Annotated in this window: 50 protein-coding genes (2 of these 50 running past the window's edge); 27 read left to right on the forward strand and 23 right to left on the reverse strand. The window is 59.5% G+C overall.

Features of this window, described 5'->3' with window-relative positions:
- The 5 genes from OHL14_RS10745 to OHL14_RS10765 all read right to left on the reverse strand — a co-directional run.
- A protein-coding gene (locus OHL14_RS10745) for an enoyl-ACP reductase FabI (protein WP_263379344.1) crosses the window boundary here: on the reverse strand, nucleotides 1-306 show its 5' end (the start). Its footprint begins 465 nt before the window's first position; only the first 306 of its 771 coding nucleotides appear in the window; it begins with the start codon at nucleotides 304-306; its stop codon lies beyond the left edge, outside the window.
- A 151-nt stretch (nucleotides 307-457) separates the two neighbouring features.
- Entirely contained in the window at nucleotides 458-856 is a 399-nt protein-coding gene (locus tag OHL14_RS10750) for an EVE domain-containing protein (RefSeq protein WP_263379345.1), read from the reverse strand.
- A 176-nt stretch (nucleotides 857-1,032) separates the two neighbouring features.
- Nucleotides 1,033-1,860: a glutamate racemase gene (gene murI / locus OHL14_RS10755; RefSeq protein WP_263379346.1), complete on the reverse strand. Its 828-nt coding sequence runs from the start codon at nucleotides 1,858-1,860 to the stop codon at nucleotides 1,033-1,035.
- Between the two features lie 3 nt (nucleotides 1,861-1,863).
- On the reverse strand, nucleotides 1,864-2,580 hold the full coding sequence (locus OHL14_RS10760) for a GerMN domain-containing protein (protein ID WP_263379347.1): 717 nt from the start codon (nucleotides 2,578-2,580) through the stop codon (nucleotides 1,864-1,866).
- A complete protein-coding gene (locus OHL14_RS10765; RefSeq protein WP_263379348.1) occupies nucleotides 2,577-3,443 on the reverse strand; it encodes an N-acetylmuramoyl-L-alanine amidase family protein in 867 nt (288 codons plus the stop codon). Before OHL14_RS10765 ends, OHL14_RS10760 begins: the two co-directional genes overlap by 4 nt.
- Before the next feature lie 152 nt (nucleotides 3,444-3,595).
- Between OHL14_RS10765 and ruvC the strand changes: the two genes are divergently transcribed.
- On the forward strand, nucleotides 3,596-4,099 hold the full coding sequence (gene ruvC, locus OHL14_RS10770; RefSeq protein WP_263379349.1) for a crossover junction endodeoxyribonuclease RuvC: 504 nt from the start codon (nucleotides 3,596-3,598) through the stop codon (nucleotides 4,097-4,099).
- A 183-nt stretch (nucleotides 4,100-4,282) separates the two neighbouring features.
- Here the strand turns inward: ruvC and rsmA are convergent, their stop codons facing one another.
- The 3 genes from rsmA to OHL14_RS10785 form a co-directional block, all read right to left on the reverse strand.
- On the reverse strand, nucleotides 4,283-5,095 hold the full coding sequence (gene rsmA, locus OHL14_RS10775; RefSeq protein ID WP_263379350.1) for a 16S rRNA (adenine(1518)-N(6)/adenine(1519)-N(6))-dimethyltransferase RsmA: 813 nt from the start codon (nucleotides 5,093-5,095) through the stop codon (nucleotides 4,283-4,285).
- A gap of 5 nt (nucleotides 5,096-5,100) precedes the next feature.
- Nucleotides 5,101-6,477, reverse strand: a complete 1,377-nt coding sequence (locus OHL14_RS10780; protein ID WP_263379351.1) for an APC family permease — start codon at nucleotides 6,475-6,477, stop codon at nucleotides 5,101-5,103.
- 125 nt (nucleotides 6,478-6,602) lie between these two features.
- Nucleotides 6,603-8,213, reverse strand: coding sequence for an ArnT family glycosyltransferase (locus tag OHL14_RS10785; RefSeq protein WP_263379352.1), 1,611 nt, complete (start codon nucleotides 8,211-8,213; stop codon nucleotides 6,603-6,605).
- A gap of 152 nt (nucleotides 8,214-8,365) precedes the next feature.
- On the opposite strand from OHL14_RS10785, the gene ypfJ reads away from it, so the two are divergent.
- Nucleotides 8,366-9,286, forward strand: a complete 921-nt coding sequence (ypfJ, locus tag OHL14_RS10790; protein ID WP_263379353.1) for a KPN_02809 family neutral zinc metallopeptidase — start codon at nucleotides 8,366-8,368, stop codon at nucleotides 9,284-9,286.
- Here ypfJ and uvrC read toward each other — a convergent pair.
- Complete coding sequence (gene uvrC / locus OHL14_RS10795; protein ID WP_263379354.1) at nucleotides 9,283-11,289, reverse strand: excinuclease ABC subunit UvrC; 2,007 nt, start codon at nucleotides 11,287-11,289, stop codon at nucleotides 9,283-9,285. The two genes, ypfJ and uvrC, sit on opposite strands and share 4 nt — an antisense overlap.
- A 51-nt stretch (nucleotides 11,290-11,340) precedes the next feature.
- A complete protein-coding gene (locus OHL14_RS10800; protein ID WP_263379355.1) occupies nucleotides 11,341-11,574 on the reverse strand; it encodes a DUF3311 domain-containing protein in 234 nt (77 codons plus the stop codon).
- Nucleotides 11,575-11,640: 66 nt separating this feature from the next.
- On the opposite strand from OHL14_RS10800, the gene mazG reads away from it, so the two are divergent.
- From mazG to menC, 3 genes are read left to right on the forward strand one after another with little or no spacing between them, the layout of a single operon-like run.
- Nucleotides 11,641-12,483 carry a nucleoside triphosphate pyrophosphohydrolase gene (gene mazG, locus OHL14_RS10805; RefSeq protein WP_263379356.1) on the forward strand — a complete coding sequence of 281 codons (843 nt, stop codon included), beginning with the start codon at nucleotides 11,641-11,643 and terminating at the stop codon, nucleotides 12,481-12,483.
- On the forward strand, nucleotides 12,480-13,253 hold the full coding sequence (locus OHL14_RS10810; RefSeq protein ID WP_263379357.1) for a GNAT family N-acetyltransferase: 774 nt from the start codon (nucleotides 12,480-12,482) through the stop codon (nucleotides 13,251-13,253). Before mazG ends, OHL14_RS10810 begins: the two co-directional genes overlap by 4 nt.
- A 20-nt stretch (nucleotides 13,254-13,273) precedes the next feature.
- The gene (gene menC / locus OHL14_RS10815; RefSeq protein ID WP_263379358.1) at nucleotides 13,274-14,392 is read left to right on the forward strand and encodes an o-succinylbenzoate synthase; all 1,119 of its coding nucleotides are present in this window, start codon (nucleotides 13,274-13,276) and stop codon (nucleotides 14,390-14,392) included.
- On the opposite strand, the gene OHL14_RS10820 is transcribed toward menC, so the two are convergent.
- Nucleotides 14,389-15,144, reverse strand: a complete 756-nt coding sequence (locus tag OHL14_RS10820) for a hypothetical protein (RefSeq protein ID WP_263379359.1) — start codon at nucleotides 15,142-15,144, stop codon at nucleotides 14,389-14,391. The two genes, menC and OHL14_RS10820, sit on opposite strands and share 4 nt — an antisense overlap.
- 325 nt (nucleotides 15,145-15,469) lie before the next feature.
- Here OHL14_RS10820 and OHL14_RS10825 point away from each other — a divergent pair, with 325 nt between their 5' ends.
- On the forward strand, nucleotides 15,470-15,862 hold the full coding sequence (locus tag OHL14_RS10825; RefSeq protein ID WP_263379360.1) for a bactofilin family protein: 393 nt from the start codon (nucleotides 15,470-15,472) through the stop codon (nucleotides 15,860-15,862).
- Between the two features lie 119 nt (nucleotides 15,863-15,981).
- A complete protein-coding gene (locus OHL14_RS10830; protein WP_263379361.1) occupies nucleotides 15,982-16,548 on the forward strand; it encodes a class I SAM-dependent methyltransferase in 567 nt (188 codons plus the stop codon).
- A 73-nt stretch (nucleotides 16,549-16,621) separates the two neighbouring features.
- On the opposite strand, the gene OHL14_RS10835 is transcribed toward OHL14_RS10830, so the two are convergent.
- Nucleotides 16,622-16,954, reverse strand: coding sequence for a hypothetical protein (locus tag OHL14_RS10835; RefSeq protein WP_263379362.1), 333 nt, complete (start codon nucleotides 16,952-16,954; stop codon nucleotides 16,622-16,624).
- A 162-nt stretch (nucleotides 16,955-17,116) separates the two neighbouring features.
- Here OHL14_RS10835 and lnt point away from each other — a divergent pair, with 162 nt between their 5' ends.
- The gene (gene lnt, locus OHL14_RS10840; RefSeq protein ID WP_263379363.1) at nucleotides 17,117-18,724 is read left to right on the forward strand and encodes an apolipoprotein N-acyltransferase; all 1,608 of its coding nucleotides are present in this window, start codon (nucleotides 17,117-17,119) and stop codon (nucleotides 18,722-18,724) included.
- A 36-nt stretch (nucleotides 18,725-18,760) separates the two neighbouring features.
- A protein-coding gene (gene prfB / locus OHL14_RS10845; RefSeq protein ID WP_263379364.1) for a peptide chain release factor 2 occupies nucleotides 18,761-19,889 on the forward strand; the annotation gives its coding sequence in 2 pieces (ribosomal slippage) (nucleotides 18,761-18,829 and nucleotides 18,831-19,889; 1,128 coding nt in all).
- A 32-nt stretch (nucleotides 19,890-19,921) separates the two neighbouring features.
- Here prfB and OHL14_RS10850 read toward each other — a convergent pair.
- Together OHL14_RS10850 and OHL14_RS10855 are read right to left on the reverse strand one after the other, a co-directional pair.
- Nucleotides 19,922-20,602 (reverse strand): YdcF family protein, encoded by a 681-nt coding sequence (locus OHL14_RS10850; protein ID WP_263379365.1) that lies wholly within the window; start codon nucleotides 20,600-20,602, stop codon nucleotides 19,922-19,924.
- Between the two features lie 74 nt (nucleotides 20,603-20,676).
- Nucleotides 20,677-21,306 (reverse strand): L-threonylcarbamoyladenylate synthase, encoded by a 630-nt coding sequence (locus OHL14_RS10855; protein ID WP_396271307.1) that lies wholly within the window; start codon nucleotides 21,304-21,306, stop codon nucleotides 20,677-20,679.
- Nucleotides 21,307-21,396: 90 nt separating this feature from the next.
- Here OHL14_RS10855 and OHL14_RS10860 point away from each other — a divergent pair, with 90 nt between their 5' ends.
- The 4 genes from OHL14_RS10860 to OHL14_RS10870 are packed head-to-tail and all read left to right on the forward strand — an operon-like array spanning nucleotide 21,397 to nucleotide 24,252.
- On the forward strand, nucleotides 21,397-22,209 hold the full coding sequence (locus OHL14_RS10860; protein WP_263379367.1) for a TrmH family RNA methyltransferase: 813 nt from the start codon (nucleotides 21,397-21,399) through the stop codon (nucleotides 22,207-22,209).
- Nucleotides 22,206-23,558 carry a replication-associated recombination protein A gene (locus OHL14_RS10865; RefSeq protein WP_263379368.1) on the forward strand — a complete coding sequence of 451 codons (1,353 nt, stop codon included), beginning with the start codon at nucleotides 22,206-22,208 and terminating at the stop codon, nucleotides 23,556-23,558. Before OHL14_RS10860 ends, OHL14_RS10865 begins: the two co-directional genes overlap by 4 nt.
- 44 nt (nucleotides 23,559-23,602) lie before the next feature.
- Nucleotides 23,603-23,833, forward strand: coding sequence for an AbrB/MazE/SpoVT family DNA-binding domain-containing protein (locus tag OHL14_RS20225; RefSeq protein ID WP_396271309.1), 231 nt, complete (start codon nucleotides 23,603-23,605; stop codon nucleotides 23,831-23,833).
- A gap of 20 nt (nucleotides 23,834-23,853) precedes the next feature.
- Entirely contained in the window at nucleotides 23,854-24,252 is a 399-nt protein-coding gene (locus OHL14_RS10870; protein ID WP_263379369.1) for a PIN domain-containing protein, read from the forward strand.
- A 146-nt stretch (nucleotides 24,253-24,398) separates the two neighbouring features.
- On the opposite strand, the gene OHL14_RS10875 is transcribed toward OHL14_RS10870, so the two are convergent.
- Nucleotides 24,399-26,561, reverse strand: coding sequence for a protein-disulfide reductase DsbD family protein (locus tag OHL14_RS10875; protein WP_263379370.1), 2,163 nt, complete (start codon nucleotides 26,559-26,561; stop codon nucleotides 24,399-24,401).
- Nucleotides 26,562-26,764: 203 nt separating this feature from the next.
- Between OHL14_RS10875 and OHL14_RS10880 the strand changes: the two genes are divergently transcribed.
- Nucleotides 26,765-28,300 carry a YncE family protein gene (locus tag OHL14_RS10880; RefSeq protein ID WP_263379371.1) on the forward strand — a complete coding sequence of 512 codons (1,536 nt, stop codon included), beginning with the start codon at nucleotides 26,765-26,767 and terminating at the stop codon, nucleotides 28,298-28,300.
- A gap of 251 nt (nucleotides 28,301-28,551) precedes the next feature.
- Here OHL14_RS10880 and OHL14_RS10885 read toward each other — a convergent pair whose 3' ends face one another.
- Nucleotides 28,552-29,478 (reverse strand): anti-sigma factor, encoded by a 927-nt coding sequence (locus OHL14_RS10885; protein ID WP_263379372.1) that lies wholly within the window; start codon nucleotides 29,476-29,478, stop codon nucleotides 28,552-28,554.
- Nucleotides 29,475-29,993: a sigma-70 family RNA polymerase sigma factor gene (locus tag OHL14_RS10890; RefSeq protein ID WP_263379373.1), complete on the reverse strand. Its 519-nt coding sequence runs from the start codon at nucleotides 29,991-29,993 to the stop codon at nucleotides 29,475-29,477. Before OHL14_RS10890 ends, OHL14_RS10885 begins: the two co-directional genes overlap by 4 nt.
- Before the next feature lie 380 nt (nucleotides 29,994-30,373).
- Here OHL14_RS10890 and OHL14_RS10895 point away from each other — a divergent pair, with 380 nt between their 5' ends.
- The 4 genes from OHL14_RS10895 to OHL14_RS10910 are packed head-to-tail and all read left to right on the forward strand — an operon-like array spanning nucleotide 30,374 to nucleotide 34,765.
- On the forward strand, nucleotides 30,374-31,138 hold the full coding sequence (locus tag OHL14_RS10895) for a TlyA family RNA methyltransferase (protein ID WP_263379374.1): 765 nt from the start codon (nucleotides 30,374-30,376) through the stop codon (nucleotides 31,136-31,138).
- Nucleotides 31,139-31,184: 46 nt separating this feature from the next.
- The gene (locus OHL14_RS10900; protein ID WP_263379375.1) at nucleotides 31,185-32,045 is read left to right on the forward strand and encodes an NAD(+)/NADH kinase; all 861 of its coding nucleotides are present in this window, start codon (nucleotides 31,185-31,187) and stop codon (nucleotides 32,043-32,045) included.
- 51 nt (nucleotides 32,046-32,096) lie between these two features.
- Nucleotides 32,097-32,747 (forward strand): DUF305 domain-containing protein, encoded by a 651-nt coding sequence (locus OHL14_RS10905; protein WP_263379376.1) that lies wholly within the window; start codon nucleotides 32,097-32,099, stop codon nucleotides 32,745-32,747.
- 11 nt (nucleotides 32,748-32,758) lie between these two features.
- Nucleotides 32,759-34,765 carry an LVIVD repeat-containing protein gene (locus tag OHL14_RS10910; RefSeq protein WP_263379377.1) on the forward strand — a complete coding sequence of 669 codons (2,007 nt, stop codon included), beginning with the start codon at nucleotides 32,759-32,761 and terminating at the stop codon, nucleotides 34,763-34,765.
- A gap of 223 nt (nucleotides 34,766-34,988) precedes the next feature.
- Here OHL14_RS10910 and OHL14_RS10915 read toward each other — a convergent pair whose 3' ends face one another.
- The 5 genes from OHL14_RS10915 to OHL14_RS10935 all read right to left on the reverse strand — a co-directional run bounded on the left by OHL14_RS10915 (nucleotide 34,989) and on the right by OHL14_RS10935 (nucleotide 40,243).
- Nucleotides 34,989-36,011: an LLM class flavin-dependent oxidoreductase gene (locus tag OHL14_RS10915; RefSeq protein WP_263379378.1), complete on the reverse strand. Its 1,023-nt coding sequence runs from the start codon at nucleotides 36,009-36,011 to the stop codon at nucleotides 34,989-34,991.
- Nucleotides 36,012-36,524: 513 nt separating this feature from the next.
- Nucleotides 36,525-38,435 carry a ferrous iron transport protein B gene (feoB, locus tag OHL14_RS10920; protein WP_263379379.1) on the reverse strand — a complete coding sequence of 637 codons (1,911 nt, stop codon included), beginning with the start codon at nucleotides 38,433-38,435 and terminating at the stop codon, nucleotides 36,525-36,527.
- Complete coding sequence (locus tag OHL14_RS10925; RefSeq protein WP_263379380.1) at nucleotides 38,432-38,683, reverse strand: FeoA family protein; 252 nt, start codon at nucleotides 38,681-38,683, stop codon at nucleotides 38,432-38,434. The genes feoB and OHL14_RS10925 overlap by 4 nt, the downstream gene beginning before the upstream one ends.
- A gap of 454 nt (nucleotides 38,684-39,137) precedes the next feature.
- Nucleotides 39,138-39,947, reverse strand: coding sequence for a hypothetical protein (locus OHL14_RS10930; protein ID WP_263379381.1), 810 nt, complete (start codon nucleotides 39,945-39,947; stop codon nucleotides 39,138-39,140).
- Nucleotides 39,944-40,243 (reverse strand): PadR family transcriptional regulator, encoded by a 300-nt coding sequence (locus tag OHL14_RS10935; RefSeq protein WP_263379382.1) that lies wholly within the window; start codon nucleotides 40,241-40,243, stop codon nucleotides 39,944-39,946. The genes OHL14_RS10930 and OHL14_RS10935 overlap by 4 nt, the downstream gene beginning before the upstream one ends.
- A 52-nt stretch (nucleotides 40,244-40,295) precedes the next feature.
- Between OHL14_RS10935 and OHL14_RS10940 the strand changes: the two genes are divergently transcribed.
- The 9 genes from OHL14_RS10940 (at nucleotide 40,296) to OHL14_RS10980 (ending at nucleotide 56,613) form a co-directional block, all read left to right on the forward strand.
- Entirely contained in the window at nucleotides 40,296-41,069 is a 774-nt protein-coding gene (locus OHL14_RS10940) for an ABC transporter ATP-binding protein (protein ID WP_263379383.1), read from the forward strand.
- On the forward strand, nucleotides 41,062-42,717 hold the full coding sequence (locus OHL14_RS10945; protein WP_263379384.1) for a hypothetical protein: 1,656 nt from the start codon (nucleotides 41,062-41,064) through the stop codon (nucleotides 42,715-42,717). Before OHL14_RS10940 ends, OHL14_RS10945 begins: the two co-directional genes overlap by 8 nt.
- 70 nt (nucleotides 42,718-42,787) lie before the next feature.
- Complete coding sequence (locus OHL14_RS10950) at nucleotides 42,788-44,125, forward strand: glycerate kinase type-2 family protein (RefSeq protein ID WP_263379385.1); 1,338 nt, start codon at nucleotides 42,788-42,790, stop codon at nucleotides 44,123-44,125.
- A gap of 1,149 nt (nucleotides 44,126-45,274) precedes the next feature.
- Nucleotides 45,275-46,570 carry an SGNH/GDSL hydrolase family protein gene (locus tag OHL14_RS10955; protein WP_263379386.1) on the forward strand — a complete coding sequence of 432 codons (1,296 nt, stop codon included), beginning with the start codon at nucleotides 45,275-45,277 and terminating at the stop codon, nucleotides 46,568-46,570.
- Nucleotides 46,571-46,617: 47 nt separating this feature from the next.
- Nucleotides 46,618-48,171: a xylulokinase gene (gene xylB / locus OHL14_RS10960; protein ID WP_263379387.1), complete on the forward strand. Its 1,554-nt coding sequence runs from the start codon at nucleotides 46,618-46,620 to the stop codon at nucleotides 48,169-48,171.
- 65 nt (nucleotides 48,172-48,236) lie between these two features.
- On the forward strand, nucleotides 48,237-50,930 hold the full coding sequence (locus OHL14_RS10965) for a glycoside hydrolase family 3 C-terminal domain-containing protein (protein WP_263379388.1): 2,694 nt from the start codon (nucleotides 48,237-48,239) through the stop codon (nucleotides 50,928-50,930).
- Between the two features lie 73 nt (nucleotides 50,931-51,003).
- Nucleotides 51,004-52,329, forward strand: a complete 1,326-nt coding sequence (gene xylA / locus OHL14_RS10970) for a xylose isomerase (RefSeq protein WP_263379389.1) — start codon at nucleotides 51,004-51,006, stop codon at nucleotides 52,327-52,329.
- A gap of 28 nt (nucleotides 52,330-52,357) precedes the next feature.
- The gene (locus OHL14_RS10975; RefSeq protein WP_263379390.1) at nucleotides 52,358-53,758 is read left to right on the forward strand and encodes a glycosyl hydrolase family 8; all 1,401 of its coding nucleotides are present in this window, start codon (nucleotides 52,358-52,360) and stop codon (nucleotides 53,756-53,758) included.
- The gene (locus OHL14_RS10980) at nucleotides 53,755-56,613 is read left to right on the forward strand and encodes a glycosyl hydrolase 115 family protein (RefSeq protein WP_263379391.1); all 2,859 of its coding nucleotides are present in this window, start codon (nucleotides 53,755-53,757) and stop codon (nucleotides 56,611-56,613) included. The genes OHL14_RS10975 and OHL14_RS10980 overlap by 4 nt, the downstream gene beginning before the upstream one ends.
- 23 nt (nucleotides 56,614-56,636) lie before the next feature.
- On the opposite strand, the gene OHL14_RS10985 is transcribed toward OHL14_RS10980, so the two are convergent.
- Nucleotides 56,637-57,467 carry the 3' portion of an ROK family protein gene (locus tag OHL14_RS10985; protein WP_263379392.1) on the reverse strand. Its footprint extends 117 nt past the window's final position, so only the last 831 of its 948 coding nucleotides appear in the window; the start codon falls outside the window, past its right edge; its stop codon occupies nucleotides 56,637-56,639.

The raw sequence follows: 57,467 nt of genomic DNA on the forward strand, positions 1-57,467 counted from the left end.
CTTGATGTTGGGAGCGAAGCCGACGGAGTGGACGAGGGTGTGGATCTCGGGGAACTTCGTCTGGATGTGGGCGAAGGCAGCGGAGATGGCGTCGTCGCTGGCCACGTCGCACTCGACGAGCAGGCCAGTGCTGGCCTGGCCGAGGGATTCGAGCAGCTCTTCCGAGGCCTTCTTGAGGCGGTCGCTCTGGTAGCTGAGCACGAGTGTCGCACCGGCGGCGGCAAGCTTTTCGGCGATGGCGTAGGCGATGCTGCGCTTGTTGGCGACGCCGAGGATGACGGCGACTTTGCCCTTCATATCAATCATGGTGCGAACTCCTGGGCGATGAACGCCGTTATGCAAACGAGGGTAAGGATAGCAGTTTTAGCTTAGAGGAGTGACGGTGGAGGGATGAATCCTGCGAACCCACGTCCGAGAAGCGGGACATGGGGCACCCGCACCCGGAGTCGCCGCGCTTCTAACCGTGGACGAGCCAGTCGAATTGCTCGTCGGTAAGGGGGACGACGGAAAGCCGGAACTGGCGGAACATGATGGAGCCGTGGAAGACAGCGGCGTCGCGGATTTCGGCGAGGGGCTTTTCGCGCTTGAGTCGTTTGCCAGCCTTGATCCTGACGAGGGGGGTGGTCATCTTGGAGGGCGGCTCGGGCGGGGCCAGCTCGACGGAGACGACCTTGGCGAGACCGATGGCGGCCTTGCCTTCGTTCGAGTGATAGATGACGCAGTCTTCGCCCTTTTTCATGTTGCGTAGGGTGATGAGCGCCTGGGGGTTCTTGATGCCGTCCCAGATGGTTTCGCCGTCGCGGAGGAGGTCGTCGAAGGAGTACTTTTCGGGTTCGGACTTGAGGAGATAGGGCATAGGAAGAGTTTAGAGGAGAGAGGAGGGTGGAGAAAGGAGCGCCGGTTGGAAAAAGGCGAAGGTTTGGGCGGGGCTGAGAGCGTCGGGGTTCTTCGACTTCGGCCTGCGGCCTTCGCTCAGAATGACGTGCTTTCGCGATCACGGGCTTTGGCGCTGGCTTCGCTGCCAAGCTGGACTCAGCCGCCGAGGTCGAGGAGGTGGACGGTGGCGATGGGGCGGCTAAGAAAGAGGCTGCCGAGGCGCTGGAACTTTTCGACGGAGTCGGTGGCGAAGCACTCGAAGGTGGCTGCGGGAGCGGTGGAGTTTTTGGGAGCGTTGACGACGCGCTCGACCTCGGCGGCGGTGGCTTCGGCGGAGTCGATGACCTCGGCGGTGGAGCCGAGGGAGCAGAGCATGGCGGTGATCTGCTTGGCAATCAGAGGGTAGTGCGTGCAGCCGAGAAGCACGGCCTGCGGGGTAGCGTCTGCGAGAGCTTCGCTGAGGTAGATGCGGAGGACGTCCTGGGTGACGGGGTGATCGATCCAGCCCTCTTCGACCAGCGGCACGAGAAGCGGGCAGGCCTTTTCGGTGGCGTGGAGACCGTGAGCGTCGCAGGCGTGGGCATAGGCGCGAGATTGCACCGTGGCAGCGGTGGCGAGGACGAGGACGTTGCCGCCGGGGTGCTTCTGCTGCGCGGCCTGCACGACGGGTTCGATGACGCCGATGACAGGGATGGAGACGGCGGCGCGAATCTCGGGCAGGGCGAGAGCGGTGGCGGTGTTGCAGGCGATGACGAGGTATTCGGCTCCGCGCTGCTCGAGGAGGCGGGCGCTTTCGACGGCGTAGCGCGCGATGGTGGCCTGCGACTTTGCGCCGTAGGGTAGACGGGCGGTGTCGCCTACATAGAGATAGTGCGCGCCGGGGATGCGTGGCAGCAGGGCGCGCAGGACGGTGAGGCCGCCAAAGCCGGAGTCGAAGACGCCGATGACAGGGCCGTGCGCAGAGGGAGTGCCGGGGGCGGACATGGGCTAGTGGCTGCCCTCGTCGGTGGCGGGGGTTGCGTCAGACAGATCACGCGCGGGATAGATGCGGGTGAGGTCGGCGTGGCCTGCGAGGGTCTCGCGGGGCATGCCGTCGACGAGGAAGCGGACCTGTTCGATCTGCGGCAGGTTGGCATGGAGCGTGCCGACGATGGAGAGAAGGGTGAGCGACTCGACTTCGACGCCGGAGGGATGGCCGTCGGCGAAGCTGCTGCGCAGGTCGACCACAGCGAGCTCTCCGCCGACGGTTTTCGGCTTAAGGGCATTGGGGTCTTTAGAGCCGACGAGGGTGGTGGCCTTGCGGTCGGGATGCAGGGCGGACGGAGTGTTGGAAGGCTCGTAGCCGACGACGGGCAGCGGAAGGAGGAAGACCTCGTTCACGGCGGAGTTGGGTGGCAGTGGATGGGCAGAGCCGGGCTGAGCGTACTGGGTGATGAGGTGGTCGATCAGGGCGCGGGCGCGGGAGGTCTCGTCGATGGGAAGCGCGATATCGCGCTTGCCGGGGTGGAGGCTGCCATCGTTATCGTTGGCGAACTCAAGGGTGACAGATTCGGTGGGGCCGGTGGGGGCGTCGAGGGGTGTCTGGTCGGCGAGGCGGGAGACGCGGTCGCGGCCACGCTGGCGTTCGACTACGAGCAGCGCGGTCATGCCGACGATGCAGGCGATGAGGCACCAGAAGACGATGCGCTGATGGCGCTGGATCATGGCTGGGCTCCCGGAATCTGGATGGGGTGCGGCGTCGCTGCGGGGGCCGGAGTGGGGATTGAGGCCGGTTTGGGCTTGGGGGCCGGAGCGACGCGCGGAGGCGGTTGCACCTGCTTGGACCACTGCTCCAGCGCGGAGGCAATGCCCTGTGCGACACGCTGCTGGTAGCCACTGTCGCTGACGGAGAGTGCGCTTTCGCTTTCGGGTGCGAGCTCGATGGCGATGGCTGGGCAGGTGAGGGAATCAACGGGGCGGACAGAGGCGCGGCTGAGTGTGCGCGGAACGCCGGCGAGCTGGAGCGAGTCGCCTAGCTGCTTTTCAAGCTGAGCACTACTGGAGATCCAGGCTGCCTGCGCGGTGGACCACTGCAGTAGAGGAGCTTCGGCGGAGACGCCGTCGAGTTCGGAGGTGTAGAGGTGAACGCCGTGACCGCTGGCGGCGGCGTGGATCAGCAGGCAAGCGGCGGCGCGGGCGTGGTTGGCGATCCCAGCGCGGTCGTCGAGGGTCATGCCTGCGCCGGGGGAGCTAGGTTTGATGGCGGCATCGCCGGTGCGGGTCATCACGACGGTGAAGCCGCGCGCGGTAAGCAGCGTCTGAAGCTTAAGCGCGAGGGCCAGGGTAACGTTTTTTTCCTGCACGGAGTTGCTGCCAGCCTCGCCGATAAGGGCGCCGCTATCGGTGCCGCCGTGCGAGGCATCGAGGACGATGGTGGTGCGATTCATAACCCCGGGGAGTAGCGTGGTGGCCGCATCTTCGGGGGTGTGGGCGACGACGACCGGGTCGGCGGTCTGGGCTCGCGCGGAGGCTGCAAGCAGTAGAGCGCAGGCGAGGGTGAGACGGCCGGAGGTGAATGGAGTGGTCAAGGTCTGTCTACCGGTTGATTGTACCGGCTGGGTTGTGGGAGGAGGGTTGGCAGTTGTTGCAGCAACAGAAGCAGGTCCTTCGCCAGCGGCTCAGGATGACAATGTCTGGGGGAGATGAAAAGGTTCCAGGGTCACGGAGGTAGACTCAACCCATGCGCGTGTTCGGGATCGACTGCGGGACGGAGTTCACCGGCTATGGTGTGGTCGAGGTGTCGGAGACGACGCGTGGCCAGCGGCTGAACTACCTGTGCGCGGGCGCGGTGAAGCTGAGCAAGAAGGACCGCACGCCGCTGCGGTTGGCGCAGGTGTACTCGGAGCTGACGGCGCTGCTGCAGCATTGGCAGCCGGAGGTGGTGGCGATCGAAGAGGTGTTCTTCTCCGCCAATGCGAAGAGCGCGCTGAAGCTGGGACAGGTGCGCGGGGTGGCGATGCTGGCCGCGGCGAACTGTGGGCTGCCTGTGGCTGAGTATGCTCCGTTGAGTATCAAGAGCGCAGTGGTGGGCTACGGGCTGGCGGCGAAGGAGCAGGTGCAGTTTATGGTGGCGCGGCTGCTGGAGCTGGAAGAGGCTCCGAAGCCTGCGGACGCGGCGGACGCGCTGGCGATCGCGATCTGCCACATTCATCATGCGCAGACGGAAGCGAATCTGCGGCGGTAGGGAGCGCTAACTCTCTATCTTTGTCATCCTGAGCGCAGCGAAGGATCTGCTTTGGTTAGCTATGGAGTCGCAGTTATGGTGAGTCAATCATTCTGCGAACCCACGTCCCAGAATCGGGACATGGGGCACCCGGAGTCGTGGTGATCCACAAACAGGTCCTTCGCTGCGCTCAGGATGACAACGTCAAACGGTTTTATTGAGTGACCTGAAGAGCGTTGCCATCTGTTCGAGTGGTACCGCTTCTGAGCGGACCTGCGGGGCTAGGTCTTGCGGCCAGGCCTCAGCTAGCTGCGTGGGGGTGTAGCCTGCGTTGCGCAGGTTGTTGGAGAGCGTCTTACGCTTCTGCGCGAAGCTGGCGCGGAGGAACTTGTTGAAGGCTTCGGGTTCGACGCCAAGTTCGGTGAAGCGGGAGGCGAACTCGAGGCGCACCACGGTGGAGTAGACATCAGGCGGTGGGTTGAAGGCGCTCGGTGGCAGCGTGAAGAGGTTGGTGACCTGTGCGTGCAGCTGGGTGAAGGCGCTCAGTGGGCCGTAGTCGCTGACGCCGGGTGGCGCGGCGATGCGGTCGGCGACCTCGCGCTGCATCATGACGACAGCACGTGCGAGCAGGCCCTGACGGGCGACGGCGAAGAGGTGCAGCAGGATGTCCGAGGTGATGTAGTAGGGCAGGTTGCCGACGACGTCGAGGGGGCCAGTTGTGAGTTCTCCGTTGTCCGTTCTCAGTTGCAAGAGGTCGGTCTCGAGGATGTCGGCGTGGTGGATGGTGACGTGGGGGTCGTTGCGGAAGCGGAAGGTGAGTTCGCGTGCGAGAGCGGGGTCGAACTCGATGCAGTGGAGGCGCGCGCAGCGAGGAGCCAGGAGACCGGTGATGGCTCCGTGGCCGGGGCCAATCTCGACGACGGTGCGTTGGCTGATGTCGCCGAGGGCGTCGGCGATGCGGAGGCAGGCGTTCTCGTCGACGAGGAAGTTTTGTCCTAGCTTGGGTTTCTTGCTCACAACCTCTATTGTGCCTGTTGCCGCTGCTGCCTGCGTTGGAAGAGGTAGTGCACGGGGATGCCGCAGAGGATGACGACCGTGCCCAGAGCGGAGTTTCGCGGCTGGTCCATGAAGCTGAAGACGAGCAGTGCTAGAGCAGCGAGAACGAAGAGAGCGGGGACGACGGGATAGCCGGTGACGCGATAGGGGCGCGGTGTCTCGGGCTCGCGGGCGCGGAAGATGAAGACGCTGGCGGTGGTGAGCGCGTAGAACAGCCACTCGGAGAAGATGGCGAGCGAGAAGAGCGCCTGAAATTTGCCGATGGCAAGCAGCAGGAGTGTGCTCAGGACGGCCTGCATGATAAGGCTGGCGTACGGCGTGTGGAAGCGCGGGTGGATCTTTGCGAGGACCGAAGGGAAGAGGCGATCCTGCGCCGCGGCGAAGGGGACCCGCGCGCCGGAGAGGGAGCTGCCGACGAAGGTGGCGCAGATGCTGACGGCCATGCCGATGGAGACGAGCGCGGCTCCGGCGTTGCCAGCGACGAGCCGCATCGCGTCGGCTGCGGGGCGTTCGGCGTGGGCGATGGTCGCGGCGGGGAGGACGTACTGAATGGCCGCGTTGGTGAGCATATAAAGGCCACCGACGATGGCGACTCCGCCGACAAGCGCGAGGGGCATGGAGCGCTGCGGATCTTTGACTTCGCCTGCCATCTGCGAGACGTCGCTCCAGCCGTCGTAGGCCCACAGCGCGGCGATCAGCGCGACCATGAAGCCTGCGATACCACCACGAGCCCCGGTGAAGCTGGTGGTGAGGTTGTGGAAGCTGCCGTGCTGGAGGCTGGTGAAGCAGAAGCCCGCGATGACGACGATCATCAACACCTTGAGCCAGGTGAGCGCGGTCTGCACGTTGGCGGAGTCGACCGTGCTGACGATGTTGAGGCCGGTGATGAGCCAGGTCGCGGCGATGGCGAGCACCTGGCTCCAGAGCAGGTGGGCGACGGCTTCGGTGTGCAGGAAGGCGAAGCTCTGAAATGTGCCGAGTACGCGCATCAGCCCGGCGGCGATGGTCGCGATGGAGGCGGGCTTGGCGACGGTAGTCCACGTCCAGGTGTAGAGGAAGGCGGTGAGCGGACCGTAGGCGTCGTGCAGGAAGGCGTATTCGCCGCCGACGCGGGGCTTCATGGCGGCAAGCTCGGCGTAGCTCATGGCGCCGAAGAGCGAGAGCAGACCGCCGGTGATCCAGACGGCGTAGACCATGCGTGAGGAGCCGACGGCGGCCATCATCTCGCGCGGCACCAGGAAGATGCCCGAGCCGATGATGATGCCGACGACGATGGCGAGCGCGTTCGTAGCGCTAAGGACGCGCGGAAGCTCGTGCTTGATGGGCTGCGAGGGCGAGGTCATTGCAGCGAGGGTATCAGAGAGGCAGTGAGAAGACAGGAGTGAAGTGCGAACGAGCGTGGCGGGGAAGGGGAATTCTGCAAACCCATGTCCCAGAAGCGGGACATGGGGCACCAGACTTGTGGGAGTTAGAAATAGAAGCGCTCGTCGCGCCAGTCGAACGGCGGCGGCCGTTTGTCGCCTCGGAGAAGCCAGATGTGATGGTGGCGTTCGAAGGGCATTGCGTAGGGGGAGTCGATCTGGCCGATCAGGTCGACGTGTTCGTACTTTGTTGCGAGCTGCTGCCGGGTGTCGCCAACGACGGCGATGACAATGTTCGTATCGCAGCCGTGCATGCCCCAGCCCCAGTAGCTGTTCTGGCCGCTGATGGCGGGCGGCAGGCCGAGGTGCTCGGTGCCGTTGAAGAAGTCGATCGCGCCGGCTTCGCCGTAGTTCGAGCCGAAGAGGCAGACGTGCTGCTGCTCGGTGGGCGTGAGCGAGCGATAGGCCTGGGTGACGAGATCGACCTGCTGCTGCCAGCCGAAGCGGTCCGCGAAGAACTGCGGCAGTGGGCCGGTTTCGCTGGTTTCGGATTCGGCGTGATGCAGATGCAGCGCGTTTGTGTAGCGAACCCATTGCGCGGGCGGGAGCACTGGCGAGGCCATGGGGAGAATCATGAGGCTCAGTACGAGGAAGACTGTTTCGAGGATGGGGAAGGCGACGATGCGACCTTCGAAGACGCGGCGAGAGAGTCGGTAGCGATGCTCCCAGGCGATGGCTCCGGCGGCGAACAGCGCGGGGTAGATGCCTTCGAGGTAGTAGTCCTTAGCGTGGATCGCGTCCATCATGACGTAGAAGACGAGGAAGGTGATGCCGAACCAGCGAGCATCTTGATCTTTTGAGAGGCGGGTGGACTTTGCGCGCAACAGAGCGACGATGCCGGTGATCCAGAGGAGCGCATTGTGCGGCGCGAGCATGACGAACTGCGCAAGGAAGAACTGAAGCGGGTTCAGAATTGTGTTCTTGCCGCGCGCCCGGCCATTTTGCAGAAACTCCAGTGTGGGCCAGTGATTGTGGATCTGCCAGAGCAGGTTCGGCAGCGCGATAGCGAACATCAGGACGATACCGACGATAGCCCAGCGGGACCAGAGGACGCGGCGAGCCGAGGTGCAGAGCACGCCGACGCCTACGGCGATGAGGAAGAAGGTCATCGACGGCTTGTTGAGCAGGCCGATGCCTGCGGACAGGCCGAAGGCTGTCCACCAGACGGAGGCGGAGGCTCCGCGCAGCAGCATCAGGACGGCGAGCGCGCAGAGCATCCAGAAAACGGGCTCATACGAGTTCATGGAAAGGAAGCCGTCGACGCCGATGTACTGGGGCGTGAGCAGGATGGCGAACATGGCGAGCGCCTGGGCGGAACGATGACCGTTCATGGCCCAGGCAATGATGCCGGTGAGAAAGACGGTGATGGCTCCGGCGACAGCGGAGAGGATGCGGATGCCGAAGAGGGAGTCACCGAAGAGCAGTTCACCGAGCCGGGCCTGGATGGCTACGATGGGGCCGTGGTCGACGAAGCCCCAGGCCAGGTGGCGACCACAGGCGATGTAGTAGAACTCGTCGCGGAAGTAGCCGTAGCCGATGTGCTGGGTGTAGAGCGTAAGCGCGAACTGGAAGAGCAGCTTGATCGTGCCGAAGATCAGCGCGAGTCGCAATGCGGAGCGCAACGTGGGGTCGGAGGGGCGAACGATCGTCGTGGTCATGGATATACCTGGAAGTACGTCGCTACAGGCTATCCGGTTCCGTGAAGGAATCGGCGTCACATGTTAGAAAGATAGCGCGGTCCTTCTTGCAAGTGACACAGAGATGCCAGGCGGCATCCAACTACGCAAACGATGGGTAAGGAGCAGCGACGATGGAATGGACGCCGGATAACGACAGTAGCGATGTGGAAGACCGCCGAGGAGACTCGGGAGGTGGTGGTGGTGATGGATTTGGCGGCGGTGGATTTGGCGGCTTCGGGGGCGGTGGCATTGGCATCGTAGGCATCATCATCCTCGTTGTGATCTCGCTGCTCACGGGCAGGAATTTTATTGGAGCGTTTCTGCATGGCGGCGGTGTGGCTCCCACGCAACAGATGCAGCCCATGCAACCCGGAATGAGAGAGCCGGGCGCACCTGTGCAGCAGTCCGCGGCGGAAAAACGCGATGTGCAGTTGATCGAGTTCACGCTGCACGACGTGCAGAAGACATGGACGGCGATCTTTCAGAAAGAGGGGCGTACCTATACTCATTCGACGCTTGTACTGTTTCGCGGAAGAACGAATGCGGATGGCTGCGGCCTGGCGCAGTCGGCAACGGGACCGTTTTATTGCCCGGCGGACAAGAAGGTGTTCATCGATCTCAGCTTCTGGGATGACCTGCGACGCTTCGGTGGAAGCACGGCGGACTTTGCGCAGGCGTATGTGCTGGCGCACGAACTGGGCCATCATGTGCAGGACCTGATGGGCACCGAGGCGAAGCTGCAGCAGCTGGACGCGGAGCACCCTTCGCAGAAGAACCGTAACTCGGTGGCTCTGGAGCTGCAGGCGGACTGTTACGCGGGTGTCTGGGCACACTCGGCGCAACAGCGCGGCATTGTGCAGAACGGCGATATTGCGAATGCGCTTTCGGCTGCGGCTGCTGTGGGAGACGATCATCTGCAGAAGATGTCTGGCCGCGCGGAAAGTCCGGAGAGCTGGACGCACGGCTCGTCGGCTCAGCGTGAGCACTGGTTCAATGAGGGTTTCAATAGTGGCGATCCGGCTAGCTGCAACACCTTTGCCGGACTGAACTAACTCTTCGTTGCGATCTGGACGAGGTCTTCGTTCTTTCCAATCTCAGCTTCGCCGTTGAAGAACTTTTGGATCTTCGCGGCGGTGGCTTTGTTCACGACAGCGAGCAGGGCGTCGGAGTTCTTCTCCGCTGCTTGCTTCAATGCTCGAACACTGCCGAAGTGTTCCAACAGGCGCTGGCGGGTGATAGCTCCTACGCCTGGAATCTCGTCGAGCTCGCTGGTGAGGTCGCGCATCTGGCGGCGTTTGCGATGGTACGTGACGGCAAATCTGTGAGATTCGTCGCGAATCTTCTGGATCACGTGCAGCACGGGTGAGCGGCGATCGAGCACGACGGGATCGTCCTCCTGCCCGTGGACGTAGATGATCTCCTCGCGCTTGGCGATGGAGGCGAGCGGCTGCGTGGTGAGGCCGATCTCTTCGAGCGCAGCAGCAGCAGCGTGCAGTTGACCCAAGCCGCCGTCGATGAGAATGAGTGAGGGCATCGGCTTCTTATCGTCCTGCAGGCGTTTGTAGCGCCGGTGAATGATCTCGCGCATGGAGGCGAAGTCGTCGACGCCACTGACGGTCTTCACCTGGAATTTGCGGTAGTCAGCCTTCTTCATGCCGCCCTTTTCCCACACGACCATCGAGGCGACCGTCTCCGCGCCCTGGATGTGCGAGATGTCGAAGCATTCGATGCGCTCGGGTGGTTCGGCGAGTGTGAGAGCTTCCTGCAACGCCTCCTGCATGTTCTGGATGCTAGGCTGCAGCACGCGGAAACGCTGATCGTAGCTCTGCTTGGCGTTCTGGCAGACGAGGTCAACAAGCGAACGCTTGTCTCCGCGCTGGGGCGCGGCGATCTCGATCTTGTGGCCGCTGCGTTCGCGCAGTTCGTCGGCAAGAAGCTGGCGGTCGGGGAAGTCAACGGGCACGTAGATGCTGCGCGGGACGTAGCCCTGATCGAGATAGAGCTGTTTCAACAGAGCGGAGAAGAAGGCCGCCGGCGAGAAAGCCGCGGGCTCTTCCGGCGTGGAGAGAACGGAGTGCTGGTCGGAGATTGCGTCGTCCGCCTCGACCTCAGGGGCCGACGATCCGGGCGAAGGCTCGAGCGTCTCGGAGATTTCAGCCTCGTCACTTGCGGACACGTCGAAGGCTAGGTCGGTGAGGTCTTCCCAGAACATATCGCGGCGATCGACCATCTTGCCGCCGCGCATGTGGAAGAGGTTGACAGCGAGCATGTCCTTCTCAAAGTGGAAGCCGAAGACATCTGCGTCCTCGTCGCCAGTAGAGGCCATACGCTGGCGATCGAGAGACTGGCTGACGGTGACGAGCTGATCGCGGAGCCGCGCAGCAAGCTCGAACTGCATCGCTTCGGCGGCCTGCTCCATGCGAAGGGTCAACTGCTTTTCGAGCTCGTCGGTCTTGCCCTGCAGGAAGAGCTGCACATCGTTGATGGCTTGACGGTAGTCCTCGGGTGAGACGAAGCCTTCGACGCAGGGGCCGAGGCAGCGCTTGATGTAGTACTGCAGGCAGGCTCGCGGATGATAGCGATTGAGGTCGACCTTGCAGCTGGGAATGAGGAAGCTGCGATGGATGACATCGACGAGCCGGTGCGCGAGGTTGCCGGGGAAGTAGGGGCCGAAGTACGCGCCGCCGTCCTTGCGCAGCTTGCGGGTGACGAAAACCTTGGGATGCTTGTCGCCCATCGTGAGCTTGATGTAGGGGTAGGTCTTGTCGTCGCGCAACAGGATGTTGAAGCGTGGCTTGCGCTGCTTGATGAGGTTGTTTTCGAGTGCCAGGGCCTCGCGCTCGTTCGCGACGGTGATGTACTCGATGTCCACAGCCTCGCGCATGAGCGAGCCGGTCTTGCGGTTGGAGAGCTGGTTGGCCTTCAGGAAGTACGAGCGAACCCGCGAGCGCAGGTTCTTGGCCTTGCCGACGTAGATGATCTCTCCCTCTGCGTTTTTGTAGAGGTAGCAACCGGGGCCGGTGGGGAGCGTGCGAATTTTCTCGAAGAGATCCATGCCGCAACTACCAGTGTAGAACGCGGCCGGGCGGAGCGTGTTTCGGCTGAGCTAGCTGGACTTCAGCTTGCGGTACACCGCGAAGAGCAGCAACGACGTGATCACAACCCAGGCAAACTGGTACCAGTAGAAGAACGGGAAACCGAAGAGGGTGGGCGTCGTCCGCACATAGAGGGCAGGGAAGCACAGAGCGAGGTAGGGAAGCGCGAGCATCACCCACACCTGCCAGCTCATGCGGCGTTTGCTCTTTTGCGGAGTCTCCATGGGCAAATCGTACCATTTCATGCGGTTGATGCTCCATGCGGCGGTGCGGACTTTGCCCTTCGCGCGAGGAAGCCCTAAGCTTGAGGTATGTCCGAAGTGGAGCGAGAACAACTCGATTCGAAGGTGGATGCTGGCAAAGCCCTGCAGCGCGCTGCGGAGATCATGGCAAAATTGCGTGCTCCCAACGGCTGTCCGTGGGACCGCGAGCAGACCTTCGACAGCATCAAGCGGCACACGCTCGAAGAAACCTATGAGGTCTTCGACGCCATCGAACGCCGCGCGTGGCCAGATCTCAAGGATGAGCTTGGCGACCTGCTGCTGCAGGTGTTGTTCTACTCTCAGATGGCGAAAGAGGCTGGCTACTTCGACCTGAAGGATGTCGCCGAAAACCTGAGTGCGAAGCTGGTGCGGCGCCATCCGCACATCTTTCCGGCGGAAGATGGGACCACAGTGGCCGCTTCTGACAGCGGAGCGGTGCTGCGCAACTGGGAGCAGATCAAGCTCGAAGAGAAGAAGGCGAAGCCCGCCGCGGAGTCGATGCTGGACGACGTTCCTCGGTCCATGCCTGCGACACTCGAAGCCTACAAGCTCGGTTCAAAGGCGGCGAAGATCGGCTTCGACTGGCCCGATGCCAGCGGACTCTTCGCGAAGCTCGATGAAGAGATCGCCGAGTTGATGGTTGAGGTAGAGGCGAAGCACAACAATAACGTCGAGGCCGAGTTCGGCGATTTATTGTTTACGGCGATGAACCTTGCACGGCATTTGAAGGTCGATACGGAGACCGCGCTGCGCCGGACAAATGCCAAGTTTCGCGCGCGGTTCGCTGCGATGGAGAAGAGTGCCGGTGGCTCGGTGGCTCTCGGCGCGCTGCAGCCGGATGAGTTGGAAGAGTTATGGTCGAAGGCCAAGCAGACGGAGGAGAAGGTTTGAGCGGCACGCAAACAAAACCCGATGCGATCCGCATCGAGGCGTTGACGGAGTTCGACCAGTTCGATCAGTGCGTGGTCCTGCAAGATGCGGTGTGGGGGTACGACCTCTCGGGCATGATGACGCAGAAGGTCTTCCTGCTGGCCTCGCAGATCGGTGGGCAGGTGCTCGGCGCCTACGAGGGCGATACGCTCGTTGGCTACGCGATGGGTCTGCCTGGCGTGCGCAACGGCCATGCGTATCTGCACTCGCACCATCTGGCGGTGCTGCCGGAGTGGCGGAATGCTGGCGTGGGTCGCCGCTTGAAGCTGGCGCAGCGCGACGATGCTATCGCTCGGGGTATCGATTTGATGGAGTGGACCTTCGATCCGTTGGAGATCAAGAACTCCTATCTGAATTTTGCGAAGCTTGGTGCCATTACACGGCGGTACAAACATGATTTTTACGGCAACTCCAGTTCGCCGCTGCATGGCGGCCTGCCGACCGACCGCATCTTTGCGGAGTGGTGGCTGAACTCCGATCGTGTTTGTCGCGTGCTGGCGGGGGAGAGTCCAGTGATTCTGCCGACGGAGCATGTCGAGGTGCCTGCAGAGCTTGCTGACTGGAAATCGTCAGATGAGGATCGCCCCAAGGCTCGCGCAGTCCAGGCGGCGAATGCCGATGCGCTGGAATCGGCGTTCGCTCGCGGTCTGGCTGTGATTGGATATGAACGTACTCCGCAGGGCGATGGCCGCTTTCTGCTGGGCCAATGGGACGAGCCGCTCGGCTATTAAGTTACGAAAGGAAGATCAAAATGAAGATTGAAGCCATCCATCTGCGCGAGTTGAACATGCCGCTCGCCCATCCGTTTGAGACCAGCTTTGGCGTCACCACGAGCCGCCGCATCCTTGTTGTTGAGATTGAGAGCGAAGGCTTCACTGCGTGGGGCGAGTGTGTAGCGGGTGAGCATCCCTACTTCTCCGACGAGATGATCGATACAGCCTGGATCATTACGGAGACCGAACTCGTGCCTCGCCTGCTGAAGGCGGACATCGCTTCCGGTCGCGACTGCCCTGAGCTTTTTGCGCAGGTGCGCGGGCACCGCATGGCGAAGGCCGCGCTCGAAAACGCGATCTGGGATCTTGATGCACAGAAACAGAAGGTCTCGCTTTCGAAGCTGCTGGGCGGTACGCGCGAGGTCATTCCGTGCGGTGTCTCTATTGGCATTCAGCCCACGCCGGAGAAGCTGATGGAAAAGATCGCGACCGAGGTCGCCGCTGGCTATCAGCGCATCAAGCTGAAGTGCAAGCCTGGCTGGGATACGAACATCTTTGAGATGGTGCGCGAGCGCTGGCCTGATATTTTGTTGAGCTGCGATGCCAACTCCGCGTATCAGCTTTCGGATGCCGAGCACATTGCCGGCTGGGACAAGTTCAAGCTGCTAATGATCGAGCAGCCACTCTGGTATGACGACTTCTTCTTCCATGCTGAGCTGCAGCGCCGCATCAAGACCGACATCTGTCTGGACGAGTGCATTCGCAATCAGCGCGATGCCCTCGCCGCGCTCGAGTTGGGCAGCGGTCGCATCATCAACATCAAGGTCGGTCGCGTAGGTGGATTCACGGAGGCGATTGCGATCCACGATGTGGCGCAGAGCTTTGGCATCGCGGTTTGGTGCGGCGGCATGCTGGAGACGGGCATCGGTCGCGCGCACAACATCGCACTTTCCTCTCTGCCTAACTTCTCTCTGCCGGGCGACGTCTCCGCGTCGAAGCGCTACTGGTCGCAGGATGTGATCGAGCCGGAGGTCACCGTCAGTTCGGAAGGCACGATCACGGTGCCGACAAGCGTTGGCAGGGGTTATGAAGTGATGCGCGAACGCGTTGAAGCGATCACTGTCCGTCGCCAGAGTTTCACGCGACCAACGGCCTAGAGCAACGGAACCGGTGCGGCCAGCAACATGCGAATCGCTTCCTGATAGCCCACCAGCGCGGGAAGCGGTTCGATGTGCGACGAGCGCATATCAACATTGTTGTTGACGGTCTTTATCATCATGGCGCGCACCACCAGATGGTCTTCCACATGCGAGTAGATCCAGTGGCCGTCGCCAGCATTGACTTGCTCGAGCGCAACTGTCCCGCCGGGGTAAAGTCGTGCGAGGATGCCGAAGCCAAAATTGACTGGATGTAACACATGGCCTTCGATACGCGTGACATGCTTCGTCTCTTCATCGACCCACACGCGACCGGCAAGTCCGGTAAGGGATTGCGAGAGCATCGTCGGCGGATGGAATTTGGGATCGGGTGTGTAGTCCAGCACGATCTGCTGTGCCTTCACATCGGGTAGCTGCGGCTGCCCCGGTGTGTAGGTGTAGAGCATGGCCTTCGGCATGAGCTTCACTAGTTCGATCGCATCATTGCGGGTGCTGGCATCGCGACGATGGTGACGCACAAACTCTTCCGGGTGCTGCAGTGCGTCCTGCAGGCGAGCGCGTTCGGCTGCATCGTCCGCAGCGGAGATCGGCTTCCCGTCGCGTTCGATCAGGCGGGCTACGCCGCCTTCTTTCGCCTCGATCATTAACCGGGTGGTATCGCGTTTCGCGTCGATCTTGCGTTCACGATATTGCACGGAAAAGGTGCCTTGCTGCTGCAGGATCTGCACCTCGTTGTGCACCGCTGCCTGCACCCACGCGGAGGCAGCCCCTGCTGGTTCAGATGGCGTCGCCGCGCAGCAACTTACACTGATCAGTGCTACGAGTGCGTAAGCGCCCGCTTGGATCCCCCGGGGCCTTCTGTGTTTCTTCCCATGCATCTTCCACCCCATCGGCTCGTTCCGCCCCTTAGCTTCCCCGCAACGTTAGTTCAAATCCATTGTCACCTGTTAGACGAGTGGTTCTCCCTGCAAGCTGCCTGCCCGCAGCGATTGTTTCTCTCTCGGCGGTTGCGTATAGTCGAGCTTGCACCACCTGCGGACGAGCGCCTCGGTTGCACAGGAGTATAGAAATCTTCTTATGACCTCTACCGACAGCAAGACAGTCATCGGCCCCCACACAAAAATCAGCGGCGAAATCTCCGGCACTGAAAACCTTACCGTCGACGGCAAGGTCGAAGGTGTCATCCGGCTGGAAGGCGGCTGCCTTACGATTCGTCCCGACGGCCAGGTGCGCGCCACCGTGATCGCGCAGGATGTCATCGTCCTGGGCCGTCTCGAAGGCGAAATTCGCGCCTCCGGTCTGCTTCAGCTTCGCGGCTCCGCCGTAGTGCAGGGCGATGTCTTCGCGGCGCGGTTATCCATTGAAGATGGCGCCAGTCTGCGTGGTAATCTCGACCCCTCACGCTCCTCGGAGCCGCTCTCCGTCTCAGGTGGTTCGTTCGATGTGCTGCCGTCCATCGTTAGGCCCTAAGCGTCGGTCACGTTCGTTCAGCTGCGGAGGCGGTTTGCATGTTCAACAGGTCGAAAAGAGAACCCGGGTCCTCCACCCCGTCTGAGCGCCCCGCGCGCCACTCCCGCGGTTGGGGAGATGTGCGACGCCATCTGCAGGAGACCGATTCACTGCGGGTGCTGGACTTCGGTCTGACCTCGCCGGCAAATATCAACTACCTCACCTCGCTCGGTCACAGCGTCTACATGGCGAATATCGTGCAGGACGCCACCCGCCCCGAATGGCTGAAGCCTGCGGAAGACGGCGCGCCCGCTACAACGGATCTTGATGCCAACTTCGACGTGGAGCGTTTCATCGCAGCAAATCTGGACTTCTCCGGCCGCGACTTCGATGTGATATTGCTTTGGGATACGGCAAACTATCTTCCTTCGTCGATGGTGCCCGCGCTGTTTGCTCGTCTTCGCGAGGTGCTTCGTCCAGAAGGCCGTCTGCTTGCCTTCTTTCATGGGAAGCTCACTGGACCGGAGACTGCCTTCTCACGCTATCAACTCTCCGACAGCGACGATCTCGTTGTGCTTGACGGCGGTGAGTTTCCCGTCCGTCAGGTCTACCAGACGCGTCAGGTAGAACGCTTTCTCGAAGGCTTCAGCAACGTTCGCTTCTTCCTGGGGAAGGACAATGTACGCGAGGTCATCGCAGTTCGTTAAAACACATAGCCTGAACAAAGTAGGGGGAGCCTTTGGCTCCCCCTACTTTGTTCAGCTTTCGCTCTTTCAAAGATTACTTCCTGGCTGCTTCCGCCTTGGCGGATAATTCCTTCTTCGGGGCCACTGGTTTAGCAGCAACTTCCTTCTTCGGGACTGCGGCCTTGGCCGCCTTACGCTGCTTTGCCCAGCGCCGCTGCATCGCTGCTGCAATCCGGGCGCGTCCTTCGGGAGACAGATTACGCTTCTTCGCAACTTTTGCGGGCTTGATTGTATTGGTGCTGCCCTTCGGCCTGCCTCGCTTAGCCTTCGGTGTTGATTCTGTCTCTAAAGACACAATCGCTGCGCGTGCTTCTTGCAAAGAAGTGATCTTTGCATCGATTTCGGCAAGAATACTGCTCACATCCATAATTCAGTGTTCCTTTCTATCTTCCCCGTAGCTCAGCAGATAGCGTGGTCGAACTTACTCTTTTACTCTATCCCTCTCGAGATAAAGATCGCAAACACGTTGCAAACATGAATATCGTCGTAAAAAGAGCCTCTAGCACCTGCAATGCTAGACTTAAGTGAGATGAAATCTATCGCTTTACGGTTGTGGGCGCTGTCGATACTCTCTGCTCTTTTGCAGCTATTGCCATTCCCCATAACTGGGCCGACACCTCTATGGGCGCGGTTTTTCGCGTGGTTTTGTCTGGTCCCGCTCCTCTATGCTCTGCTGCATGAAGATCGTCACGAGAAGCCTCTGCGGCCTCTGCAAGCGGCGCTGATAGCGTATCTTGCGGGAGTTATTTGGTATATCGGCAACTGCTACTGGATCTACCGGACTATGCATGTTTATGAAAGTATTCCGGCCGCCGCATCTGCAGGCATCCTCTTTCTGTTCGCTCTCTATGTCGGCCTCTATCATGCGCTTTTTGGTCTGCTGATCGGTGTGATCCGCAATCTTACGTCCCGCAATAAAACATTGATCGCTGCTCCTTTTATCTGGGTTGCTGTTGAGTTAGCGCGCGCCCGCATCACCGGATTTCCCTGGGATCTGCTTGGATACACACAGGTAGATAGCCTCACACTTACGAAGCTCGCGCCACTTACAGGCGTTATGGGATTATCGTTTGTCGTTGTCGCCATCAACGCGTTATGGATGCTGCGTATCTCTTTTGCGGGTCGTAAAAGGACCTACTTTGCTCCGGTCATCGCAGCCGCTGTTGTTCTTTTTGTAGCCGCAGCCTCCATGCATCACCCCGCAGCAACGACGGAGACGAAGACCGGCATCGCCACCCTGCTGCAGGAGAACCTTGGCGTCGGCCGCGAAGCCGTGCCCGAGACGAAAGAGCACATGCTGCAATCGTTTTCAGATCTCAGCCTGCATCCCGCAGTACCGTTGTCTTCTCGCGACCGCGATCTGCTGAATCATTCCATCGACGCTCGCTCGCAGCTCATCGCATGGCCGGAGGGACCCACCGACTTCATCGACTCGGACCCATACCTTCGTCAGCAGATGAGCCAGCTTGCCATGAAGGCTCAGGCTCCTGTCATCGTGAACGATGTGGCCATTGCAGCGATCAACGATAATGGTCACCCCGATCTGTATAACTCGGCCAGCTTTTTTCTCGCCGACGGGAGTTATGCGGGCCACTATGACAAGATGCATCTCGTCCCCTTTGGCGAATACACGCCTTACAAGCCGCTCTTCTTTTTCGTAGGACACCTACTCGATGGCCTGAACTTTATTCCCGGCACACAGCGCACGCTGCTGAACGCCGACGGCAGGACCTTCGGCGTCTTCATCTGTTACGAGTCCATCTTCGGTGACGATATGCGCCGCTTCGCGCAGAGCGGGGCGCAGGTGCTTGTCAACATCTCCGACGACGGCTGGTACGGCGACACCAGTGCTCCATGGGAGCACCTCGACATGGTGCGTATGCGAGCCATTGAGAATCGCCGCTGGATCGTGCGCGCCACAAATACGGGAATCACCGTCTCCATCGATCCGCGGGGTCGCGTCATCGACACGTTGCCACGTCACATTCGCTCGTCGATGCAGGTAGCCTTCGGCTATCGTGACGACATCAGCTTCTACTCGCAGCACGGGGACTGGTTCGCGTGGCTCTGTGCGGGAGTGGTAGTGGGCTTGCTCATCGTAGGCGTCAATCGCCGCCAGACACGCGCTGCTGCCTGACGTGCGCACCCTCGCATAAACGGATAAACTGTATCTATGTTGTCTGACCTCGAATTTACGTACTCCCCGGTTCGCGAGAAGGTTCGCGATCTGCGGGAGTATCTTTGACGCCTCCCGACTTAAAGCTGAGCTAGCCGTTGTAGAAGAGAAGATCTCCGACCCCTCGGTCTGGGCCGATGCCGCGCGTTCGCAGCCGCTGATGCGCGAACGCAAACGGCTTGAAACGCTGCTCGCCGATGACGCAGAACTCGGTCGCCGCTCGGACGACATCGAAGCTTACTTTGAACTGGCCCGCGAAGGCGAAAACACCGAGCCCGATCTGACTCGCGAGATACCCGCGCTGGTGGCCTTCTCCGAAGCCCTTGAATCGAAGACCATGCTTTCCGGCGAGACCGACCCGCTGAATGCGATCGTCACCGTCCACCCCGGCGCTGGCGGCACCGAAAGCCAGGACTGGGCTGAGATGCTGATGCGCATGTATATCCGCTGGGGCGAGCGTCAGGGCTACAAGGTCGAGATCAACGAAATTCAGGACGGAGACGAGGCGGGCATCAAGTCTGCCACCTTCACCATCAGCGGCGAGTTCGCCTTCGGGCTGCTCTCCGGTGAAACCGGCGTGCATCGTCTCGTTCGCATCTCGCCGTTCGACTCCGCCAAGCGTCGCCACACCAGCTTCGCCTCGGTGTTTGTCTCGCCTGAGATCGACGACACCATCGTCATCGATATCAAGGTGGAGGATTTGCGCATCGATACCTATCGTTCCGGCGGTAAGGGCGGCCAGCACGTCAACACAACAGACTCCGCCGTGCGCATCACCCATCTTCCCACTGGCCTCGTGACGGGCTGCCAGAACGAGCGTTCGCAGCACAAAAACAAGGAGCGCGCCATGAAAATGATGCGCTCCAAGCTCTATGAATACGAGCTCGATAAGAAGAAGGCCATCAGCCGCAAGCTCGAAGACTCCAAGCTCGATATCAAGTTCGGCTCGCAGATTCGCAGCTACGTGCTTCAGCCGTACCGCATGGCGAAGGACCTTCGCACGCGAGTTGAAGTTGGGGATGTGGATAAGGTCCTCGATGGCGAGCTCGATCCGTTTATCCGCGGCTACCTGCGCATGCGCAGGGAAGGCAACATCCCGGCGCCGATCGTAGAAGACGACGAGTAGCCTTCGCAGGCAAAGGAAATCTACAACTGCAACTAGTTGTTGTGGCTCTCCAACCAGCGATGCAACCAGCTCAGGTGCAGGTCCAGACGCACCGAGGTATAGCTGAGTATCTCGTGCATCATGCGCTGCGCTGCGTCCAGGTCATCGATGTGTCCCAGCGGCTGTCTGGGCGAGGTGTAGACCGTCAGCCCCGCACGCTTACATAGTAGGGCGATGCGGAACAGGTGCGTTCCATCGCTCACCACCACAATCGTATGGAAGTTATTCTCTGCGGCAATCGTGCTCAGGCGCTGTACCTGTTGTTCGGTATCGAACGACTGTGTCTCAGCGATGATTCTGTCGAACGGAACGCCGTTCGCCAACAGATAGTCGCGACCCACACCGCCCTCGGTTCGCCCAGAATCTTTATCCGAGCCGCCACCGAGCGTTACGATCACAGGTGCAATATCGCGGTTATAGAGCGACACCGCTTTATCCAGCCGCGCGTGAAGCACAGGCGATGGCCTGCCCGCATATTCAGCCGCACCGAACACCGCGATTGCATCGGCACGCTGCGCATGGTCCTGCTCTGCGACCGCCAGTATCTGGTGGCGTACCCACAACGTCCAGCCCACAAGTGCCAGCACCACCAGCGCCAGCAGCCAGCGCAGAGCGCGCCTGAAAAATCCGGGGCGCCTCTTCTCACCTTTGGCTGTTGTGCGGTCTTGGCTCATAGCTATGAGATGCGTCCCTCTAGTATGAAGGCGCATCCACAAACAATCCAGTCATCCTCACCTGACAAAGCAACTTAGCGTTGCAGAGCCAGGGCAATCTCATGCGTTGGAATCGCGCCTTCGCGCAGAATCATCCAGGAGTTCCCACCACCGCTTAAATCCACAATCGTTGTGGGGATATTCCGCGCCGTCGGTCCGCCATCCACGATCATCGGCAGCAGGTCGCCGAACTGGTCGCGCACGCATCCGGCGTGCATGCACTCCGGCAAACCTCGCAGGTTCGCAGAGGTCGCCGTGATCGGCAGCCCCAGCTCCCGCACGACAGCCCTGCAGATCGGCGCTTCGGGCACACGCAGAGCCACGTTGCCGGTGTTCGCGGTCACGCGCAGCGGAAGCTTTGTGCCGGCTTTCACGACAATCGTCAGCGGTCCTGGCCAGAACTTCTCGGCCAGGCGATCGAAGGTGCTGTCGATATTGCGCGCCAGATCGTATGCCTGCGATACATCCGCAATCAGCAGAGACAGCGGCTTATGCTTCGCACGCGCCTTCAACTCGTAGATGCGTTCGACCGCACGCAGGTTGATGGGATCGACAGCAAGCCCGTAGAACGTGTCTGTCGGCAGAGCCACCACGTCGCCGCGTTGCAGCGATTCCACCACCTGGCTCACAAGGTGCGGCTCCGGTTCATCCGGATTCATCCTCATCAGATCAGCTATCAAGTGCTCTCCGTCCTTACACACAAACTCTACCGCATCTTCTCTCGGATATTTCCCACCGCGTACACTAACCCCTGGATGCAACTTCCTCCGCCCATCACGAGCCGCACCAACGCGCGCGTCAAACTGCTGCGCGCGGGCTTTAGCGGCGAAGCCACGAAACCCGGCGAACTCCTCAGCGTCGAAGGCGAACATCTGCTCGCAGAGGCTCTGCGGTCGGGCCTGCCGCTCGACACACTCTATCTGCGCGAGGGCAACGAGTCCGTCCTCGACCGCCCCGGTCTCGCAGGCGTTACCGCGCGCTCGGTCGTTGTCCTCAGTCGCGAGGTCTTCACCAGTGCCGTCGATACCGCATCTCCGCAGGGGATCGCGGCAACACTGACGATTCCTGACCTGAAGCCGCATCCCGTGGCGCAGCCCTGTCTGCATCTCGTCATCGAATCCCTCCAAGACCCCGGCAATCTCGGCACACTGCTCCGCTCAGCAGAGGCCTTCGGCATCGCGCAGGCGTGGCTCACGCCCGACTGCGTCAGCGCCTGGAACCCTAAGGCTGTCCGCGCCTCTGCTGGCTCAGTCTTCCGCATGCCCATCGTGCGCGATAACATCGCGAACATCGCCGCTGCGCTGAAGACTGCTGACGTTCGCCTCTTCGCTGCGGTTGCGCGTTCCGCCGATGCCACGCCTGCGATGGACGCCTACCTGGTCGCACCCTGCGCGCTGATGGTTGGCAACGAGGGCGCCGGCCTCACGCAAGAAGCTCTGCGACTGGCTACCTCTCTCGTTCACATTCCCTGCGCAGTGGAATCGCTCAATGCAGCCATTGCCGGCTCCACGCTGATGTACGAGGCCTCGCGCCAGAACCTGCTTGCCACGGTGCCTGACCCCGCATGAGTCTCTTCGGCACAACTCCTGCAAACCACGGTGGCCGCCAACGTGCGCCGCTTGCCGAGCGAATGAGGCCGCGTTCGCTCGACGAGTTCTTCGGGCAGACGCATCTGCTCGCCGCAGGCAAGCCGCTGCGCTTGCAGATCGAAGGTGAAACAAACGGAACTCTGGAATCCGTAGCCGACAGCGCGAGCCTCATCTTCTGGGGGCCACCGGGCGTCGGCAAGACCACACTCGCCAAGATCATCGCCAACGTCACCTCGGCCAGCTTCATCGAGTTCTCCGCCGTGCTCTCCGGCATCAAGGAGATCAAGCAGGTGATGGTGGAGGCCGAGAAGGCCGCCGACTTCGGCTCACGCACGATTCTCTTCGTCGATGAGATTCATCGCTTCAATAAGGCGCAGCAGGACGCCTTCCTGCCGTATGTCGAGCGCGGCAGCATTCGCCTCATCGGCGCCACGACCGAGAACCCCAGCTTTGAGATCAACGCCGCGCTGCTCTCTCGCTGCCGCGTCTACACGCTGCGCGCGCTCTCGCAGGACGAGGTCCTCGCGTTGCTCACGCGCGCGCTCAACGACAGCGAACGAGGTCTTGGCAATCTGAACCTCACGCCGGAAGAAGGCGCACTCGAGACCATCGCCAGCTACTCCAGCGGCGACGCCCGCAACTCGCTCAACGCCCTCGAAGTCGCAGCCAAACTCGCCACAGGCCGAGGCGAAACGTTGCTATCTAAAACCATTGTTGGGGAGGCGTTGCAGCAACGCATCCTGCTCTACGACAAAAAGGGCGAGCAGCACTACGACCTCATCTCCGCGCTGCACAAGTCCGTGCGCAACTCCGACGCCGACGCCGCGCTCTACTGGCTGGGCCGTATGCTGGCGGCAGGCGAAGATCCCATGTACGTCGCCCGCCGCGTCGTCCGCATGGCGGTCGAAGACATCGGCCTCGCTGCTCCTGAAGCGCTCAATCTTTGCCTCTCCGCACGCGATGCCATGCATTTTTTAGGACACCCCGAAGGCGACCTCGCGCTGGCGCAGGCCGTGGTTTATCTGGCGCTGGCACCGAAGTCGAACGCCGTCTACACAGCCTACGCAGACGTCCTCGCCGACATCGAATCCCGCCCTGCCGAACCCGTCCCGCTGCACCTACGCAACGCGCCGACAAAGCTGATGAAAGAGTTGGATTACGGCAAGGACTACCAGTATGCCCACGATGTCGACGGCAAGGTAGCTAACATGCACTGCCTGCCCGACAACCTGCGCGAACGGCGTTACTACCGGCCGACGAATGAGGGCAGGGAAAAGCTACTCGCACAACGCATGGAAGAGATTGCAAAGCTGCGCAAGTCGACATAAACTATCATGGATATACATATGTAATGTATATCCATGAGGTGCTTATGCAGGTCGCGAAGTGGGGAAATAGTCTAGCCATTCGAATCCCAGCCGCCTTAGCGGAAGAGCTGGATCTGAAGGTTGGAGACGATGTCCAACTTGAAGCCCATGGAAGTCAGAAGCTAGGTCTTCGCAAAGATCACACTCGAGAGCATGCGATCCAGACACTGCGTTCTTTGCGGCGCCCTTTTCCTCCCAACTACAAGTTCGACCGCGACGAGGCAAATGAGCGATAAAAGTGATTCTGGAGAAGAACGTGAAGCGTGTGTTTTTCGATACTAATATTCTGCTTTACACCCTCTCAAACGAACAACGCAAAGCTGAGATCGTGGAGGCCCTCCTGGAAGAAGGAGGATTCATCAGTGTGCAGGTATTGAATGAGATTACGGCGGTTGCGCGATGCAAACTCAAGATGTCATGGGAAGAGATCAGTCTTATGCTGACATCGATTCGTAACCTCTGCGGACCGCCACAGCCGCTCACCGTGACGACGCATGAAGCCGCTGTAAAGATTGCTGAGCGTTACGGCTATCGCATCTACGATTCTTCCATCCTCGCTTCGGCCATCGAGGCGGGCTGTGAAGTCGTTTACTCGGAAGATATGCAGGGCGGCCAGCAAATCGGCGGGCTGACAATAACAAGCCCCTTCGCATAAATCGTTCGCAGAGCACGAATTTCGTGCACCCTCACTTTGAACGATCTCCCTATACTCCTGTCGTGCTCTCGATTCGGCAGGAACTGAGGAGCAGCAGCAGGGGTAGAGCAACGACGGAACCAACGTCGCTCTCCTCTACTCTCGCGTTAGTTCGCTCCCATCGGCTTCGAGTCCTTCGCAATCGCCGTCAGCACAATATCCTTCGTCAGCAACTCCGGCAGCACATCCGCGTTGCTCACCTTGCCCGGCGGATAGATCACGTACGTCGGCACGCCGCTGCGTCCAATCGATGCCAGCTGCTGTGTGATGATCGGATCGTACTGCGTCCAGTCGGCCTTCAGCAGTTGAAAGTGCTTGCTGCCAAACTGCTTCTCCACCTCAGTGGACTTCAGCACCGCTCCCTCGTTGTACTTGCAGCTCAGGCACCACGCCGCGGTGAAGTCGATGAATACCGGATCGCCCGTCGCACGTGCGGCATCGAAGTTTGCCTGCGTGTACGGCTTCCAGGTCAACGTATCGACCGCAGGCTTGCGGATCGGCAGATAGATCGCAATCGCGATGAGCACCACCGCCACGATGGTCCCCTTCCACTGTCCCGGCCACTTGCCGAGAGCCCAGCCAGCGATCGCCAGCACAAGGAAGCCGCTCAGCAGCCACGCCATCTTATCGATGCCCGCATCCCCACCTGTCGTTGTAGAAAGCTGGCCGAAGACCCATACCAGCCAGATCGCTGTGCCGAACAGCGGCACAGCCGTCAGTTGCTTCAGAGTCTCCATCCACGCGCCGGGCTTCGGCAGCAGCTTTGTCCATTGCGGTTGAATCGTCAGCACCAGATACGGCAGAGCGAGTCCAAGCCCTACAGCGGTGAACACAAGGAACGTCGCCCAGGCAGGCTGCGCGAGCGCGAAGCCTACAGCGGTCCCCATCAGCGGCCCCATGCACGGCGTCGCCACAACAGTCGCCAGCACGCCCGTAAAAAAGCTGCCCGTCAAGCCCTGCTTCTGTGCGAGATCGCCACCGGCGCTCGTCATCGACAGCCCAAACTCAAACTGCCCCGCCAGCGACAGGCCAAGGAAGAACACCAGTGACGCCAGCACTGCGACGAATCCCGGTGATTGCAGCTGGAAGCCCCACCCAAGCTGTTGCCCGCCTGCGCGTAGCACCAACAGTACCGCCACCAGTGCCCAGAAGCTCACCAGGATGCCAACCGTGTACATCAGGCCATGCGCCCGCTGCCGAGCCTTCTCTTCGCCTGAACTGTGCACCAGTGCCAGTCCCTTCAGGAACAGCACTGGAAAGACGCAGGGCATCAGGTTCAGCAGCATACCGCCCAGCAGCGCTAGCAGCACGGCCGTGAACACCGTCACGTCCGTGGTTTGCGCAGCCGAGGACTTCTTTGCCGTTGGTGCGGAAGCGGGCAGAGTGCCCGGCTTCACGTCGGTCGTAAAGTCGTAGGACTCTGTCGAACTTAGCTTTACCAGCATGTGCAGACTCTTTGGCAGGGCCGGGCTCTGTCCCGGATGCTCGGGGTCGGTCGCACGGTCCACACGAATCTGCACCCCGTCCGGAAGCGACTCCACCTCCTGCTCCGCTGCGTCCGCAATCACATCCTGGTCGAACGGATACAGCTCCGCATCCTCTTCCTTCGTACCCGTCTTCAACGTAATCAGAATCTGCTTCTCGTCAGCGATCGCGCTGGCGCTCATGTTCGCAGGCAGTGGCTGGGGCAGGCTTTTCAACGCCTCACCCAGCGCGCCCACCAGCGGCGGCTCAGCAAGCGGTCCCTTTACGACATCTACATCGATACCCAGATGCGCCTTACCGGGGAAGCATTGGCTACTGCACACCAGCCAGCTCACCTGCGCATCCAGATGCACCTTTCCTGGCTTCGTCGAAGGAGCGGCCGTCAAGGTCACAGGGAACGCCACCTGGTCCTCGTAGCCGTAATCCATGTAAGGCCCCAGCGGTAGCCGGACCGGAGCAGGGAACTGCAACGGCCCTGCCGAGATGCCTGCAGGCAGTGTCCACTTGATCGTTGGCGGTCCGCCTGCATACCCGGCATTCACCCAGTAAACGTGCCAGTGCTCCTCGATCGTCATGACCAGGCCCAGCTTCGCCGTGCCACCGGCGGCGATCTGCGGGCTTAGCTGCGTCAGTTCAACGGTCAGGTGTTCGGCCTTCACGGGACCCGGGCCACCATTGCCGACCGTCACCAGCTGTGCCTGCGCCCACTGACCAGCAGCCAGCATCGACCCCATCGCCCACACAATCGCCCGCAAACCCGCCCAGTTACGACCCGTTATCTTCATCCCCTTATTGTAGAGGCGTGTTTCCGATCGGGATATCCTCGTACGCTCCTCTTTCCGCAGGCTCTTTCCAAATGCCCGCTACCGGAACCTTGCTCCGTGCGTCCATTCCACAGCCCTATCCCTTTGCAGTTTCAGGCAGCAGATTCATTTACAATCATCAGTAACTTCGAAGCCGTCCAGCGGCAGCCGATTTGGGAGCAGTTTTGTACCGAGATTTGCATCAGACACAGCAACAATCAGCAGCCACGCGTATCTCGCCCCAGGCATCGCAGCGAGTCCTTCAGTCCCGCGCTCTTCGCGGATCGACTGTACTTCATCTCGCCACCGCCGCCGGCCTCGCCTCCATTCTGGCTCTCGCTGGTTGCGGTAACCAGTATCGTCCAGTGGTCAGCGCCATCAATCCGGTCGGACCAGCCGGCCAGCCCACGAAATACGCCGTTGCCGTTTCCAGCCCGAGTACCACCACTGCGGGCCTGGCTACCTTCGTCGACTTCTCTGGCGATACCGTCCTGTCCACACCGTCGATCCTTGCCAATCCCAACTACTTCGCGCTGAATAACGGCGGCAACGAAGGCTTCGTCATCAACGCCTCCGGTTCGCTCAATGACTTTGCGACCAGCAACCCGACGGCGCTTATCACCAGCGAAATCGTGCAGACGACTCTGCCCGCGAGCTCCGCGCCGGTCAGCATCTCGGCTATTACGCCATACAACGGAACTTCATCGATCTTTGTTCCGCAGACGGCGACCTCCAGCATAGCGGTCCTCAGCACGGCGACCAGTTCGCTGTTGCAGCAGCTCACCGTCGCCGCGAACCCGGTCTACGTCGTCGGAGCCGATAACACCCCCCGCGTCTATGCCATCAGTCAGGGCGCAGGCGGCAACGGTTCGGTCGCGGCCATCGAGGCCACCTCGACCTCGTCGCTCAGCATCTCCACCACGATCCCCGTAGGCGCCTCGCCGGTCTACGGTGTCATGACCTCCGACGATAGGCGTGCCTACATCATGAACAAGGGTTCGGGCACCGTCTCCGTACTCAACGTGGTGAACAATGCGCTCGATGCCACGACGCCGACCATTACGCTGCCCACCATCAGCTATCCGGCAGGAAGCAATGCAGGCGTAGCCTACGCGGCAGGCACCTCGGCACCGAACCCGGTCTGGGCTGATATCTCCACCACGAGCGACCAGCTTGTCGTCCTCAATCAGGGCGATGGCGTCCACCCGGGATCGCTCAGCATCATCGGCATTCCGCTCTGCTCCAGCATCACCCAGCCCTCGAATCCGTTGTGCAGCTCGACCAATCCCACCGATGCCACCGGCTTCGGCACCATCACCAATACGGTGAACGTCGGCGTCAATCCGGTCATGGTCTCGGTGCTGCAGGACGGTACGGCAGCCTATGTCGTCAACGCAGGCATCAAGGCGGGTGTCAATGCCGCGTATCCGAACGGTGTCGAAGGCTCGATCTCTGTCGTTAGCCTCGTCAATGGAGTCGTGACGGCGACCATCCCGGCTCTGTCGACCGCTGCGGCTACCCCCACGACCGCGAGCTCGGCCGGCTACGTCTTTGGCCACCCGAACTCCGTTTCGGCCACCGTCGGCACACCCACTGGCAAGGTCTACGTCACCTCAGGCGACAGCCAGTACCTCAGCATCCTCTACACCAACACCAACACAATCCAGGAGCACGTGAACCTGCAGGGCCTCGGTCTTCGAGTTCTGGTCACCTCCCCATAGTTCTCGGCCCGGTTGCCCGCATCCTCACGAATCGCCAGACATCGGTCTGGCGATTCGTCGTTTAGGCAGCCGTGATCTCCGTAGCCGCTGCCTCTATCCGTCAGCATCATCTTCATCAAGGGTGCCCGTCCGTTTCGCAATCTCACCGCGCCATGACCGGAGGCAAACTCTTCCTCGACTCAACAAGAGAGGCCGCCCAAAGGGCGGCCTCTCTTGTTGCTGTTCGCTGCAGTTATGCTGATCGCTGCGGCTTACCCACCCACCAGGACAATCGGCATAGTCGGCGCGGACGATCCACCGTCTGGCTCAACCGTTACACCGAACGCTGCGACATCGACACCCTTGGGTAGCGAAGCCATCACCAGGTGAGCGCGTCCATCCGCATCCGGACGGAACGTTCCCGCCGGTATCGGAGCCGCGCCCTTACCCGTTGGAATCAGCCATAGCTCATACGTCTTGTCTGCTGTCAGCTGGTTCAGGTGGTTGGCGACAAACACCAGCGACCCCTTGCGTCCGAGGTAAGAGGCATGGGCCTCTGGCACCGCCGTCGGAGCGGTTGTGCTCGGTAGAGCTAACGACACCTGCTTTGTGTTGGTGTCGGTCAGCGTCTCCATGACCAGGCTCGCTTGCGCAGCTTGCTTCGAAACCTGTGTCAACTCCGCCTGGTTCGCAGCCAGCTGGTCTCTGAGATTTTCGGACCGCTGATATTGCAATCCGCCGGCAACAATGGCCGTTGCCGCCACAGCCCAGCCAGCCCAACCGATCACGCCGATCTTGCGCCTCACTGGAGCGCTATCAAACGAGCGCACATTCTCACGCTGCGCGTCCTCCGCCCCCGAAACGACCTCAGCCGTAGCTGCCGTCTCTGCCGCAGGCATCGTCATTAGCTTGCTGCTGCCGTTTGTACGCTTGCCTGGAGCCTCATCCTGCGTCTTGCTGCTTTGAAGTTTGTCCTGCGCAATACTGCGCATCAAGCGCTCGCGCGCTGCCACCGGGGGCATATGCACCTCGGCCGTCATCGCATATGTCGCCAGATCGCCCTGTATCCAGGCCAGCTGCCGGTGACAATCGTCACAAGTCAGTACGTGTTCGTGCGCCTTCGCTGCCTCGGGCGCGCTCATGAACTGCAGCGCGAAGAGGAGAAGGTCATCCTGCGAAATGTGGTTAGTGGTGTTCATGCCTGGAAAGCCTTTCTCACCGTCATCAGGGCACTGCGTATACGTGTCTTCACAGTGCCTAACGGGTCACCCGTCATCTCGGCGATCTCGGCGTGCGTAAGCCCGTCGAAGAACGCCATCTCCAGCATCTTGCGCTGCTCTGCTGGGAGCAATACAACGGCTGCGCGGGCCCGTTCCATCAGAAGGTTCCTTTCGGAGTCCTCAGCAAGATTGAAGGAGGCAGCCAGGGAAACATCCTCAATGTCCTCGCTCGGCCTCTTTCGCCGCAGCGTATCGATTGCCCTGTTCCTCGCGACCACTGCCAGCCAGCCGCCAAGACTTCCCTTGGTTGCTACAAAGCTGCCCGGTGTCCGCCAGATCTGCATGAAAATCTCCTGCATGACATCCTCTGCCGCTGCCGTGTCTCGCAACACGCGCAACGCAACGGAATACACAATCTTGGAGTAACGGTCGTAGAGCTGGGCCATAGCCTGCTCGTCGCCGTTCTGAAGGCCAGCCAAAAGCGCGGCGTCCATACTGGGCGCTATCTCCGGCGTTGCTTCAGACCCTTCCAATCTCTCATTCATAGAACGCACCTGCGGGGGCTTCGGATTTGGCAAGATATACCAGTAAAACAGGCAATAGCCGATATGGACGGCCTTGCGAAAATTGGGTGACAGCTGGCTTCCAATCAGCTTACGGCCAAGTGTACGCCATCGTACAACTCCCGCAGGCCTTAAGGCAGATCAATTCCTACGGAATGTACCCGACCAGTACGCTTTTAGAACAAGCGACTTGAAGGTTCCTTCGTCCCATCAAACCTCTCCGTTATCCTTACAGCAGCAGCTCTCCACCAGCCGCCGCACCTCGCGCTCTTCTGTCCATCTCCGGCCGCGACCTGCAGGTACCCGCATTCATGCCTGTTTCAAAGATTCGTCTCGATAAACTCCTGGTCGACCGCGCTCTGGTCACCTCGCGCGAACGCGCCCAGGCTCTCATCCTCGCCGGCCGTGTCATGGTCGCCGAACAGAAGATCGACAAACCCGGCGCCTCCGTCCCGGACGATGTCGCGCTCCGCATCCTCGGCGATGACCTCAAATACGTCAGCCGTGGCGGCCTCAAGCTCGAAGGCGCTCTCCGCGACTTCGGCATCGCCGTCGCTGGTCTCGCCTGCGCCGACATCGGCGCCTCCACCGGCGGCTTCACCGACTGCATGTTGCAGCAGGGCGCTACCTCCGTCCTCGCCGTCGACACTGGCTATGGACAGATCGCCCACTCCCTCCGCGTCGATCCCCGCGTCACGCTCCTCGAACGCACCAACGCTCGCCTGCTCACCCCCGGACAGCTTCTCCCTCTCGCACCTTCACCAGTCACCTTCTTTGCAATGGATGTCAGCTTCATCTCCGCGACGCTCGTCATCCCGGCCGTGCTCTCCGCACTCGTTCCTGCGGGCGACCGCTGGCAGGGTGAGGCCGTCATTCTGGTCAAGCCGCAGTTCGAAGCAGGCCGCGAGCACGTCGGCAAAGGCGGCATCGTCCGCGACCCCGCAGCCCATCAGCTCGCGATCAAGCGTATCCAGAACAGCGTCCTCGACAATGGCGGAACCCCCGTCGCCCTCATCGACTCGCCCATCCTCGGCACCGAAGGGAACAAAGAGTTCCTTCTCCACGCAAAGTTCTAGCGGCTACCGCCTTCCGTCCTCCGTCCCCTGACTTACACTGGCTTATATGCGCCTAGCAGCCCTCATCTCCAAGCCCTTGAAACCAGAGATGGAGACCATCCTCCCCGAGCTCACCAGCTGGCTGCTGGCGCACAACTACGACTGCATCCTCGACACCGAGTCCGCCGCTTACCTCAAGACGCCTCACCTCGGCGTCGAGCGCTGCGACCTGCCCAAGCATGCTCCCAACGTCGTCATCTCGCTCGGCGGCGACGGCACGTTGCTCTCCGCTGCCCGCGCCTTCGCCTCGACGGAGACACCCATCCTCGGCGTCAATCTCGGTTCCCTCGGCTTCCTCACCGAAGTCCCTCTCGCCGAACTCTATGACACGCTCGAAGCCTGGGAGCGCAACACCGCCATCGTCGACACCCGCAGCCTCATGCACGCGGGCCTCTTCCGCGACGGCAAGCTCTTCCGCGAGTGGGACGCCCTCAACGACATCGTCATCTCCAAAGGCGCGATCGCCCGCATGGGCGAGTTCGCCGTCGAGCTCGACGGTCAGTTCGTCGCCAGCTTCCGCGCCGACGGTGTCATCGTCGCCACCCCCACCGGCTCCACGGCCTATAACCTCGCAGCCAACGGCCCCATCCTTCTGCCCTCGCTCGATGCCATGGTCCTCACCGCGATCTGTCCGCACCTGCTCACTATCCGCCCCATCGTCTTCCCGGGCGACAGCGAGATCGCCGTTACCGTCGACGTCGTGCCCCACGAGACGTACCTCACCGTTGATGGACAGGAAGCGGTTGAGCTCAACCTCAGCGATCGCATCCAGTGCCGCAAGTCCAACCGCAAAGTGAACCTGGTCCGTCTCCACCCCAACGGCCTCTTCAACGTCCTCCGCAGCAAACTCAGCTGGGGCGAACGCTAAAACTCTCTCCCCTCTCCCCTCCGGCCATCGTGGTAGCGTTGAAGCATCGAAATGTTGCTCCATCACCTTAAATCGGCCACTGTCCTTCTCGCCGCATGCCTGCTCTTCGCAGCTGGGGTCCATGCGCAGACCGTCGTCCAGCCCGGAGCCCCCGGTCAGCCCACCCGCACGCTCTCCGCTGACGCCCACGCCTCCGTTCCGCCCGTCGCCGCCCCGGACGTCGACTTCATGCAGGGCATGATCATGCACCACTCGCAGGCCGTCGCGATGACCGCCCTCATCCCCTCGCACACCACCAACGCCGGCGTCCGCTCCCTCGGCGCCAAGATCAGCAGCTCGCAGTCGGACGAGATGCTCTTCATGAAGCGCTGGCTCGCCGCTCGCGGCAAAGCCACTTCGATGTCCATGCCCGGCATGCCCGACATGGACATGTCCGGCAAGCCCATGGCCCCCATGCCCGGCATGTTGACGCCCGCCCAGATGACCGCTCTCCGCGCAGCCCATGGCGCGCAGTTCGACCACCTCTTTCTCACCGGCATGATCCAGCACCACAACGGCGCGCTCATCATGGTGAAAGACCTCTTCAACTCCCCCGGGGCCGGGCAGGACGCCGACCTCTTCAACTTCGCCACCGACGCCGACAACACCCAGCGCGCCGAGATCAAGATCATGCAGTCCATGCTCGCCAAAGAAAAGAAGTAACAAGGAGACCCATGAACCTCACCCGCAACACGCTCCGACTCTCAGGCCTCGCTCTGGCTCTCCTTACAGCCACCACCACCGTGCGCCTGCACGCGCAAGCCGCCGCTCCCGACCCCAAGGCCGCTGCCAAACCAGCCGCCACCGACGAGCTCGACGAGTTCAAGCCCAAGCCCGCTCCGCCGCTGCCCGCCGGCATGACTGGCTCCAACACCAACGACCCGCGTTACACCCTCAAGCCCGGCCTCTACGACGCAGGCGAGGCCGCCATGGGCGTCAAACACATCGGCTTCCTCAAGAAGGCCGATCCGTTCCGTATGGAGGCCACCTCCGCCGACGATCCCAAGGTGCAGAAGACACTCGTCAACCTCGAGGTTGATGCCTCGAAGATGCCTAAATCGCTGCAGCCCGTCATCGCACAGCTGGCCTATTCAAACTCCGACTTCGCCTTCCAGGGCTCGCATCTCTTTCAGGGCAACTTCTCCGGCATCAGCATCTACGACATCGCCAACCCAGCGAAGGTCAAGTTGCTCACCACGCTCATCTGCCCCGGCGGTCAGGGCGATGTCTCCGTCTACGGCCATCTGCTCTTCATGTCCGTCGAGATGCCGAACGGCCGTATCGATTGCGGCGGTCAGGGCTTCCCCGTGCCTCCACCCGCCGTGCTCGCAGAGGCGTTGAAGAAGCATGTTCCTCCGGCAGAAAAAGACCGCTTCCGCGGCGTTCGCATCTTCGATATCTCCGACGTCGAGCACCCGAAACAGGTAGCCGCGATCCAGACGTGCCGTGGCTCGCACACTCACACCCTCGTCGTCGATCCCAACGATAAGGACAACGTCTACATCTATGTCTCCGGCACCTCGTTCGTTCGCCCCGGCGAAGAACTCGCTGGCTGCTCCGGGGATGCGCCCGACAAGGACCCCAACACCGCGCTCTTCCGCATCGATGTCATCCAGGTCCCGGTGGCCTCTCCGCAGGATGCAAAGATCGTCTCCAATCCGCGCGTCTTCATGGATGCCCGCAGCGGCGCTCTCAACGGTCTGAACAACGGCGGCAACCACGACGATAAGCCCGGCGCGAAGCCAGCCGACACCAACCAGTGCCACGACATCACGGTGTATTCCGCCATCGGCCTCGCCGCAGGCGCGTGCTCCGGCAACGGCATCCTGCTCGATATCAAGGACCCCATCCACCCCAAGCGCGTCGACGCCGTCAACGATCCCAACTACGCCTACTGGCACTCCGCGTCGTTCTCAAATGACGGCTCGAAGGTCGTCTTCACCGACGAGTGGGGCGGGGGACTCGGCGCTCGCTGCCGCCCGAACGATCCCAACAAGTGGGGTGCAGATGCAATCTTCGACCTCAAGGACGACAAGCTCTCGCTCCAGAGCTATTACAAGCTCCCCGCCGCGCAGGGTGACACTGAAAACTGCGTAGCTCACAACGGCTCGCTCATCCCCATCCCCGGCCGCGATATCGAGGTGCAGGCCTGGTATCAGGGCGGCCTGTCGGTCATGGACTTCACCGATCCCTCGCACCCCTACGAGATCGCCTACTTCGACCGCGGCCCCATCAACGCCAAGACCCTTGTTCTCGGTGGCTACTGGTCCGCGTACTGGTACAACGGTCGCATCTACGGTTCGGAGATCGCCCGTGGCCTCGACGTCTTCGAGCTCACGCCGACGAAGTTCCTCACCGAAAACGAGATCGAAGCAGCCAAGGCTGTGCAGGTCGCCGAGCTGAACGTGCAGAACCAGCAGAAGATCGTGTGGCCCTCGAACCTCGTTGTCGCCAAGGCCTACGTTGATCAGCTCGAGCGTTCGCAGGCACTCCCCGCAGATAAGCTTGCTGACCTTCACAAGGCGATCCACAGCGCAGAGTCTTCGCATCTCAACGCTGCGAGCACCGCCAAGCTAAGCGGAATGGCCGACGGGCTCGACAGCAGCGCGGCCTCAGCCAAGCCAGCAGACGCAAAGCGCCTGCACGATCTCGCCGAAATCCTCAAGCACCCCGTCGTTTAGCTGTCACCGAACCGCAACAACAAAGGGTGTCCGCTCAAGCGGACACCCTTTCTACTTTTTTCATTCCTCTGAGCGAAGTCAAAGGGGAATCCGCTTCTGCTTTTGTCTCTTTTCCTCCAGCCACAACCCAGGTACCCCAACGCTTTAGCGTTGGGTCTGACAGGCCGGCCAGGAAATTGGGCTTCAGCCCGGAGGTTCGCTCTCTCCTCCCGGTTTCGCGACCCTACCGCCACCCCAGCGCCGGAGCCACCATCGTCAATATCGACTCCAGCACATGCACGTTGTACTCCACGCCCAGCTGGTTCGGCACGGTTAGCAGCAGCGTGTCGGCCTCGGCAATCGCTTCATCCTCGCGAAGCTGCGCAATCAACTCATCCGGCTCTCCCGTATACCCGCGCCCGAACACAGCCCGCGTCGCTCCATCGATAGACCCGATCTGGTCTTGCTCCTTACCGCCTCGTCCAAAGTACGACCGGTCGAGATCGTTCGTGATCGCAAAAATGCTGCGGCTCACCGAGACCCGCGGCGTCCGCGTGTGTCCAGCCTCATTCCACGCTGCCCGAAACGCGCGAATCTGGTCCGCTTGCTGAATATGGAACGGCTCACCTGTCTCATCGAACTTCAGCGTCGAGCTCTGCAGGTTCATCCCCAGCTTCGCCGCCCACACCGCTGTCGCATTCGATCCCGCTCCCCACCACAGGCGGTCGCGCAGACCCTCGGACGTTGGCTCCAGCCGCAGCAGCCCCGGAGGGTTCGCAAACATCGGTCGCGGGTTCGGCTGGGCAAAGCCTTTGCCGCGCAACAGCTCCAGAAACTCCACAGTGTGCCGACGGCCCATCGCCGCATCATCTTCGCCATCCCTCGGCGTATAGCCGAAGTACTTGTACCCCTCGATCACCTGCTCCGGCGATCCGCGGCTGATGCCCAGCTGCAACCGTCCACCCGAGATCAGGTCAGCCGAACTCGCATCCTCCACCATGTACTGCGGGTTCTCATACCGCATGTCGATCACGCCGGTACCAATCTCAATCGTCTTCGTCCGCGCGCCTATCGCAGCCAGCAGAGGAAACGGCGATGACAGCTGCCGTGCAAAATGATGAACGCGATAGTAGGCTCCATCGACACCCAACCGCTCCGCCTCCACCGCCAGGTCAATCGACTGAAGCAGCACCTCCGACGCCGACCGCGTCCCCGACTGCGGCGAAGGCGTCCAGTGTCCAAACGATAGAAATCCAATCTTCTTCATAACTTCCAAGTTTACAGCTCAGGCTCCCCGACCCCAACCCCGTCATGCTGACCTCGGGCAAAGCCGAGAGGCAACTTCTTTGTTTGTCATTCCCGCAGGGAATCTGCTTTTTGCCCTTGCTTTTTCCCTTTGTCATTCCCGCAGGGAATCTGCTTTTGCTCTTGCCTCTGTTTTGCCTCTGGATAGGTCTGGGCTTCAGCCCAGACCTATCCAGAGGCCGCCGAATCCCAAAACGTTGTCAAGCCCCCCGGCTCCTTCGTCTCCGCGTAAGCCCTAAGAAGCAAAACACTTGCGCCCGAAAAATGAATTGCATGTTCGCAGTCCCCAGCTGCTATTCTTTAAATAGGGGCCGGAAAGGCCTGCCACGGCATAAACCGTGGCAGCCCTTTCTTATTCCCAACCAGGTCCAGACCTAAGTCGCCTCTTAGAAAGACCTCGGGTTTCGAAGTCCAAGCCTAACTCTCCTCGAATGAAGACCTTGACGCCTAAGTACCGGGGGGGGAGGGGGAGTACCTAAAAGAACCTCGAAATCACCTGATTGGTCACCAGCGCCGCGATGTAAGCGAAGCCGCTCATGTACAGAAACTGGATCGCCGGCAGTTTCCAACTATTCGTCTCGCGCCGAACCACCGCAAGCGTCGAAGTACACTGCATCGCGAAGGCGAAGAACACGACTAGCGCAATCGCTCCACCGATCGTCATATCACCGCGCAGTGCAGCCTGAAGCCCAACTGAATGCGTCGCAGGATCAACACCATAAAGCGTTCCCAGCGTTCCCACGATCACCTCGCGGGCAACGATGGAACTGAGCAGACCAATCCCGATCTTCCAGTTGAAGCCAAGCGGTCGAATCACCGGCTCGATGAAGTGCCCCAGATGTCCAATCACACTCGAACTCAGCAGGGAAAACTGTCCTGCATGGATCGGCAGAACACTCAGCACCCACACAGTGAACGTGCAGGCCAGAATGATCGTTCCAGCCTTCTTCAGAAACAGCTTGCCGCGATCATAAAGCCGCAAGGACAGCGACTGCACTGTCGGCCAGCGGTATTGCGGCAGCTCCAGAACGAACGGCGCGGTGCTCGCCTTCATCACCGACGAGTTCATCAGCTTCGCCGTCAGCATCGCAGCAGAGAAGCCCAGCGCATACAGGCTCAACATCACCAGCGCGCGCAGGCCGATCACGCCGCCAAGAAACTTCTGGTTCGGAATAAACGCCGCGATGATTAGCGTATAGATCGGCAACCGCGCCGAGCAGGTCATGAACGGCGCAATCATGATCGTCGCAATCCGCTCGCGCTTGTTCTCGATCGTGCGCGTCGCCATGATCGCGGGAACTGCACACGCGTAAGCACTGAGAAGGGGGATAAACGCCTTACCGTTCAAACCAATGGCGCGCATCACACGGTCAGCGATGAGCGCAGCGCGGGCAAGATAGCCCGAATCTTCAAGGATGCCGATGAACAGGAACAGCAGCAGAATCTGGGGCAGGAACACCAGCACGCTCTGAACGCCGCTCCAAAGGCCATCCAGCAGCAGCGGTCGCAGCCAGTTGTCAGGCAACAACATCGCAACGTGTTGACCGCCTCGCGTCATCAACTCGGTCAGCCAGTCGCTCAGCGGCTGACCAGCCGCAAAGACGACCTGGAACACGCCGATCACAACAGCCAGAAAGAACAGCGGCCCCCAGATGCGATGGAGCAGCACACTGTCCAGCCGACGCGTCCACAGAGCCGCCTGCGGAGCTTCATACTTTGTGCGCGCCGTCACCTGCGTTGCCCAGCTGCGGCAGCTCGCCGCGCTCTGCAGCACAGGCAGCTGCACCGGGCGCGAACCGTCGTCTGGACGATTACCCATGCGAAGCAAAAACTCGGGGATGACATCAAGGCCGGTGCCATTTGCGGCTGAAATCAGGGCTACAGGATGTCCCAGCGCATGCGCCAGCGCCAGCGTATCGATCTTGCCACCGCGCGTCTCCAACTGGTCCGACATATTCAGCAGCACGAGCGTCGGTAGCCCAATCGAAAACACAGGCGCCGCAAGCATCAGCTGGCGGTTCATGTGCGTGGCATCGAGCACCAGCAGTACGCAATCCGGCTTGGGCACGCCCGCCATCTTGCCAGTCAGCACCTCGACGGCAACACGCGCATCCTCGGAATACGTCGCAAGGCTGTAGATGCCGGGCAGATCGATCAGCGTAAGGTCGTTGCGGCCGATCGCCTTCATGCGGCCGGAGTGGTGTTCTACCGTGACGCCGGGATAGTTCGCGACTTTTTGCCGCAAGCCTGTCATCCGGTTGAAAAGCGTGGACTTGCCGCAGTTCGGCGGGCCTACAAGGGCAACCGTGCGCAGAGGCTTCGGCCCGATCTGAACGGGCGCATCATTGTGTGTGAGATCGACAACAGGTGCGTGACAACTGCTCATACTGCGTCTCCCACTTCCGCCACCTGCAGATAAATGTGCTTCGCGGTCTCAAATCGCAATCCGACTTCAACCCCATCCAGGCGGTAGACGCGAGGATCGCCGGCGGGCGCGCTGCGCAAGACCTCTATACGCGTTCCCGGCAGAAAGCCGAGGTGAGCCAGGTAATGGCAAACATCTTCGGGGAGATCGATGCGTTCGACGACGCCTGCGCTTCCCACCTTCGCGTTACTTAGTGCTGTGACGTCCATCTCACCCTATATGCGACCAAGCCAGTCCTTATTACTATACGATAAATGCGACCGTCGCGGGTGCACATCTGAACGCAGACCAACCGCAAACTAATGTTCGTTGCGATGACCACGTTTAGATGTTTGAAGGGGGGTTATGGTGCGCCCGGAAGGAGTCGAACCTCGATCGCCAAGATCACCTGTTTCAAATCCGGCGTGACCCTGGCTCAAATCGAGCGCTCCGGCGTCGGTTGCGAGCGATGCTGACGGAAATACTTGTATTCGCTACTTTCTTTTCATCGTTCCGCAAAGCTGCTCGCTGAGGGATCTAGCTTTGAGGATGCAACAATCGAACTTGCTTTGGAGCACTGCCTTCGTTCGAGCGAGGTTGGATAAATGAAGATTCACGAGCGATGAAAACTTCCTTTTACCTCGGTCGGACGGATGGGCGGGAGCAAGGGATGGAACGGGTCGACTATTGAGCAATCCACTCGCTGTTCTGTCGCCAGCTTGTTTCTATCTCAGGAATACTCAGCAAGCCGTGACCGTCAGGGCATGTCAGATGCGTCCCGTTGCTTTCGAGAAAGTTCCAGGAAGGTCGCCCTACTCGAGATGGAGACGCGAGTGTGCGCAGGCAGTGTCGGCAGCGCGCATCCTGATCAAGGAAGTTCCAGCGCAGACCTAACAAAGCAAGCAGCGTGAATAGCTGAGCTTGCACAATCACCATAGCCAACGCGTGCACAGAATGAAAAGGCTGCGTCAGCGCAAGGCTGAGCTCGTAGGCAATGATCTGTACGAGAACCAACTTCGAGGCGTGAAAGAGCTTCGCTTTCATGAATCGCAGGCCCTCGAACGGGGTGGATGACTCGACCGGTCGCGACGCAAGAGCAAAGCCCACGACGGTGGTGAGTGACGCTTCGATGACGAGGCGTGGCATTTGCGTCGACAGGAATGCAATCGTTAGCTCCACCCTGGAGAACAGCGCGAGCAAAGGAAGCATTGCGATCAGGCTCATGCTCGCAAGCACGGCAAGGCAGAGCACTGCAGTGCCTGTGGTGGCGCGACGCCAACACTCGACGCGCAGCCAGACGGCATCGCTAAGGAGTCCCGGATAAAGATCGATAGCGCCATGAACGCGGTCCGAATAGGGATGACGGCGATGCCACAGTTCGGCGTGCCAGCAACGAAACCAGTCCGCGCGCTCAGAGACGGGGGTGATGTGACTTACGGCGCGCAGCAGTAGGCGGTCAAGGACAGGCAATGGCGTCGGAAGGCTATGGTTCATGCCTGCTTCTCCGGAATGAGACGCGTCAGCAGGGGATAGCGCTCGGAGACTGCCAGAGCTGCGGCTTTTCCGGCGATCGTTATCTGATGATAACGACGGGGCGGTCGGGCGTTCTGCGTGGCCTCGTCCTCCGGTTCCCAGTTCGACTCCACAAGACCGTCGCGCTCCAGCCGCCGCAACGCCGGATAGACCGTTCCACTCGGCAGACCGGACACCTCCATAATCTCGAAGCCGAAGCGATACCCAAGGCTGAGAGCTTTGAGAATAAGGGCGGCGGTATGGGATAGTCGTTGCATTCGGCTATGTAGTATGCTACACCAGTGTAGTTTGCTACATAGGGTGATGGCCATGCTCGAAGTCCGAAATGTCTCCAAGACCTACCGCAGCATTCCTGCGGTCCAGGATGTCAGCTTCACACTCAACCCGGGCGAGGTGCTCGGCTACCTCGGTCCGAATGGCAGCGGTAAATCCACAACGGTGAAGATGGTGACAGGCCTCATTCAGCCATCGCGCGGGAAGATCCTCTTCCGAGGGCAAGACATCCGCGAAGATCTCGCCACGTATAGAACGCAACTCGGATACGTACCCGAGGAGGCGCAGGTCTATACGCATCTCTCCGGGTTGGAGTACCTGCAACTTGTAGGACGGTTGCGGGGTATTCCGGAGCGCTTGCTGGACACAAAAGCGCGTGGACTGCTGGCACTGTTCGGGTTGGAACACGCGCAGTACTCGCAGATGGTGAACTATTCCAAAGGTATGCGCCAGCGAGTACTTCTCTCCGCAGCGATTCTGCACGATCCGCAACTCATCGTCTTCGACGAACCGCTATCTGGACTTGATGCTGTTTCGGCGATTCTTTTCAAAGAGCTGCTCGTTCTGCTCGCAAGAGAAGGGAAGGCGATCCTCTACATTTCGCATGTGCTGGAAGTCGTGGAGCGTGTCTGCGACCGGGTGATCGTTCTGGCAAAAGGTCAGGTTGTGGCCGACGCTGCACCTCGCGAACTGACAAAACTGATGGCTCTTCCTACATTGGAAAGCGTCTTCGCACAACTTGTACAGCAGACCGATACCGAACAGGTCGCACGCGACCTTGTCGACGTGATGAAGGTGCAACATGCGTGACCCCGCCGTGTTCAAGACACTAAGTCGCTACTTTTTCAGCCGCTTTTTTGAGAATGATCTGCTTGAAGCAAACGGAGACACCCTGACCACTGCGGTGCGCGCTCTCGCGATGGCTGCGGCGCCAGGAATGATGATTGCGTTCTTCTTACAAAACCAATATCCGCAGCGCACGATGTGGGGGAGGATCGAGGATCGCTATTTCTTTGTGCTCTATTCGTTCGTGGTGATGGCTGGAGTGGCGATCTTTGAATGGGAGATGCTTTTCCCTGATCGTCTCGACCTGCTGGTGTTGAGCCCCTTGCCTCTGAAGAGGCGGACGATGCTTGCGGCGAAGCTTACTTCGCTTGGCTGCTTCCTTGGAACCTTTCTAATTGCGGCGAACTTCTTCGGTACGTGGATGCTTCCTGCTGTAAGCCATGAGGGGGTTGCCCGACAATTCTTTGCGCACGCTGTAGCGGTCACCGCAGCCGGCGCCTTCGGAGCGCTTCTCGTGATCGCCTCCGGCGGATTACTAATTTGCGTGTTGCCGTCTCCAGTCTTTCGCCTCATCTCTCCTTTCCTGCGCATGTTCGTTGTGGCGATCCTGGGTCTATTGGTAGTTCACTATGTTCGCTTTGGGGATGGACTCGATCAGACCCTTGATGGCCCAACCCGCTGGGCGAACTGCGTGCCAACGTTCTGGTATCTCGGCCTGTATGAACAGTTATTGCACGGCGCTTCTGAGGCTGGTTTTGTAGCGTCTATGGCTGCGCGTGGCCTGTGGGCACTGATGATCACTGTGGTCATTGCTCTCATTACGTATCCTCTGGCGTGGCTCCGCATGAAGCGAATGGCCCTGGAGAATAATGGCGGACCTGGCGGCAAATCTGGCAGCTTCGTTTACGCCCGTCTCGCACAATGGATAAACCTCGGCGGTCGGCGTGCGGTTCTTCCCTTCATCGGACAAACGATCATGCGCAATAGCCGCTACCAGGTCTATCTCGCGATGTATTGCGGGATCGGGCTGGCATTTGCGGTCGCCTGTGCTTTCACCTTGCAGCCTTCGCTGAGTGGACCACGCCTTGCGCTGTCGACACTTGGCACGCACGCTGTCGTGCCGCTACTCGTCTTCTGGACAATCGCTGGCTTGCGCATCGCTTTTGCTTTACCCGTGAGTCTGTCCGCACGCTGGATTTTCCGGGTCACCGGTTCGAACCGGGAGGCTTGCATTGACGCGGGCCGACTCTGGACGCTCGCCTGTGCGCTCGCTGTTCTGACCCTGGTGCTGGTAGTTCTTGGTTGTCTCGGAACTCCTGCGCGAGTCCTGCTCGTCCAGGCTCTATGCGGGATGACTGTCAGCGTCCTGATAGTGGAGACGCTATTATTTGCAGATCGGGGTATCCCCTTCGCACAGCCACGCGCTCCTGGGAAAACAAGCTTGCCACTCTTGTTGACACTTTTTATTGGTGTGCTGCCTGTGTTCGTTGTGGGTATGGAGCGTTTGTCCTTGTGGCTGGAGCGCAAACCATGGTGGCTTGTTGCAGGCTTGCTCTTGATCCCGATCATGCGGCGAGGAGCAGGATCGTTGCGGAGGCAGTCGCAGCCAGAACTCCAGGACGGAGACGAGGTTGAAGGCGAGTTTCAGTTGTTAGGGCTGGGGTCTGATTAGTGGACTCTGCGCTCCTCGAAGTTGACATCCCTCATCCAGCCTCTTGAGACTAATGCTGGGGAGCGCAACGGTGCCAACGCCTTCGAATTCGGTCGAGGTGAATATCTCAGCGGAGCCGCGTCGCTTTGCGCTTTCGCTTCTTCGGCAGGTTCTGGCCAGTGTGAACGTTCCAGACGCGATGCGCTCGGTCTTCCGGGTCGAGGGTAGTTACCTTCTCGTGGGCGACCGACAGATGGAGCTTCGTCACTTCAAACAGATATTCATTGCGGCTATCGGAAAAGCTGCCGTGCCCATGGCAGATCACGTCCTTGCATCGTTACGTCTCATCCTGCCGGTTCGAGGAGTGGTGGTCGGCGTGGGATCCTGGCAAGGCGCGACAGGCGTGCAGTATCTCAAAGGAAGTCATCCGGTCCCGGATGCGCAATCCTTCGATGCCGCCAGAGCCCTATTAGACCTATTGAGTACGTCCAACAGTGAGACACTGGTCGTCTTCCTCATCAGTGGTGGAGCATCCGCGATGGCGGAAGCGCCTCTCAGCCCGATCATTTCTTCAGAAGAGCTTTCCGCGTTTTACCTCAGGCTGTTGCATTCGGGTCTATCCATAGAAAAGCTGAACACGGTGCGAAAACACTTTTCCGCGATCAAAGGTGGGCGGCTGGCGACGGCTTGCGGCTATGCCACACGCTGCACGGTGCTGCTCTCCGACGTTCCACCAGGAAAATTGGACGTAGTAGGATCTGGACTGTCTCTCCCCGATGTCAGTACTGTGGCCGAGTGCCGTCGGATCATCACAGAAACGCCATCACTTTTGCCGTTATCGCCAGGCGTGCAGGCTTTCTTCGACATGATGCCGGAAACGCCAAAGGTCTTACCCGAAGGCATCGAACCATCGATATGTTGTGCTGCGCTCACAAGCGACTCGCTAATACAAGCTGCAGCACAGATCGTGCGGGATGCAGGCTACCGTGTTGTGATCGATAACACCTGCGATGACTGGGATTATCGTGATGCGGCGAACTACCTCTACCAACGTGCCGTCGCTGAAGCGGAGGTTGGTACCCCGGTATGTATCCTCTCCGCCGGGGAGGTCACTGTTGCCGTTACTGGTGAAGCTGGCATTGGAGGTCGCAACCAGCAATGGTCACTCGAGCTGGCACGGTACCTCGACGGGAAAGAAGGTTTCGTAGCCCTAAGCGCTGGCTCGGATGGCGTGGATGGCAACAGCCCTGCTGCCGGTGCGGTTGTAGATGGCTCTACGTGGAGTCGCGTTGCCGAACTGGGCCTTAGCGGCCTGGAGGCACTAGAGGCATTTAACGCCTACCCTCTGTTCGAGAGTCTGGGAGATGCGATCGTTTGCGGACCGACCGGTAACAACTTGCGTGATCTGCGAGTCATCCTCGTCAATTGAATCTTTAAAGCTTGGTGCGACCGTCAACGATGAGCTAGGCGTTGTTTTGTGGTTATCAGCGCTACAAGGCGACCGGTTTGTAGATATTTTCTTGCAGTGGTGATTTGATTTTCAAGACGCTGAGCAGTGTTGGTGCGAAATTGCCTAGTCGCTCCTCTACAACCGCGGAGCCTTCACGCGACACTCCGGAAGTTGTCGGATTTTCCGGTGACTTCGCCCGAACCCTCCGGTAACGCCGGCGGTCTCAACGGGTCGACGCAACACTACCTGATTTGGAGGTGGTGTTGACGAGACAGGGGATAAGATAAGGTCTAACTGCGGAGCAGAAGGCCGATACATGGCAGCGTTGGAAGGTGGGCGATTCGTTGTATGAGATTGGCCGCGCTTCGGCAAGGATCATGGCCCGATGCAGTTCCTGTTAGCGCAGCACGGCGGGATCGCTCCGGCAGTCCGTCCCTGGAAGTTGGCCCAGCGGCCCAAGACCTGCCTGTTTGCCAAGCACAGGAAGCTCCAGATGGGGGGCGGTTGGATTAAGTCTTTCCAAGCGATCTCACGGGGATGCGAAGAGCGGCGGCTCCGGTATATCGGATGACCTCGTCACTGAGGTAAGCATCCACTGATACAGGTCTGCGATCGGGCAACTGGAACTTCACTATGTGCAGAGGGAGCCGACGAGTGTGCCGAGTCAGATTGATGAGCTCCCGGATCTCCTTTGAGTTGCTTTTCACTAGCTCAGTGGTAGGCTCCGCCCCATGCTTATGATTTACCAGCGTGACCACAATCTCGGCATATTCATTGAGCCTGAGCGGACAAGTACAAATGAACTCCCTTCCAGGACACTCACGGCATTCTGTAGCTTCGCCGGGAGATTGTCAGGGTCTTCGAGGCTCCCTTCGGATACACGGAGTCCAGCCAAATGCTTCTGAATCCAAGGAGGCTTGTCGCTGGCGCCCCTAATCTCGCACGCTTGCCCAGCGTAATTTATTTCGATGCACCAAAATTATAGGATTTGTAGCTCAGGGTGGACGACGAAATTACAGGATCGCAGAGATTATCGGTCGTTTTCGCGCTTGACCACGCTTGATCGCTTTCTGTATGGTTCACACGAAAGCTCCATACGAAGCAGATCGAGGACATATTATTGTGCGGATGAATGAATTCACGCCGATAGAATTCAGCAAGTTTTCAGCGTGGGCTGGAAGCTCTTCTATCTGGTGGAAGCTCAGCGTCACGCTTATGGCAGCCATGCTCACGGGAGTTTCCTCCGAGGCTCAGCAGGATGGGGGTTGGACGACGAGTTGGGGTGCCGCCCAAATGCAACCTTACGGAACAGAACTTCTGCCTGACGGTGCGCTTGAAGGCGCAACCTTGCGGCAGATTGTTCATCTTTCCGTCGGAGGAACAAAGCTGCGACTGCATCTTTCGAATGCTTTCGGTCAGGAGCCCTTGCAGTTGCAGACTCTGCACGTGTCCCTGCCGGAGGGTAGTGAAGGTGCAGGCCCGATCACGACCTCGGTGGATTATGCGGTAACGTTCGCTGGAAAAGCGGAGGTGTCGGTGCCGGCGGGAGCAGAGTACTGGTCCGATCCTGTTCCTATGCCATTGGCCCCTCAAGCCGATCTCGTCGTCACCGTATTTGTGACACACGCGCCTGCCATCCTGACTCTACACGCGGGAGCACGGGCAACGTCGTTTTACGTGAAGGGCCAGCATGTGTCTGATGAACACTTGGATTCGCCACAGACATGTACGCGCTGGTATTTTCTGGCTGGCGTGGAGACCTCTCAGGCAGGTGGCATGGCTACGTCCGTCGTAACTTTTGGAGACTCCATTACCGATGGACACGGATCGACTACGGATGGTAATGATCGTTGGCCCGATGTGCTTGCAAGGAGGATGTCTTCAAGCGAGCCAACGCGCGGCATGGGCGTCGTGAATGAAGGTATCGGCGGGAATCACATTCTCACGGACGGGCTGGGTCCCAACGCGCTGGCACGGTTTGATCGCGATGTGCTGTCAGTCACGGGTGCTCGCACCTTGATTGTGATGGAAGGCATCAATGATCTGGGCGGCCTCGATCGTGTGGTGGCGCATAAGCAGGTGGCTCACGACGCGCTGGTCTCCGAGCTGATGGCAGCATTTGGCCAGATGGTGACGAGAGCTCACGCGCACGGTATCAGGGTACTGGGAGCAACGCTGACGCCTTACGTCGGGTCCGACTACTACCATCCGAGCGAGATGTCTGAAGCGGATCGCGTGAAGCTGAACGATTGGATTCGCCATTCTGGAACGTTCGATGGTGTGGTGGATTTTGATGAGGTACTGCGTGACCCGGCCCATCCCAGCCTCATGTTACCGGCATATGACTCGGGCGATCATCTTCACCCGGGACCCGCTGGATATAAGCGTATGGGCGAGACTGTGCCGTTAGCCGCTCTCCCGTAACGAGCAGCGAATTCCTGCTGCATATGGGGAAAGAAATGGGGTTAAATATGTTTCTTGGAATTGACTGCGGGACGCAGGGAACCAAGGCGCTGTTGTTGGGTTCCGATGGAACAGTCATGGGCGGAGGTTATGCGCGCCATCAGCTGATCGAGCGACCCAGTGGAGCTCGCGAGCAAGACCCGCAATGGTGGGTTGACGCGTTGCGCGTTTCGGTAAAACAGGCGATGAGTACGTGGGATGGCCTCTCTGCGGTTCAGGCGATTGGTGTCAGTGGGCAACAGCACGGTCTAGTGGTGCTGGATGAGGACATGAGAGTGATTCGTCCTGCAAAGCTGTGGAACGACACCGAGACTGCGCCTCAGAACAGCGAAATCATCAAGCGGCTGGGTGGCCGGGACACGTTCCTCGAGCGCTTCGGGATCATTCCCATGACTGGCTACACCGTCTCGAAGCTCCTGTGGATGGCTGAAAACGAGCCCGCGAATTTTGCGCGCATCCGTCACATTTTATTGCCACACGAGTATCTGAATTTCTGGCTGACAGGTGAGCTGAAGGCTGAGCCTGGCGATGCTTCTGGAACGGGTTTCTTTGATGTGAGAACCCGGACGTGGTGCAAGGACGTGCTCGATGCAATCGACGGTGGGATAGGCCAGCTCTACCGTGCGCTACCGACCCTCGTGAACTCGGATGAGTTCGTCGGTAGCTTGCGCACCGAAGTAGCGGAAGAGCTGGGACTGACTTCGGCTTGCAAGGTCTCGGCCGGAGGCGGGGACAACATGATGGGTGCAATCGGCACAGGCAATGTGCGACAAGGAGTGGTCACTTTGTCGCTCGGCACGTCTTCGACTGTCTACTCTTACAGCGACCTTCCGGCGCACGATCCGGCTGGCAGCGTGGCGCCCTTCTGTTCGTCCTCCGGAGGGTGGCTTCCTTTGGTCTGCACTATGAACGCGACCAACGTCGTTACCGGAACGGTCGAGCTGCTTGGACGAACCGTAGCTGATATTGAAGAGGCACTCGAAACAACGGAGCCCGGCGCGGATGGCCTCGTCCTGCTCCCGTTCCTCAATGGAGAAAGAACCCCAGACCTGCCGACAGCGCGCGGATCGCTGCATGGTCTTTCGGCGACTAATTTCGCTCCTGTTTATCTCATTCGAGCGGCCGTGGAAGGAGTGAGCTTCGGGATTTTGAACGGCCTTGATCTAGTTTTGGAGGGAAAGAGGCCAAGGGTGATTCAGGTAATCGGTGGAGGGGCTCGGTCGCGTGCATGGCGACAGCTGCTGGCCGATGCCACTGGGGTGACAATTCAGGTGCCTCAGGAAGAGGAGGCAGGCTGTCTGGGCGCTGCCATGCAGGCTATGGTTGCACAAAGCATTGCGGATGGACATCCGAAGGATTTCGGTTCAATTGCCGATGCGATTGTGCGCGTACGGCCGAAGGATAGCTGCGAACCCAGGCCGCAGCTGCGCGCTAAATATGACGCAGCCCGTGCCGTGTATCAGGGGTGGCTTAATCGCATGTATCCCGCTTTGACTGAGGCTAGACAAAGTCTTGAGACCGGTAAAGGTCCACTTACGCCAGCGCGGGCCTGCAATGAGTGAGCCCGTGGTCTTTTACGAAGTAAATGTTTCAGGTGAAGAAAATTTGATTTTGCAGGGGTTCTGAGATGCGCGTCTTTCTTTCGATCGTTATTTTGAATCTAGGTCTGGCGGCATCAGCCCAGACGACAACGCTGGACTACATGAACCCGGCACGAACGCCGGAGCAGCGTGCGCATGACTTGGTCGCTCGGATGACTCTGGAAGAAAAGGCGGCCCAGACCCTGAATACCGCACCAGCCATTGCCAGACTCAACGTCCCTGCTTATGACTATTGGAACGAAGGTCTGCATGGCGTAGCGCGTTCTGGCTATTCGACCCTGTTTCCGCAGGCCATCGGCATGGCGGCAACGTGGGATGCTCCACTGCTGGGTGAAATTGGCGAGGTGGTCTCTACGGAAGCTCGCGCCAAGTACAACGAGGCTATACGCCACAATGTGCACAGCATTTACTTCGGCCTCACGATCTGGTCGCCGAACGTCAACATCTTTCGCGATCCGCGGTGGGGGCGAGGCCAGGAGACGTACGGCGAAGACCCGTATCTGACTAGTGAGCTTGGGCTGCATTTCATTCAGGGATTGCAAGGACCTGATCCTGAAAGACCCCGCGTAGTCGCAACACCGAAGCATTTTGCGGTGCATAGTGGGCCTGAAAGTGATCGGCATCGGTTCGATGTGGACCCTACGCCGCACGACCTCTGGGAGACTTATCTTCCGCAATTTCGGACTGCGATCGTGGATGCTAAGGCCGACTCGATCATGTGCGCTTACAACGCTATAGACGGTAAGCCTGCTTGTGCCAGCGATCTGCTACTTAAGACCATTCTGCGGGGCGAGTGGAAATTCAATGGTTTTGTGACCTCTGATTGCGGAGCCATCGACGACTTCTTTGAAAAGTCGGCACACCGCTATTCGGCTGATAAGGAGCATGCGTCGGCGACGGCGGTGCTCATGGGAGTAGACACAAATTGCGGGTCAACGTATAAGGCGCTACCGACGGCCGTCAGGCAGGGTTTGTTGACCGAGGCAGATCTAAATAAGGCGGTCGAGCGACTCTTTGTGGCACGCTTCAAGCTTGGTCTGTTCGACGATGCCGCGGCGGTTCCGTACGCTCATATTCCGTTTAGCGAAGATCGTTCTGCCGCGCACCTGGCCCTTTCGTTGAAGGCCTCAGAAGAGTCGATGGTATTGCTGAAGAATGATGGCATACTGCCGCTATCTGCGGGTAGGTATAAGACCATCGCTGTCATCGGACCAAACGCTGCTTCGCTTTCCGCACTCGAAGGAAACTACAACGCAGTGCCTAAAGATCCCCAGATGCCGGTGGAAGCTCTGCGTGCGGCATTTCCAGGGTCTCGGGTGATCTATTCGGAAGGTGCACCCTATGCCGATGGTGTCCCGCTTGCCGTTCCGACGACTATGCTTCGTCCCAGTCCCGATGCCAGCACGACTGGCCTCGCGGCCGAGTACTTCGTCGGCCACGCAGAGAATATGGCGGCGAGTTTTGAGGGTAAGCCGGTTGCGACGCGCACAGATGCCCAGGTGGACTTCGACTGGAACTCGGCCGCTCCGGTGGAGGGTCTTTCTCAGGAGTCTTTCGCTGTCCGCTGGAAGGGCTACATTGTGCCACCGCGTGTGGGAGATCTTGAGTTCAACATGCGGCTTGCGCACTGCTATCCATGCGGAGACCACGAGCACTTTGTCGTGAAAGTCGATGGCCGGGACGTGAGCACCTTTGCAACTGAAGGTGCAGAGGGTCGAGAGAGTACAACGCCGCGCTTCCATGTGAACTTCGCCGATACAAAGCCGCACGCCATCGAGGTGGATTACACGCATCATGCGCCTCTCTTTGGAGCCGGGATCACGCTGGAATGGGTACCTCCGCCAGGAATTTTGCAGGCTGAAGCCCTCAAGGCCGCGCAGCAGGCTGACCTCATTGTTGCGATGATTGGCCTTTCACCGGAGCTTGAAGGAGAAGAGATGAAGGTGCAGGTGGAAGGCTTTTCAGGAGGCGACCGCACTGACATCAAACTACCTGCAAGTCAGGAGCAGATGCTGGAGCAGGTAGCTGCCCTCGGCAAGCCTGTGGTAGCTGTGCTGCTTAATGGATCGGCAGTCGCCGTACCGTTTGCAGAGGCGCATGCGAACGCAATTCTCGAAGCCTGGTATCCGGGCGAGTTTGGCGGTAAGGCCATCGCGCGGACACTCAAGGGGGAAAACAATCCCGGCGGACGTTTACCTGTCACGTTCTATCGGAGCGTCGACGATCTTCCTGCGTTCAGCGATTACTCGATGCAAAACCGCACGTACCGCTACTTCAAAGGCAAACCTGAGTACGGGTTTGGTTACGGGCTCAGTTACACGAAGTTCAGCTACAAAAACCTTCGCGTGAAGAAGCCCATTCTCAAAGCAGGAGAACCGCTCACGGTTACCGTGTCGGTTGAAAATACAGGCGCGGTGGCGGGCGATGAGGTCGCACAGCTTTACTTAGTGCCGCCAGCGACAGGCAATGGCGGCCTGTCGCCTCAACTGCAGTTGGAAGGCTTCAAGCGCATCTCACTGAAGCGGGGTGAGACCCGTGAGGTGGACTTTACACTGACAGCTCGACAGCTCTCTCAGGTGGATGCAAAGGGGGAGCGCGAAGTGCAACCCGGCGAGTACCAGCTGGCGGTTGGCGGTGCACAACCGCATGACCCGCAAGCAGTGACACCGGCGCAGACGGCAACTTTCCGCATCGTGGGAAGTCAGACTTTACAGCACTAATTTGCGGTACAGCGTCCGTGATCGCACGGCAGAGAGCATGCCGCTTACGGCAACAGATAAATGGAGGAAGATTGTGGCGACTGAGTTTAGCGAGTTCGATGTAGTTAAGTTTGAAGGGCCGGATAGCACAAAGGCTCTGGCCTACCAGTTCTACAACGCAGAAAAGATCGTAATGGGTAGGCCGCTCAAAGATCACCTGCGTTTTGCTGTCGCGTACTGGCATTCCCTGGCGATGACTGGCGGCGACCCGTTTGGTGGTCCGACGATCCATCGCAACTGGATGAGCACAGGTGACCCAATCTCGCAGGCAAAGATGAAAGCAGATGCCGCGTTTGAACTCTTCCGGGTGTTAGACGTACCTTTCTTCTGTTTTCATGATGCGGACATGGCACCTGCGGGCGCCACGCTTGCAGAAACGTTGAAGAACTTTCATGCGATGGCGGATTACCTTGGCGACAAGATGCAGACATCGAAGACGAAGCTCTTGTGGGGTACAGCTAATCTTTTCTCTGCACCTCGTTTTATGGCTGGCGCTTCCACCAATCCTGATCCAGAGGTGTTTGCTTGGTCGGCAGCCACTGTGAAGCATTGCATGGATGTAACTAAGCAACTGGGTGGCCAGAATTACGTGTTGTGGGGCGGTCGTGAAGGTTACGAAACGTTGCTGAACACCGATATGAAGCAGGAGTTAGACCACATGGGCCGCTTTCTGTCCTTGGTGGTGGAGTACAAACACAAGATCGGGTTTGACGGCCAGATCCTGATCGAACCAAAGCCGAAGGAACCAACCTCGCATCAGTATGACTTTGATACGGCTACGGTGTACGGTTTCTTGAAGCGCTACGGGCTAGAAAACGAGGTGCGCGTCAATCTCGAAGCCAATCACGCTACCCTTGCAGGGCATAGCTTCGAGCATGAGATTGCAACGGCTGGGGCGCTCGGTATTTTGGGGTCTCTGGACATCAACCGTGGCGACGCGCTGCTGGGTTGGGATACCGATCAGTTTCCGAACGACCTTTGGACCATGACCATGAGCATGTATCACGTCATCAAGGCCGGAGGTCTCGGCAAGGGAGGTTGCAACTTCGATGCAAAGGTGCGGCGCCAGAGCTTCACGCCCGAGGACATGATCCATGCACATGTCGGCGGCATGGATCTGTGCGCGCGGGCATTTCTGACCGCGGCAGAGCTGATCGATGACGGCAACTATGATGCATTGCTGGCTGAACGTTACGCCGGCTGGCAGAGGCCGGAGGCAAAAGCCATGCTGAAGTCGATGACGCTTGAGGAAATCTCAGCCAGGGCGGAGAAGGACGAGATTGATCCGCAGCCGCGATCGGGCAAGCAGGAACAGATAGAAAATCTGTTGATGCGTTCCATTTATTCGGCGAAACTTTAGCGCCAATGTTCAAACAACGAGGTTTGACGTGAACAGACAGGATTTGCGGAGAATTACGCAAACGGGAGCGCTGCTGCTGGTGACAGTAGCGCTCTGCCCTCTTTTGAAAGCTCAAGGTGTCGACGAAGTCCTGAGCCGTAGGGGTGCTGCTTTCACTGGCGTGTATCGCAATCTTTTGAAAGAGCGCGGACACAGCTATGCAGAGATTGATGCGCGGCTGACGACCACTTTTCAGCAGCTCTTTCATGGAGACCCGCAGACGCAGGCCATCTACTATGGCGTGGGTTCCAATCAGAATGGCGCACTTGCTTATGTGACGGATGTGGCTAACCATGACGCACGTACAGAGGGCATGAGTTACGGCATGATGGTCGCGGTTCAGACGAACCACAAAGCTGAGTTTGATGCTCTTTGGAACTGGGCCAATACCTACATGCTCATCACCGACCCGAATAATCCATCGGTGGGCTATTTCGCCTGGTCTATGAATGTCGATGGAACGCCTCGATCCGATTCGCCCGCGCCAGATGGAGAAGAATACTTTGCGATGAGCCTCTACTTTGCGGCAAATCGTTGGGGCAATGGCAAGGGGATCTATGACTATCGTGCGCAGGCTGATCGCATCCTCCACGAGATGCGTCATCATAAGGTGCAGACTGGCACGGCGCCATTCCGGATTCATCCTCAGGATGAGCCCTTTGAGCCGAAGCGCCGAGTCGATCCAACCACGCGCACTTCTGTGCGGATAGCCAAGGTCGGTCCTATGGTGAATGAAGAGTTTTCCATGATCGATTTCGTCCCATCTTTTCCTGCCAACGGCTTCAGCGACCCGAGCTACCATCTACCCGCGTTTTACGAATTGTGGGCTCGATGGGGGCCTGTGGAGGATCGTGTGTTTTGGGCACGTGCTGCTAAAGCAAGTCGCCAGTATTTCGCCTTGGTAACAAATGCTGCTACGGGACTTTCTCCGGACTATAGCAACTTCGATGGATCGCCCAAGCTGACTCCATTCAACCCGCACTCGGGCGACTTCTCGTACGATTCTTGGCGTGTTGTCAGCAACTGGTCGGTAGACCAGAGTTGGTGGGCATCCGATCCGCAAGCACGTGCGTTGAGCGACCATATTCAGGGGTTTCTGTTCAAGCAGGGGATTGATACCTTCTCCGATCAGTACACGCTGGATGGCAAACCGCTCTCAACTCGTCACTCGACAGGAATGGTTGCGACGAACGCAGTGGGTAGCCTCGCGGCTACGTCTGGACCTATTGCCAGCGCTTTCGTTGATGAACTTTGGAACACCCCGGTTCCGAGCGGCGAGCAGCGCTACTACGATGGCCTGCTGTATATGATGAGCTTGCTTCATACCTCGGGTCAGTTCCGCGTCTGGGGACCGGTAATAGCGAAGCAGCGGGAAGGCCATGCGCGATGATGCACCGGTTTCTCACGGCGTGTCTGGCGTTTGGCATGGCCCATGCAACCGCCTATGCGCTCGGTGAGCCGCATCGTGTCTTCTTTACTGAACACCCCGGTGCATTTGCTCTCGCAGATGGTTCCCATTTAGCGCCACTGTATGTCGATCAAGCAGACTGGCCTGGCGTTTCTCGGGCTGTCGCGAGTTTCGCGGACGATCTTCATGCTGTCACCGGCGGGACTCCAGCCATTGTTCACGCATACCCAACGGAAGACTTCCTGCTTGTCGGCACGCTTGGTCATAGCGCTCTGATAGACCAGCTGGTTGCGAAGGGCAAGCTCGACGTCTCTGCTATTCGTGGTCGTTGGGAGACGTCCATCACGCAGGTAGTTACCGATCCGTGTCCGGGAGTACATCATGCTCTGGTCATCGCGGGCGCCGATAAGCGTGGAACGATCTTCGGCGTCTATTCTCTCTCTGAGCAGATAGGCGTTTCGCCGTGGAGTTGGTGGGCCGACGTCCGCATTCCACATCACGACGTACTTTCCGTGTCCCCTGGTCGTGATATCGCGAAGGAGCCTCGCGTGAAGTACCGCGGCATCTTTCTGAACGACGAAGCACCGGCGCTCAGCGGCTGGGCGAAGGAAAAGTTTGGAGGGATCAACCACCTCTTCTACGAGCACGTGTTTGAGCTATTGCTACGGCTTCGCGCTAACTATCTTTGGCCGGCCATGTGGGACAACGCCTTCAATGAGGATGATCCCATCGATCCGAAGCTGGCCGATGAATATGGCATCGTGATGGGCACGAGCCACCATGAACCTATGTTGCGCGCCCAACAGGAATGGAAACGTCACGGGACAGGACCATGGGATTACTCCACCAATGCAGCTGTTCTCGATGACTTCTGGGGTAAGGGAATCGAACGCAATCGTGAGTTTGAAAGCTCAATCACACTCGGCATGCGTGGAGATGGTGATATGGCCATGAGTGCCACCGCCAACACAGCGTTGCTGGAGAAGATCGTCGCAAGGCAACGAGAGATCATTGCCGCTAAGGCCGATCCCGCGATACGAAATCCGCAGATCTGGGCACTCTATAAAGAGGTGCAGAGCTATTACGAACAAGGTATGCGCGTGCCAGACGATGTGACCCTTTTATGGTGCGACGACAACTGGGGCAACCTTCGCAGACTGCCCACGGAGCAGGAGCGAAAACGCGCGGGTGGTGCCGGGATCTATTATCACTTCGACTATGTCGGCGACCCGCGCAACTACAAGTGGCTCCTTACCTACGATCTGCCGAAGATATGGGAGCAGATGCATCTTGCCGTCGAGTATGGTGCTGATCGCGTTTGGATCGTCAATGTAGGCGATCTCAAACCGATGGAGTTCCCCATCGAGTTTTTTCTGTCGATCGCGCGCGACCCCGACCGATGGAACAAAGATAATCTTGACGAATATACGCGATCCTGGGCGACACGAGAGTTCGGTTCTGAACACGCCGATGAGATTGCGCGCCTCGTTACGCTCTACACGAAGTACAACGCTCGTCGCAAGCCAGAGATGCTTGAACCAACCACCTACAAGTTGAACCCCGGCGGTGAGGCGGATCGGATAGAGAAGGATTGGAAGAGTCTGGCTGAGCGTGCCGAGCGGATCAACTCTGTCTTGCCACAGGAACAACGCGCCTCGTTCTTAGAATTAGTCCTCTATCCGATCAAAGCATCGGCGACCGTGGGTGAAATGTACATTGCCGCAGGGCGGAACAACCTCTATGCTCGCGAAGGACGCGCCAGTGCCAACTTCTGGGCGGAAGAAACGCGGCGGCTTTTTACCGAAGATGCAGCTCTTTCGTCGGAGTACAACCATCTTCTCAACGGCAAGTGGAATCACATGATGGATCAAACCCATATCGGCTATACCTACTGGCAGGAGCCGCCAGTAAATGCAATGCCAGCCGTACAAGAGGTACAGGTGCCGGCGGAGTCAAAGATCGGCGTCTTCGTCGGCGATCGGGAGCCCCGTCAAGGCGATCCGCCCATGGCACTGGGGGAGTTTGACAGTGTCAATCGGCAGCAGCGCATGCTTGATCTGGCTCCGATGAGTAGCAGTCCAGTGTCCTACGCCGTTAGTACGAATGCTCCGTGGATTCTTGTAAGTAGTCATTCAGGTGTGATCACACGGGATACGCCCTTAGCCGTTTCTATCGACTGGTCGAAGGTATTGGTGGGTCTCAATCAGGGCACCCTCGTGGTCTCCTCGAGCAATAGTCAGGAGTTTTCCTTCACGATCGAAGCCAGACGTCTGGCTGCGAGCGTGACTGGTTTTGTAGAAGATGATGGGGTCGTGGCCATCGAGGCCGAGCACGCGACCCGGAATCGAGTAGTCAATGACATTGGTTGGCAAGTTTTGCCAGGCTTTGGCGAGACGATGTCCGGGGTGGAAGCTTTCCCGGTTACCGCCAAGCCAACCACCGGCCAAGCGAAGCCTTGTCTCGACTATGAAATAACCTTGCTTAAAGATGGCCGACGCACTCTTGAAGTCGTCCTGGCTCCTACCTTACCGTTCGCGCCCGACCACGGGCTAAGGTTCGCAGTGAGTCTCGACGAGGGGACTGAAAGAGTGGTGGATGCTGGGATGCGCGATACAACCAAAGCCTGGGAGGCGATGGTTGGGGATGGTGTGCAAAAAGTGGAGATTCCCCTAGGCGACGTCTTCGCGGGGAAGCATACCCTACATGTCTGCCGAGTCGATCCCGGCGTTGTCCTTGAGCGCTTCCAGCTTTATGGGTCAACACGTCCTACGGAGTATCTGGGGCGTCCTGAGAGTGCGCGCGCGGGGGAGAGCGTTTCGCGGCCGTTGGCACCATAGGGAATCTAAATGATGGGCTGCTTTTACTTGCGTTGCTTTCCATGTGCTGACCGGTAATATCCTGAGTGGCGTTGAAGAACGACGGCGGCCGCGCCCCGGAGCAGAGCAAGTTCGCCATCGCCGGTCGACATCAAGCGGGGGCCACCCTTCGTTAGAAGTCCAGCAGTGCATTCGCGCTCGATGATTTCGCGGGCAATGTTCCAGAACATGGTCACGTCGCCCGCGAAGAGGATGGCTTCGGGCGAGAGGGCTGCGTCTACCATGCGCAGGCCTCGACCAATGGCCTCCGCCTGCCGATGCAGAGCTCCAAGTGCAGCCTCATCCTGATTGAGGGCCAGCGTGATCAGTTCGTTCATCGTGATCTTGCCGCTTTCCGGTCTCAGTTCACTGTAGTATCTGAGCGCAGCACTGGACGACGCGAACATCTCCCAACACCCGTGCTTCCCGCAGCCGCAAAGCGGGCCGTTTGCGTCTACGCAAACGTGTCCAAATTCACCCGCGAGGCCATTGCGACCGGTGATAAGGCGTCCGCCAGCCAACACAGATGTTCCAAGACCCTCGGAGATCGCGATTAGGACAACATCGCGCATCCCATCAAGATGTCCGAACCACAGCTCTGAGAGCAGACACGCGTTGGCATCATTCTCCAGCTCGACACGAAGCTTTAGCTTCTTGGAGAGTTCACCGCTGATGTCATAGTCGATCCATTTCAGGTTTGGCACCAGCACCAGTCGGTTCGTCTGCGGATCTACTCTTCCCGGTACGCTAAGCCCGACACCTTCAAAACTTTTGCCGGGGTGCTGTGAGCGTAGCTGGTTCATACCGACGGCGATGGCCTCTACGCTCGACTTGAC

The organism is Granulicella paludicola (genome assembly GCF_025685545.1).
Classification (GTDB): Bacteria; Acidobacteriota; Terriglobia; order Terriglobales; family Acidobacteriaceae; genus Granulicella; species Granulicella paludicola.

Excerpts from the sequence above, each read along its gene's own strand:
- OHL14_RS10750 (WP_263379345.1), bottom strand. The coding sequence starts at position 856 with ATGCCCTATCTCCTCAAGTCCGAACCCGAAAAGTACTCCTTCGACGAC.
- murI (WP_263379346.1), bottom strand. The coding sequence starts at position 1,860 with ATGTCCGCCCCCGGCACTCCCTCTGCGCACGGCCCTGTCATCGGCGTC.
- OHL14_RS10760 (WP_263379347.1), bottom strand. The coding sequence starts at position 2,580 with ATGATCCAGCGCCATCAGCGCATCGTCTTCTGGTGCCTCATCGCCTGC.
- ruvC (WP_263379349.1), top strand. The coding sequence starts at position 3,596 with ATGCGCGTGTTCGGGATCGACTGCGGGACGGAGTTCACCGGCTATGGT.
- OHL14_RS10780 (WP_263379351.1), bottom strand. The coding sequence starts at position 6,477 with ATGACCTCGCCCTCGCAGCCCATCAAGCACGAGCTTCCGCGCGTCCTT.
- OHL14_RS10785 (WP_263379352.1), bottom strand. The coding sequence starts at position 8,213 with ATGACCACGACGATCGTTCGCCCCTCCGACCCCACGTTGCGCTCCGCA.
- ypfJ (WP_263379353.1), top strand. The coding sequence starts at position 8,366 with ATGGAATGGACGCCGGATAACGACAGTAGCGATGTGGAAGACCGCCGA.
- uvrC (WP_263379354.1), bottom strand. The coding sequence starts at position 11,289 with ATGGATCTCTTCGAGAAAATTCGCACGCTCCCCACCGGCCCCGGTTGC.
- OHL14_RS10800 (WP_263379355.1), bottom strand. The coding sequence starts at position 11,574 with ATGAAATGGTACGATTTGCCCATGGAGACTCCGCAAAAGAGCAAACGC.
- mazG (WP_263379356.1), top strand. The coding sequence starts at position 11,641 with ATGTCCGAAGTGGAGCGAGAACAACTCGATTCGAAGGTGGATGCTGGC.
- menC (WP_263379358.1), top strand. The coding sequence starts at position 13,274 with ATGAAGATTGAAGCCATCCATCTGCGCGAGTTGAACATGCCGCTCGCC.
- OHL14_RS10825 (WP_263379360.1), top strand. The coding sequence starts at position 15,470 with ATGACCTCTACCGACAGCAAGACAGTCATCGGCCCCCACACAAAAATC.
- OHL14_RS10835 (WP_263379362.1), bottom strand. The coding sequence starts at position 16,954 with ATGGATGTGAGCAGTATTCTTGCCGAAATCGATGCAAAGATCACTTCT.
- lnt (WP_263379363.1), top strand. The coding sequence starts at position 17,117 with ATGAAATCTATCGCTTTACGGTTGTGGGCGCTGTCGATACTCTCTGCT.
- OHL14_RS10850 (WP_263379365.1), bottom strand. The coding sequence starts at position 20,602 with ATGAGCCAAGACCGCACAACAGCCAAAGGTGAGAAGAGGCGCCCCGGA.
- OHL14_RS10855 (WP_396271307.1), bottom strand. The coding sequence starts at position 21,306 with ATGAGGATGAATCCGGATGAACCGGAGCCGCACCTTGTGAGCCAGGTG.
- OHL14_RS10860 (WP_263379367.1), top strand. The coding sequence starts at position 21,397 with ATGCAACTTCCTCCGCCCATCACGAGCCGCACCAACGCGCGCGTCAAA.
- OHL14_RS10865 (WP_263379368.1), top strand. The coding sequence starts at position 22,206 with ATGAGTCTCTTCGGCACAACTCCTGCAAACCACGGTGGCCGCCAACGT.
- OHL14_RS20225 (WP_396271309.1), top strand. The coding sequence starts at position 23,603 with ATGCAGGTCGCGAAGTGGGGAAATAGTCTAGCCATTCGAATCCCAGCC.
- OHL14_RS10875 (WP_263379370.1), bottom strand. The coding sequence starts at position 26,561 with ATGAAGATAACGGGTCGTAACTGGGCGGGTTTGCGGGCGATTGTGTGG.
- OHL14_RS10885 (WP_263379372.1), bottom strand. The coding sequence starts at position 29,478 with ATGAACACCACTAACCACATTTCGCAGGATGACCTTCTCCTCTTCGCG.
- OHL14_RS10890 (WP_263379373.1), bottom strand. The coding sequence starts at position 29,993 with ATGGACGCCGCGCTTTTGGCTGGCCTTCAGAACGGCGACGAGCAGGCT.
- OHL14_RS10895 (WP_263379374.1), top strand. The coding sequence starts at position 30,374 with ATGCCTGTTTCAAAGATTCGTCTCGATAAACTCCTGGTCGACCGCGCT.
- OHL14_RS10900 (WP_263379375.1), top strand. The coding sequence starts at position 31,185 with ATGCGCCTAGCAGCCCTCATCTCCAAGCCCTTGAAACCAGAGATGGAG.
- OHL14_RS10905 (WP_263379376.1), top strand. The coding sequence starts at position 32,097 with ATGTTGCTCCATCACCTTAAATCGGCCACTGTCCTTCTCGCCGCATGC.
- OHL14_RS10910 (WP_263379377.1), top strand. The coding sequence starts at position 32,759 with ATGAACCTCACCCGCAACACGCTCCGACTCTCAGGCCTCGCTCTGGCT.
- OHL14_RS10915 (WP_263379378.1), bottom strand. The coding sequence starts at position 36,011 with ATGAAGAAGATTGGATTTCTATCGTTTGGACACTGGACGCCTTCGCCG.
- feoB (WP_263379379.1), bottom strand. The coding sequence starts at position 38,435 with ATGAGCAGTTGTCACGCACCTGTTGTCGATCTCACACACAATGATGCG.
- OHL14_RS10925 (WP_263379380.1), bottom strand. The coding sequence starts at position 38,683 with ATGGACGTCACAGCACTAAGTAACGCGAAGGTGGGAAGCGCAGGCGTC.
- OHL14_RS10930 (WP_263379381.1), bottom strand. The coding sequence starts at position 39,947 with ATGAACCATAGCCTTCCGACGCCATTGCCTGTCCTTGACCGCCTACTG.
- OHL14_RS10935 (WP_263379382.1), bottom strand. The coding sequence starts at position 40,243 with ATGCAACGACTATCCCATACCGCCGCCCTTATTCTCAAAGCTCTCAGC.
- OHL14_RS10940 (WP_263379383.1), top strand. The coding sequence starts at position 40,296 with ATGCTCGAAGTCCGAAATGTCTCCAAGACCTACCGCAGCATTCCTGCG.
- OHL14_RS10945 (WP_263379384.1), top strand. The coding sequence starts at position 41,062 with ATGCGTGACCCCGCCGTGTTCAAGACACTAAGTCGCTACTTTTTCAGC.
- OHL14_RS10955 (WP_263379386.1), top strand. The coding sequence starts at position 45,275 with ATGAATGAATTCACGCCGATAGAATTCAGCAAGTTTTCAGCGTGGGCT.
- xylB (WP_263379387.1), top strand. The coding sequence starts at position 46,618 with ATGTTTCTTGGAATTGACTGCGGGACGCAGGGAACCAAGGCGCTGTTG.
- OHL14_RS10965 (WP_263379388.1), top strand. The coding sequence starts at position 48,237 with ATGCGCGTCTTTCTTTCGATCGTTATTTTGAATCTAGGTCTGGCGGCA.
- OHL14_RS10980 (WP_263379391.1), top strand. The coding sequence starts at position 53,755 with ATGATGCACCGGTTTCTCACGGCGTGTCTGGCGTTTGGCATGGCCCAT.